Source organism: Segetibacter koreensis DSM 18137 (assembly GCF_000374045.1).
Taxonomy (GTDB): domain Bacteria; phylum Bacteroidota; class Bacteroidia; order Chitinophagales; family Chitinophagaceae; genus Segetibacter; species Segetibacter koreensis.
The window spans coordinates 57,672-105,215 of record NZ_KB893327.1; the positions used below are offsets into that span (position 1 = coordinate 57,672).

Here is a 47,544-nt window from a genome sequence, read left to right on the forward strand (position 1 = left end):
ATAAGCATGAAATAAATTTTCAGCAATTAATCGCCCAAGTCTTTCAAATGCTTTACCCTGGTGATATAGCTTTTGCATATTATCATAACTTAATAGAAATAATTCAGTTTCATCAAGAGCCTCTATATAAAACAGAGAGGGCTTTTTATGTAGAAAGCTGGCATATTCGCTAACCCAGCTTCCGGATCGAAAAAATCCTGAATTATGCTCTTTTCCTTCCTTTACGTAATAGAGACGAATTAGACCTTTATTAAGAAATGCAACGTGCTTACCTGTCTCACCTTCGCGCAATAAAAAATGGTTTTTTTTAAGAAGTTTAGATTCTAATTTTGAGATTAAATTTACGATCTCCTCGTCAGTAAAATTTACGTGTGTAAGCAGGTTCTCCTTAACATTATCAAGCATAAAAAAAAGCTTTAAACGTCATTTTGAAATTCTTTTTGAAAGAGCAAAGTCAGAGCCAATAAATAGGGAGCTTAGGATTTGTTTTTTCTTGCTGAGATACGGATAAATAATCTATGAACCTATTTGGTACTATCACCTGCACGGTATGTATTTGAAACGGATAATACCTTCAGTTCCAATTTGGTCAGTGATGAGAGTTTCATTTGTCAATTCACTAATCGTCAAACTCTCTATTGCTGGATCACACGTAGAGTTAATTTCAACTTTATTTTGAGCTGGCATTTTATAAGTTCCGGAACATTGCCGAGATGTAGCACCTATATTCTCGGTTTTTTTATACCCCCCATTCAAAGTAAACTCTATCTGCTGCAAGCCGTCTCTGGTAACATCATGCCACCCATTAGTTTCACCACTACCATATTTATCATATATTTCAATTAGCTTCCATTTGCCATATAAGTTGTTGTCCTTAACGGCTTTTTGTTTTTTACACGCAAATAGAAACGGTGCAAAGCATGCAGCTATAACAATTGCAAATTTCAGTTTCATCGATAGCATATTATTAAATGATTGATTTGACAATGGATTTGGTTTAGGCAGTTTCACTGTTTATATTTTTAATTAGTGTAATCATGGGACAAAAAGCTAATCCGCTAACTCACCGCAGGTAACATTTACAACTGCAGCAGTAATTGGGGCTGCCTTAGCAGATGCCATTATCACAGCTACGTTAGCTACCTCATTCAGGTTTGGCAAATGTTTCAGCATAGTCTGTTCGGCAAAGTGGCTTTCGAATTCTTGTCTACTTTGGTTTTTTAACCTGGCATGTTCATCAAATACTTGCGAAACGCCTGCCGCATCTGGCGAACCAGCTGAACGAAGGCAAACTACCCGAATACCATGCTTTCCTAATTCTACTGCTAACTGCCGGCTTAGCGCTTCAATGGCTGCACATGCAATACCAAATCCACCCACGTTTTCATACGGTTTTTTACCTGCATTAGCCGATAACATTAGTATTACTCCACTGCCGCCCACCATCATCATCTTTGCTGCTGCCGTTGCGGTTATAAATTGGGTTTTCATTGCTATCTCGACGAGAGCCAGGAATTCATCTATTTTCATATTCGTGAGCGGCAACCCCTGCACGTCATCAATGCCAATAAGATTGAAAGAAATATCAACACGCTGATGAGCCGCAATAATGCTACTTAGATGCATATATACTTCTTCCTCATTAAGTGCATCAACTTTAGCGAGTTCGGCATAGCCACCATTTACAATAATTTCTTCTACTGTTTGCTTTAATTTTTCTGGTGTGCGTCCCGTTAAAAACACCTTTGCACCTTCCGCGGCAAAAGCCTTTGCAACCGCTTTACCTACTGATCCTCCTGCCCCATAGATGACAGCATTCTTGTCTTTTAAAAGCATATGCCACTGATTTTTTTTGTTTTTACTGCTTATCCCATAACGTCGCTTCTGAAACTTGTGCGCAGTTCTCTAGTCACTCATGTTTTATCACTTTCTCCATAGCATGGCACTAGTATTTTTGAATCTAATTTTTTTTCAGTGCTTTTAATCAGAACAGGCTTACTTGACTAAAGCTTTGCTAGATGCCGTAATTTTTCAACGCTTTATTAGTTTTTTATAAAAAATTCTTTAACGGTCAATGAAATTTCATGAGGTGCCTTTTTATCCGGCCCAAAATGATCAAGGTTATAAAACTCCTTTACCTCTGATGATGGTAATATGTCAGAAAGCGCAGCGATTGCTTTATTAACCCATTTGAGGCCAGTTTTACCGCCATACATAAGCAATACGCCTGCTGAAATTTGTTCATAGTTTTTGTAGGTGTTATCCTTTCGAGCAACTTCTTTGTGTTCTTTTAAATTCTCTTCAAGTAAACTGAACATTTGTTTTAGTTCTTGTTTCGGAATAAAAAAAGGTAACATTAATTTCATTACCCAATGGGGTGTTTTTTGAGCTTTTTCAGGACCGGCAGCAATTGAGAATGTAGCAAATGCATCTAAATGTTTTTTTTTGTCAATGGCGTTTTTGTATGAAGGTATCCACGACATTGAAATAGAGCCATCAATCGACACCGCAGGCTCGTAGAGGGCAATTCGTAAAAAATGGTCATTATTTCTGGCAACTTCAAGAGCAATTAAACCGCCATAGCTATGTCCAAATAAATATTGGGCTCTAGCTTTTTCCCTTACGGCAAGAACGTCCTCACACTCTTTGTTAATACCGTAATCATCACCTTGTGGGCCACTCAAGCCTCGTCCCCGCCTTTCAATCGTGTAAACCGTAAAGTTCTTGCTTAGGTATTCGGCAAGTACATTATAGTTGTTTGCAATTGATAACACGCCTGGAATAATAATCAGTCCAGGCCCACTACCATTAACTTGATAACTTACTATCGTGCCATCCTTTGATTTTATCTGTCCTACAGACTGAGATTGATTTTCCATTCTGACGCTCATTCTTTTTTTATTGATGCTTTGGAAGTGGGGTTTTAAGTAATACTGGTTGTCTTTTACCCGTTTATTAACGTTTTCCTCGCTCCAAACTCTTTGACATTGCCTCCGCACATTATTACGATTAAAAGCACCTCTATCATAACACAATTCTATTGCCATTTTATTAAGAGAATTGTGCATCCTATCTCTGTCGTCGAGGGAAACAAAAGCTTATTGCATGTTTATCGTAAAAACTTAGAACCGCTCTGTTGAAAGTGGAAGGTTGTTCCATATTTGGCATGTGTCCAGCTTCCGTTATTACTACAAATGTTGCGTCTTCAAACTGCTATGCAATATTTCTCATCTCTTCCTCCGTCGTAAAAGCGTCGGCCACTCCAACGAGTACCATAACGTGTACGCTGATACTTTTTAGATAATCCAGGTTATTACGCCTTCTTGCTCTTCCAAGGTGCGAAGCCGCCGCATCGGCCTTTGCTGTGTTGACCATCATTTGATGCAAATGCTGATAAACGTCCTTTTTGCTACCTACTGTATTCGGGTGCAAGTATTTTGTAATGGTTTCATCAGTATGCCTTGTTATGATGATTACCTCTGCCATGTGCATTGTTTACTGTTCGTTGTTAAAACTATTTTTCGTTTCCGGATGATAAATACAGCATTGCTACTGAAAATAATACTAAGCAGTTTGTGACTTATGCCTGTTGTTCAAATCATATTAGACTTCTATGGTGTCAAATAAGTAAATTTGGATATCATCATTATTTGGCGCTAAAATCTTTCTGTCTAAAGCACACTTTTGCCCTACTTCAGAGGAAAAAGCCTTCTTAATGTCTTCCATTGAGTCAAAATATAAATTTGCTACCAAATAAGTATCAGAGTGTCCTGTTGGCGATATAATTGGGGCCTTGCTGATTTCGTATTTTTTTAGTTCAGGCAATTGCTTGGCTAAAGGAATATGTACATTAAAATAATGTTGTTCAAATATTTCCTTGTCTTTCGGATTTCTATAAATCACAGTCATTTTTGCCATTTTTCATTTTTTGGTGTTTGTATAAATTTGATTCTAACACAGTTTATCTCCAGACCGTTGAACGGATAAAAAATTATGCAGCACAACAGACGAGATGAATTGTTACTTTCCATTTTCTAATGTTTTTCTTTCTACCAATCTTTTAATTTGAAGCCAATTATAAAAATTATTCCGTTTTATTTTATATGTGATAATACAATTCATGTATAATCTCGCAGTGGATTGAATTTTCGTCAAACCGATGCAGTAACTCTTTGGCTTTTGCCGGCACATAGGCAAGTTCATAATTATCTCCTGCAAACTGCTTTACTGCCTCAAGTTTATCAAACAACATAATTGTTGTAAACTCCACCTCAGTTTCGAGTTGCCTTTTCAAAAGTTGAATGCCCACATATCCTTTCACTTGCTTTTCTTCTATGGAAGTAAATACTTCTTGCTTAAGCAGCCTTTCATAAGCGGGTGCATTAGAGAGAGTGGTGTAACCGTGCCAAATTCTTGCTATCATTATTTGTAGTTTAACTGGTTTAACAATTGCAATTTGATATGATCCAACTTGTGTGTTAAAAAACCTGAGCTCAAAACTTCATTTTTGTATCCGCTTAAGTTCCTTAGTCCGCCCGTACATGATTAAGATAGATGTCGTTCGTAATAATCACTTTCTTACTTTTCTCCCAAACGAATTCTTACATTCACATTAAAATTTTTAAAGAGGCAGGCATAGAAATACCCGCCGTTGCGCATTTATTAAATGCACATGAGAATTTTATAAGAAGCAACCGGAAACAATCTCAATTATTCTTAACGAAATTCAAGGATAATAATAAAAGTGTTCGGCATAAATCCACGAATAACTGTTTAAGCCTTATATAAAACAGGTATGTTGGCAGGAAGGCTGAATAAAGCGCTATTCACCGACACCTATGAATCGTTTGAAGAATAGCAGTAATCCATTCCGTTAAGCTACTGCCACTGTATTTACTATTGTATTTCATATTTTAGGCATCAACGAAATAGAGGCTGGGTTAACAGATGTTCTTACCTAGTTTAACAGCCAGCTGTTTTATTACCTTTAATCCCTAAGAAAGCGCAGTCACAAACACAATGACAAATCACTTCGCAATCAAAAATTTTTCAAAATGACTGCTATTAATCCCTACATTGGCTTTAACGGAAAATGCTGGGAGGCATAAGGAGTGCCTGGGTAGTGAGCTCGAGCTTAAGGAGGTGCCTGGTTCGCCTTCCGAACAATTTCAAGGTGACGGCAAAGACAAAATCCTGCACTCTTCGTTAACAATAGACGGCTTGCAAATTCTGACGGGTTCTGACATGACTGATATGGATGGCTATACGAAAGGTAATAAAATTTCTCTTGCTCTTAATTGTAATAGAGAGCCAGAAATCTTTAGCGTGTTTGAGAAATTAGGTAAAGGGGGCAGGGTATCCACGCCTTTAAAAGAAGTGTTTTGGGAGGCATATTCGGTACGCTGGTAGATAAATTTGGTATTAAATGGATGTTGAATTTTAATAAGAATTAAAAAGAATAAAGGAAGAAAAGTTCCTCACGCTCTCAGAGAGAGTAGTTGGTGGCCTCGCTCCTCGAATTAGAAAATGACGGCTTGCTTGGAAGGATAGTATTTGCAGAGTTTTCATTCCACGTTGGATATAAAGTTACAGATTTGGAATTGTCACTAAAAACAGTGTTAATGGGTGAGTTAAACATGATTAAAAGACTGGAGGAGTATTTTGAGAACCGAGGTATTACATCAGGACCTTAAACATGAATCGGAATGAAACAACAAATTGTACATATTGCGTTAATCGTCGATGATTATGATGAGGCGATAAAGTTTTATACAGAGAAACTCAATTTTAATCTGTTGGAGGATACGCCACAAAGTGAAACAAAAAGATGGGTACTTGTTGCGCCTAAGGGATCAGAAGAATGTTGGCTGTTGCTTGCAAAAGCAGTAGGGAATGAACAAAGAAGTAGGGTAGGCGATCAAACAGGAGGCAGAGTCTTTCTTTTTTTAAAAACGGATGATTTTTGGAGAGATTATTCCTCTATGCGGGATAAGGGAGTAAAGTTTATCAGGGAGCCAAAGACAGAAGGATATGGAATAGTAGCTGTTTTTGCAGACTTATATGGCAACCTGTGGGATTTAGTAGAATTAACGAACCGGTGAATAAAAAAGATCAGAAAACTATAGCTTGATCAATTACGACATCATTTGATAATATAAGGAATTACACATTTCCGCGGCTAAAATATTATAAGTCATTTTTTCTTGTAAAAGAATTTTGGAAGTTCTTTTTAGTATTGACAAATTAATTCCCAAACAAAATCGATCTTGGCAAGAGATATGTGTAGAAAGAGTACCAACAAGCAAAAATATAAACTTACTTACTTCTATTACTTATTGAAAATGTTGACACAGATTTTCTTGTGAAATAGATCTAAAGTATTACTTGATTGCTGTTTTTCTTTGTCAATCTATTACTTGATCAAGCTGTCTAATTGATTGTATATCTGTAAATGCAGAGATTTTCACCATTAGCGCTCTCATTCTTTCATCGGCCATTGATGCTCGAAATTTTTCACGTGAAGTTACCCAAATGTTTATGATACAAACAAAGTTTGGGACTATAGCTCCGGAGTTGCTAAACCTTTCCGCACTTCATATCTAACGCAGTTATCACCAAGTATTTCTACATATTCGGGGAGTAGCGTTTTTGAATAAAGTTCAAAATCAAATGACGTACCTTCCTTGCTTGGGTATAGTACCGTCCAGCAGAATAATGGAGACGAGTTGTTACTTTCCATTTTGTTACTAATTACTTTTTTACTTGCTTGTTTTTTAGCAATGACTTTTATGTTTTCCCCTAATATTAACAATCTTCAAAAACTTCTGACCTAACTCGGGCAAACCATTTAAGCTTTTCCTTCAATCAATAGCGTAACTGTTTTTTCAATACGTCTTTGTCTGGTTTCTGGTGTCTTGGCATCCTCTATGGGGATTACTAAACGACGCTTATTGCTATAGGATAAACTTTCGAAATATTTTTTTGCATCTGGCTTCGCCTCAAGCGCTTTTTTAAGGTCGTCAGGAATAACAACTTCACGAGGCTCAGTATCTAGCTCTAGTTCTAAGTCTATTACTTCTCCGGCGTTCACGCCTGCATTTGTACGTACCTCTGCACTTACAGGAAGCATAAATTCTCCACCCATCGATGCTATACTCGTTCTGTAGGTATGTCCTTTTATGTTAACGTGTATTTGCGGCTTCTTGCCTGCCCCAAGTTCTGTAATATTATTTTCCGGGATAACAAATCCTGTTGCGGTTTTACCTCTTAATTCTAATTGAGCCCGAAGCTTTATTTTGGAAGGCTGGTTTACAGGATTATGTCCTAAGGCTTCCATTTTTTTAGCCATACTTAATGTCTTTATAAGTTTAATACTAGTTATGACGTTTCGAACCGTTGTACGCGTACGATGGTGTGAGAGGTGCACTCCGTTAGTTACAACTAACCGAGCTGTCCTCGATTAGCTGTTGTTTTTTCTCCGTTGTTAGTCTCTCTATGTTTTTGTTAATAGTCGCTTTGTCAGAAATTGATTTTGTAAGCTGCAAGGCTGTTTGAAAATGTTGTATGGCCTTTATATTGTCGAAATGGGTATAAAGATTGCCTAATAATGAATGATAAAAAAGATTATTATTAAAAGCTAATTTTTCAGCTTCAGTAATTGCTTTCTTTTTTCCATAAACTTTTGAAAAAGCAAAAATTCTGTTCAATGCAGCGGCTGGTGAATATTGCAATTGCAATAAAATATTGTACAGCTCTAAAATATTCTCCCATTTTTTAAACTTGGTAGCTGTTGTATGCCAATAGGCAATTCTTGCTTCCAAATGATATGTGGAAATTTCATTTCCAGAACAAGCCTTGACTAAGTAATAATTTCCCCTGTCAATTAATTCTTTGTTCCAAAGATTTTTGTCTTGTTCGTCAAATAAAACGACCTCTTTCATTTCATTAAATCTTGCGTCCAATCTGGAACTTTGAAAACACATTAAAGCCAGCAATGCATTTGTTTTTGCCGTGTTTGTTAACTGATTTTCAGTTAATATAAGGGTCAATCTAATTGCTTCCGCACAAACGTCTTTTCTAATAAGATTGTTGTTTGATTTTGAAGAATAGCCTTCATTAAAAAGTAGGTATAATGCAGTCAATACATTATCAAGCCTTTCCTGAATTTCAACTGGATTTAATTCCTGAAGTTTAAAATTTTCTTTACGTAAAATGTCCCTTGCCCGTAGTAGCCTTTTTTTAAATCGTTTCTTTGTTACTTAAAAACGCGTTTGCAATTTCTTCTAGGCTAAAGCCGCAAAGATTTTGAAGTGCCAAACAAATTTGTCCTTCATTTGAATTTACTGGATTGCACACGGCAAAAATTATAGCTAATTGACTATCGCTGATAATTTGTTTTGTAAAATCAATAAACGACTCTTCATTTTGAATTTCTTCTGATTTAATTTCAGTTGAAACCACTCGCTCAAAAAGAGCGTTTCGTTTTAGGTTGTCTTTAGTTTTATTTTTAGCTACTGTGTATAGCCAGGCTGTCGGGTTTTCAGGCAATCCATTAATACTCCATATTTCAGTTGCTTTCAAGAATGTTTCACTTACTATGTCTTCCGCAATTTCAATATGCTTTAAACCAAAAAGACGGCATAAAACAGCCGTCATTTTGGAATATTCTGATCTAAATAAATGGGGTATTAACCCTGTTTCTTTTGAAAAACTGCTTGCCATTATTCCTTTACATAATAAACTGTTTTCTAACTATTTTACCATTCCCAAAAGTAAAAATACCAGGTTTTTCGGCATTTTTGATTTCATTTTATTTATAGGTTTTACTCGTTAAAATTTTCAAATTCACCAGATGAAAAAAATAGCCCCGTTTATAATAGGGCTAAATCATTTAACTGTTGTCATCAGATGCTACTACAGCTCTAACTTCAACATTTCCGCCAAGTTGCAGGATCGGGCAACCACTGGCCATTTCAACAGCTTCATCAATATTCGCAGCTTTTACAACCGTGTAGCCATTGATGAACTCCTTAATTTCGGTGTAAGGACCATCCACTACTACATTGTTAGGCTTAACAGTTTTAGAGTTTGAGACAGATAATCTGCTACCCCTACTAACTAATTTGTTTTGAGCAGCTATACCGCCCATCCAATTCATCCAGTTGGTGAGACCTTCCTGCATTTGCTCGGGTGATGGTGTAAAGTCCGGATTGTTAGAAGTTCTGAAAACTAATACGAATTCTTTCATTTTTTTAAAATTTTAATTTCTACACCATAATGACGATTGAAAGTCAAAGTAGGGGACAAGAAGGTATATATTTCTGTTGATATCATCTAATGTTAATATTATAACCTTTAATAATTTCATGTCCACCATTTTGTAACGCTGTTAATGTTTTCAAATGCTCCTGTAAAGGAGTATTTGCTACAATGCTTATTGATAATCCTCTCTTTTCGTGTTATCCTTTTTTTTCGATTTTTTTGACAATATCTTCTTCAAACACATTCGATCCGGCTTTTTGGATAGGCTGTCCTTTACCGATGGTGATTAGGCTGTGTAAACTTTGTTGTACATAGTGAGTCCACGCATTTGAACAAATATCAAAACATTCATATCCGGGAACTAAACCCAATTGAGTGAATTGGAGTTGTGTTTTATTGTCCTTCTCAGTGATCTCGAAAATAATTTTATTGCCCTTCCATTCGTTTTTGTCCTCAATAAATTTGATATAGTTGTCCAGTACCAGCCAAACGACTTTTTGGTTTGGAATCACTTCAATTAATTTCATTTTGGCAATGTGAACGTCTTTGTAATGATAGGTAAACTCATCATTAAGTTTCTTTGTACTGCCTTCAATTTCTTCTGACCACCATCCCCGAACATCAATTACTGCTTTGAATACTTCTTCCGGTGTTTTGTCAACTATAAGGGTAGTAGTAAAATCTGTTTTTATCATTGGTATATTTTTTATATTTTTTTGCGTATCATCTTTGCAAAAAGTCAGACTTCTCACTACTATTAGAAAGTAGATAGTTATCTGATTTCCTGTTATTTATTGAAATATTACCTATTCTGGAGTGTAAAATGTTTTAGAATAGTTTTCTCAATAGAAGAATTGCTCTAACACAATCTGACCGTCTTTCACCTCGTAGATCATTATTTCGTTAATTTGTATTCTTCCCAATCCTTGTACGGTAATATCCACCTCTCTTCCGACTGCAAAATGATTTCCTGCCACAACAGGTTCAGTAGTATGAAGCCAGTGAGCAGCCTCAACTCGCGCCACCCAATCTTCGCCTTTTTTACGGACCGAAGTTTTGCCTTCTGCATACCTAAAATATTGAGAATTGGGAGGGTCAATACTCCTGATGTTGTTTGCAAAGAGTTCGTCCTCGATTACAAACCACTTTTCTTGCTGTGCCAGCTCATTAAATCGTGCTGCAACTTCCACGGTTGTCATTACCTTTTTTGTTGGTGTCATTGCTAAGGTTATTTTTTAGAATAATGATTTTTAAGACGGCGTTCCTATACCGGTTTCGCAAAATAATTTTAGACTTGTCATAAATCGTCCCCAGTCATAATTACAACTGGCAAACATATCTGTAACTTCCCGCCAGCCGGAATGAGCAAACCGCAAAAGGGTTCGTCCATCTTTTTCTTCCAATTCAAATGAAATATTTGTGTCAATCCATTCTTCAATAGAATTGATACATTGCCATACAACTTTTTTGTTGGGAGTAAGAGTAGTTACTATCATTTCGTTTCGGAAATTTCCAAAAGTAAATGTGTTAACAAATCCTACTTCTGGCTTCGCCGTGGTTTGTTTAGCCCACCAGTTTGAAAGGCCTTCCTGGTTAGTAATAGCTTTATAAATTTCTTGGGGTGTAGCTTTTATAACTACATTATGCCTGATGTCTGCCATGCTTCTATCTTTTTATTGTTGTTGATTCATTTATGTTTATGCTAATGTTTTCTCCAGTTTTTCCAAATAATTTGTCCAGGCACCTGAACACCCACCATAACATTCAATTTTGGGAACTAATCCTACATGCGAAAAGACGATTTTAGTTTTCTTATCCTGTTTAAAAAATTCAAAACTAATTTTAGTCCCTGTCCATTCGCTTTTGTTAAGAAGAGAAGTGAGATTACTATCTGTTACAAGCCAGACGATTTTTTTATCAGGAATGAATTTTATTAATTTTTGTTTTGAATAATGAGCGCCACCTCCGGCACGAAACGTAAACTCTTCATTAAGTTGATCCGTGCTTCCTTCAATTTCTTCCGAATACAATCCTAACCACCATCCCCGAACATTTTTGATGAAATTAAAAGCTTCTTCAGGAGTTATGTCAACTAATAGCGTTTTGGTAAAATCTTGATCTTTCATTCTTTTGCTTTTTGTTTTTTGAATTTTATTTCACAATCATTCCGGAAGTCAGGGTAAAAATGGTTCCGGTTATTTCACTGTTGTAAACTTTATGCAACAAAAGTATTGTCTAAATACTAATGAGGCGGGGTGCAAAATGGACTTTGTAGTGGGTTGAATTGGACAATATGAATTGTTATCTTTGCCAAAAGAATATTAATGAAACATATTACCATAATAGTTCCTGACGGAGACAGCAATAACCTAAGCAGTATTGTAGGTGCTTACAAAATATTTACAAGAGCCAATATGTACTGGAAGGAAAACGGCAGGAAGGATTTGTTTACCATTCAGTTAGCAGGTATTTCAGAAAAAGTGGGGTTTTATGAAAATGTATTTACCGTAAAGCCTCATATAAACATTGCAGCTATTACCAAAACCAACCTCATTATTATTCCCTCACTAAATCATAATTATCAAAAAGCTGTGAAGGGAAATAAATTACTAATTGATTGGATTGAGAAGCAATATAAAAACGGTGCTGAAGTAGCAAGTATTTGCACTGGTGCGTTTTTGCTCGCCTCCTCTGGTTTGCTTGATGGAAAGAGTTGCTCTACACATTGGGCTGCTGCTGATAGTTTTAGAAGTATGTTTCCAAAAGTGAATTTACAAACTGATAAATTGATTACTGACGAGAATGGAATTTATACAAATGGGGGTGCCTACTCTTTTCTCAACCTGATGATCTATTTAGTAGAGAAATACTATGACAGGCAAACAGCGATTTTTTGTTCAAAAGTCTTCCAGATTGAAATGGATAGGAATAGTCAATCATCATTTACAATATTTACGGGGCAGAAACTACATGGGGATGAAATGATTCAACAAGCACAATCATATATTGAAAGTAAACTTGATGAAAAAATTTCAGTTGAACATTTGTCTTCTAAATTCTCTTCCGGCAGGCGAAACTTTGACAGAAGGTTTATCAAAGCAACAGGAAATACTCCTCTTGAATATTCTCAAAGAGTAAAAATCGAATCAGCAAAAAAAGCATTTGAAACTACCCGCAAAACAATTAATGAGGTGATGTATGAAGTTGGTTACTCGGATGTTAAGGCGTTCCGTGAAGTATTTAGAAAAATCACAGGAATTTCTCCGCTGGAATACAGAGCTAAATATAATAAGGAGGCAGTAGTTTAAACGAGCGTGGGCGAAGGTGCTATTGCTCATTTGGCTGTCTCACCATTTACAGGATCCATATTTACGTCTCAGCTCTATTGTTAAACGAGTTTTCATAAAGTTCTTTAAGTCTTGTTAACATTAATTTCAATTGTTTTCAGGATGTTCTTTGTGCTTTTCTAGGGTATTATTATGTTGGTAAGTTTATTCGTCCACGTCTACGATTTATCACTGATTTTTCCCACTGCAATTTATGACATCCACCATGATAGTTATTAATTTTTGTTCAAGTTCAAAAAAAAATGGCCAGGCCCTAAAAAAATGTACCAAATACTTTTTGGAACGTATATAAAGCTTTTTTTTACTTATAATGACTAGCCTATGCTCGGAAGCAGACCATTTAAGTGAATTAGCAATTAAAGAACTACTCAGTGCATAATTTCTGGCTCAAAGTTGTTGCTGCCGCTGACATGGTGCGAGTGTAATAATATGCTCTCCACAAAGCTGTAGTTTTTTTCATTGTCCATTTGCTATTTATTAGAGCATGCAATTAAACTATGTCACGCCAGATGTAGCGATGCAAAGACGCGGAGTTATGTAGAAAAAATGGAAGAAATATCAAAAGCTTAAGACAAGCAACCAATTGGAGTATTTTTAGAATAACCTTTTGTATGAAGTTAAAGGTTATCTATCAATTTAATATTGCCGTTTGTAGACTTCAAAAAATGAAAACTTCATTTTTATCGACTTTTGAAAGCAATGGTAACGTTGACATCAAAATTGCGTGTGAATATTTAACCTTGATTCGTTTTGTAACCTAAAAAGCTATCAAATCTATATACTAACCATCGAAGAACTAATGATAAAAAAGATATTGCGGTTACTCCCTGTATTATATTGTCTATTATTTTTGGGAGTAGCGTCTGGGCAAAACAATGGTAAAGAATTGTCGGGGATTAAACCTTTTGTCTTACGTGTAATCGACGAAATTCAATCAGCTGAATTATCAGAAAAAAGAATTTTAAATATTTATCTTCCCGAAGGATACAATAGAAATGATACACTAAAATATCCGGTTGTTTATTTACTTGACGGGTCAGCCGACGAAGATTTTATTCATTTGGTTGGCCTGTACCAATTCAATAGTTTTTCATGGATCAACCGAGTGCCCAAATCTATTGTTGTTGGTATCGCCACCGTGGACAGAAGAAGAGATTTTACTTACCCAACGACAATTGAAAAGGATAAAATCAAGTATCCAACGACAGGAAAGTCATCAAGATTTATTTCATTTTTGAAAAAGGAACTACAACATTATATTGAAAAGAATTACAAAACGAATTCGTCAAAGACAATAATTGGGCAATCATTATGCGGTCTTTTGGCGACCGAAATTTTACTGACCAAACCCGCATTGTTCAATCAATATATAATTGCCGGCCCTAGTTTGTGGTGGGATAACGCGTCGCTTCTCAAAAAGTCTTCTGAATTGCTGTCCGGAACTTTCAAACAGAAAATTGATGTATATATAGGCGTTGGCAAGGAAGGGCTTGTACCAGGCGATAACCCACACGTCATGGAAGTTGACGCAAACTTATTGGCTGAAAAATTTAAGTCTACTAACAGCAAAAGTGTAAAAGTGTTTTTTGGTTATTTACCCCAGGAGGATCACGCAACGATTTTGCATCTGGCGGTATATAATGCCTTACGCGATTTAAACCCGCCACCAGTTACTAACCAATAGTTATGGACGTATAACAATTATAAAAAGGACACCGAAATTTAAACGTCAAAAATCTACATGAAAAGACTTCAAAGCATTGATATAGTAAGGGGCATCATAATGATCATTATGGCATTGGATCATACCCGCGATTTAATTCACATAACATCGGTCACAAACTCACCCACAGACTTGCAAACAACAACACCGGCTCTTTTCCTCACACGATGGATAACTCATTTCTGTGCACCGACTTTTGTTTTTTTGTCTGGAGTTTCTGCTTATCTATCCTTAAAGAAAAATGACATAAAAAGCACACGAAGGTTTTTGTTGACAAGAGGTGTATGGTTAATTATTTTGGAATTTACACTTGTTAATTTTGGCGTTTGGTTTGATCCGCATTTTAGTGCTTTCATTTTTGATGTTATTGCAGCTATTGGAGTTGGCTTCATAATCCTAAGCCTGTTTTTAAATGCTTCCACAAAAACGATTCTCATCACTGGATTAGCTATTATCTTCCTGCACAATTTATCGTCCTTTATCCCTGCAACAGGAGCTTTGCTACCAGGTAAAATTGCTATGATGCTGGTTGCTCCTGGTGCCATCCCTTTTGGAAAAAGAGGTTTATTTATCATGGGCTATCCGCCCATCCCCTGGCTTGGTGTCATGCTGGTTGGATTTGCAGCAGGTAGGCTTTTTGAACTTCCGGTATTAACCCGTAAGCCGCTATTTCTAAAAATCGGTTTAGCAGCTTTGGTCTTGTTTATCATAGTGCGAAGCCTTAACATTTATGGTGATGCTGTCCAATGGGCGCAGCAAAAGAGTTCATTGTTCACAGTTCTTTCCTTTATTAACGTTACCAAATATCCACCTTCACTGGTTTTTTGCCTGCTTACGTTGGGAGTAATGTTTTTACTCCTTTCCGCTGTGGAGGGTTTGCAAAATAAATTCACAGAAATAACCATAGTTTATGGTAAAGTGCCCTTGTTTTTTTTCCTCATTCACTGGTACATCTTGCATCCCCTAATGTTCCTAATTATTTTTCTCCAGGGATATAAATATTCTGATTTAGTATTTGGTATGAATTTGGGTCGTCCGAAAGGCGCAAGCGGCTTGAGCTTAGCGTACATCTACCTAATATGGTTGATGGTAGTTATTATGCTTTATCCGATATGCAGATGGTATGGAAACTACAAGGAAAGTCATAGAGAAAAAAAGTGGCTTAGATACCTATGAGTGGTGCCTATTTTGTACGGTAGAAATGATAACTGGCTAGTTATAAATTACCTTTTAAGTATATGGTAGTAGCATATTCAGGTGTTAATAGTAACTGTTTCGCGACATTTCTAACAATTAAAATCTAAGGGCAAAAATTAGCCTTAATCATCAACAAATAAATAAGAATTATTAGCAATAATAATCGTTTCCCGCGGAGACATGTAGAAAACAAAAAATAAGTTGAACTAGAATTGCCAGCATGAAATTACGATGCTAAAAATTGAATGTCTTAACACTGTAATATTCACAATGAATTAATAAAAATGATTTTTATCACACAACTAATTTACATTCTGGACGGGAAGGAAGGGATTTTCGATCAATTTGAAGCCATTGCTATTCCGACAATTTCGAAATACAATGGAAGACTTTTATTTAGAGTGCGACCTGACGAAAATGCCTATATAGAAAGCAATATAGAGAACCCGTATGAAATCCATCTTGTACAATTTGAGACGGAAAATGATTTTACAAATTTTATGCAGGATGAAGAACGAAAGCAATTTCTGCATTTAAAAGAGCAATCTATAAAATCGATTTTATTAATAAAAGGCACAAGTATAACAAGCAAAGAGATGAAATGAAAAAATACTGGGTGAAGTTCCGATTCAGATAAGGTGCCGTGAGTTGAAGGAGACAATATTGAGGCGTTTAGGATAATGACACTTTTGAAAGATTGGGTCTAAATGTGAGGTATTTGAATAATGGCAAAAACAAGGGGCAAGCTGAAAACCGCATATTAATCACTAAATAAAAATTAAATCACATGAGAAAAATTATCGTTTTATCAATGGTTTCACTTGACGGAGTAATGCAGGGGCCCGGTGGACCTGAGGAAGATACAGCCGGAGATTTTAAGTATGGAGGTTGGGTTGCACCCTATGGTGACGAAGTTAGTGGAGAGGTGGTGCAAAAAGAGCTGAGCCAAACTGCCGATTATCTTCTGGGCCGGACAACGTTTGAGATTTGGGAGAACTACTGGCCTGAACATGCCGACTTTTGGCCCGGCATCAATAATGGAACAAAATATGTTATGTCCAGGACCAGGAAAAAGTCAGATTGGAAAAACACTGTATTTATCGAAAGTCTGGAAGATATTAAGAAGCTTAAAAATTCAGATGGTTCTGACATTCAGGTTTGGGGCAGTAGTAAGCTCATTCAGTTGCTTCTTGCGAATGATTTAGTGGACGAACTGAAGCTCAAAATATACCCACTCACTTTAGGTAAAGGAAAAAACCTGTTTGGCAGCGGCGTGATACCAGCAGCATTTACATTAACAGAGAGTGTTGTTACATCAACCGGAGTAATTATTGCTAATTACAAACGGGCAGGAAAAGTAGAGACAGGCAGTATTGAAATTTAAGGAAAAAAATGAGAACACTGTTCGAACAGAGAGTATGCAAGTTTAAAACAGACTAGTTTCAATCTATGATAGCATGAACAGATAACATCGGTTTGGCAATGAGTGGGGCAGACAGTTGTGAATTCCACATTTGTACTTCTATTTGCATTTGTACAACGTTGGCTGATATTTGAATGCCCCACCATTGCCAAGTTCTGAGCCATATTGGCAAGAGGGCTGATTGAAGATGCCATACAATCAAATCAACGAGTTTTACCTGGCTATTTTTGATGAAGGCATAAACTGTTTCCGTCCAAGTCTTTCAGCCAGGCAAATCTTCCCCAAGGCGTATCATCAATTTTACCAACCTCAATCCCTTTCGTTTTCAATTCGTTGATTTCTGTTTCAATATTATCTGTTTCGCAAATAATGCCTTGAAAACCGGCGAGAGATATGGTTGTGTCGCTATTAGGCAACCCCATTTGTATCCACGTTTCACCATGTTCTCCAGGTCCTTCTACAAGAACTTGAAAACCGAGTTTCAAATAAAACTCTTTTGCTTTTTGTCTGTCCTTTACTGGAAGCATAATAATTTCTACTGATTTCATTTTTTGTTTTTTTGAATTATGAACTTGTTTTCAACGCAAAACTATTTGCTCAATGGCTAAATGACATCAGGTAAATGCGACAATATTACCCGTTGATTGCGACAACCTCTTTTTCTACATTTGTATGATGAAACATATTTCGATTTTGCCGCTTTATGATGCAACGCTCACAAGCATTGACAGCAGTCAACAACTTTTCTCGCGTATCAATGACTTTATGAAATACCAGGGAAAGCCATCATTTTACAATGTGGAAATAGTGGGTTTAGAAAAGGAAACAAAACTTAACAACGGACTTTACAGAATTTATACGGATAGAACAATAAAAGAAGTTTCGAAAACAGACGTAATTGTCATTCCATTATTATGTGGAGATTTTCCAAAGGCGATTTCAAAAAATGAAAGATACATTCACTGGATAAAAAGTCAATACCACAACAACGCTGAGATTGTATGCCTTTGTGTTGGTTCGTTTTTTCTTGCATCAACGGGACTTCTGAAAGACAAAAAATGTGCTGTACACTGGGCTGCAAAAAACGAGTTTAAAACTATGTTTCCCGATATAAAAGTTGTTGACGACACGATTATTACAGACGAAAGAGGAATTTATACTTGTGGTGGAGGGTTTTCATATTTGAACCTGTTGTTGTACATTATTGAAAAACATTTGGGAAGAGAAATATCAGTACTTGCGTCAAAAATGTTTGAAATTGACATTGAAAGAAAAAGTCAAAATCCATACGTGATCTTTATGGGACAAAAACAACACGGCGACGAAGTTGTTTTAAAGGCACAGGAATTTATTGAAAATAACCCAACTGCAACTTTTACCGTTAACCAAATTTGCGACAAATTTACCGTTGGACGAAGAACATTTGAAAGGCGATTTAAAAACAACACCAATAACTCAATTGTGGAATACATACAAAGAGTGAAAGTTGAGTTTGCAAAGAAACATTTGGAGAAAGGAAGAAAAACCGTAAACGAAATTATTTACGAAGCAGGTTACAATGACATTGATGCATTTAGAAAAGTGTTTAAAAAGTATACCGACCTATCGCTAATTGACTATCGCAAAAAGTTTTGCAGATAGCAGTGCAGGGCGTGCTTACTAGTAAAAATATAACCAACTGGAACAAGCCAGTCTGCGAAACAAACGGCATCAACATACACTACATAAGAACCAGTGGAAACAAACTTATTTAATTTTGTTACATCAAAACAAAACGAAGATTCACTGTGGTGTGACGGCAAATAAATTGTTTTGTTTGTGGCTGCATAGACTGCAAAATGGACCTATGGAAACAAAGTTGTCCCCCTTTTTTCAGTTTACGAAATTGTAGGCTTATTTGAATAAATTCAAATCGTCATCCTTTAAACCGTTCACGGAAAAAAAATGGTCAACCATAAGTTACTTATGAAATTAGCATACCATTATAAAGCAAGGTAAAAGGATTAAGGATATTCCAAATAGACCTATAGACGTGTTTAAATCTTAGTCATTCATCAACAGTAACTGCATTAAGTTAATTGGAACAAGAAAGCAAACAAACGTAAATAATTGCTGTCTATTCATACAAACAAGTTGTTTGTTGATTTTCAATTTAATCCTAAGGCTTTTTAATGAACTTAACTCTAAAGTAAACCATTAAAAAACCTCAGTATGATTGATTTTATAAAAACAGGGCGATTATTTTTTGGCCTGGGTATCATTGCATATGGAATACAACAAATCGTAATTAGAGATTTTCGTCCGCAAATATTACCTGGATTTCCTGCATGGGCTCACACAATCATTGCCTTGCCAATAGTGACAGGAGTAATCATGGTAGTCATAGGGCTTATCATTTCAGGCATATTTAAAGTTACAGAATCAAATAAAAGAAACATATGCCTTTATCTAGGCTTTTACTTTTTTGCACTCATCATACTTAGTCATATTCCTTATCTCCTTTTCGTCTATCCGCATAAGCTAAGCCATTTAGGTTCGTGGGGGGATGCTTTGAAAGGATTAGCATTTTCAGGCGGAGCATTTGTAATGGCAGGATCTTTTTTGGATAACAGGCCTCCATCCAAAAAAAATAATTTTTTTGAATCTGTGTTAGAGAACTTTATCCCGATAGGAAGGATATTTTTTTGCATGACAATTATCTTGTTTGGGTGTAATCATTTTGTATATGACATATCAGCTATGGTACCAAAGTGGTATGGCATGCCAAATTTTTGGAGCTATTTTGGAGGTGCTGCACTTATCTGTTCAGGGATAGTGATACTGTTCAAAATATTATTAAAACCAATCGCATTGCTTTTAGCCCTCATGCTTTTCCTGTGGTTTGTCACTCTTCATGTGCCCAATGCCTTTGCAGATCCTTATGTAGGTCACGGCAATCGAGTTGTAAGTGCCTTCGACGCATTGCTTTTCTGCGGCGTCGCGCTAGTACTCTCGCAGTTAACAAAACAAACAAGGAATAAAGATTCTGAAATCGTTTGGGCAAGTGATACCCGGAAAATAAGTGGCGTTAGAATTTGACAATCTTATCTGAGACTGATAGCTGTTAAGTATAGATGAAATAGCCTGATAAATTTTTGCAGATAAATGAACGTTTATTAATTATATGAAATTAATTAAGAGGCAGGATGACGAAGAGTTTCATGCCAATTAACCGATATTGGCAAATCTGCTATTAGATGATGAGCGCATTGCTAGAACATATGATAGCAAATTTAATAGGTACAAAAGAATTTTTATTGTCTCTTTCTGAAAGGATTTTGGCCCTATGCCCAAACTAGGGCCACTACTATCAGAACATTGCACAGTGATTACCTATGACCGTCGTGCCCGCGGGGAAAGTGGTGATACCCATTGCTATGCGGTTGAGCGGGAAATTGAAGATATTAATGCTCTAATTAATATCGCAGGTGGCTCTGCTTGTTTTTTTGGAATATCATCCGGTACGATCCTTTGTCTACAGGCTGCAGCCCGTGGTTTTAATATTACACAGCTTGTTTAATTGAGATTAACTACGAGATAGATGCACGTTTTGTTGCAATGAACGTATATCAAAATGCCTTACAAGTTGACAAATTTCCGATATCAAGAGGGACATGCATTGTTGCTAATAAATATACCGCACTTCTTTGGACACTCGGAATTGTTCCATCAGTTAGACAACCCAATTACAAATTTTATCTTGGCGGTAGAAGTATTCCTGCCCCAATTAAGATAACCAAGCACTATGGAGAATCGAATATTAATATTATAGCTACAGAGATTTTAGGCTTAACCAAAATGAATTGGAATTCACGTGACTTATATTCTAAGTTACCATCTACCATTGATTCGTCTAACCAAATTGCACGAATTGGAAAATTACTTTCGAGATTTGAAGGCAAAACGTACGACTATAGACTTTTTATATAGCGGAGAAACAACCGTAGTTATTAATTCGAAACCAGGATATTTGTCCTTTGTTAAATATGCTGTCGCCACAACTACTATCAGTACAAGTGAGTAACACAACGATGCTCAATAGCAGTTCAAATGCTGGCTACAAAAAAAAAATCCTACTTAAATAACTTCCACTTCCTTCATATTCATACTTTTCTTCACCATCTCTTTATGCCTTGCTCCCCATTCGCTAAGTGCTTGTAGCACTCCACCCAGGGTTTCAGCATATTCGGTTAACTCGTACTCTACCACTACTGGTGTGCCAGTAAACACGTTTCGGCGTACAAAGCCGTTTAGTTCCAAATCTTTTAATTCTGTTGACAGCACTTTTGCAGAGATACCTTCAATCAATCGTTGCATTTCATTAAACCTCCGGTTGCCTTCTGTTAACGCAACAATTATTCTTAGTTTCCACTTGCCACCAATTACATAAAGGGCATCTGCAACAGAATTGAGGGTGGCTTTGCATTCTGCTTCTGATGTAACCTCTTTGTCCATTTTCAACTTAGCCATAACATTTGTTTTACTACTTACCTAAAGGTAACTACTAACCTTTTGTATAGTAGTTACTTTATGAAAGTAAAGGTAGGTAGTTTTGCATTATCAAAGGAACAATCAAAAAAAACAACAATCATGGCAACAACAAAATGGGTATTAGACCCAACGAACAGGAGTTAGGTTTTAAAATAAAGCATCTAATAATCAGCAATATTTCAGGATCGCTTAAAAGCTTCCAGGCAGAAGTAGAAACACAGGGCGAGGATTTTACTACAGCTCAAATCAAAGTTAAGCTGCTATTTTAAAGGACGCTCTCGACTCTAATCCTCTTTAAAAGCTGAGTTGTCACTTTCTTTTTCTTGAAAAAAAGAAAGTAACCAAAGAAAATTCAAGAAAGGAATGAAACAGCCCATTCCTTTCGCCGTTCCCTGATTAAGCTTCTGTACTACTGTGGCGGCTGCAACATTTGGTTTTCATGCTTATTCCTTTGAAGAGACTTTAAGTCGTGAGACTATTTTTCTACAATGTGTCTTCCAGAACGGCTCTTCCCTCGACCTTCGAAAAAAGGCGTTAAGAAAATGGATAGTTAGGGAGTTAAGAAATGAAATAGATGTTACTGAAGTTTGGGAGTGTTTATAGATCGTAAGTCCTCCTAAAGCCGAATCTTATTCTTGCGGTGTGACTTATTTCATTTTAGACCGAGCTATCCATTTTTAGCCATTTTTCGCAGTTTTGATTTTTTTGTTTCTTTTTTTATCACGAAAAAAAGAAAAACAGTACACGATCAGTATAACATGGACAACTCACCTCTTTTAAACACGAATGTTTAATAATAAAAGAAAATTTATGTCTATAAAAAGAAAATTGGTAAGAATAGAAACGCCTAAACCTCAACCGGGTTTTCTCGGTCCTGATCATACGAAACGTGCTGTAGTATCGGGTGGCTTTTCCGCAAGTGATCCATTTATATTGCTAATGGACGATGACTTAGACAAGAAGGATAACACGCCTGTTGGCGGCGCTCATCCGCATGCAGGTTTTGAAACTGTCTCTTTGCTGTTAGAAGGCGAAGTAGGTGATGCCGCACATACCATGAAGAGTGGCGACTTCCAGATAATGACTGCAGGCAGTGGTATTGTGCATACAGAAACAATCGACAAGGCTGCTACCATGCGCCTGTTACAACTATGGATTAATCTGTCAAAGAAAGACAGGTTAGCCACACCAAGAGTGCAGGATTTGCCTTTGGAGCATGCTCCAACTTTAAATGAAAGGGGAGTGCATATAAAAGTGTATAGCGGCTCTCTTGCAGGTTTGACTTCGCCTATTGAAAACTATACTCCGATGGTGATTGCTGATGTTACCATTGAAATGGATGTTACAACTACACTTGATATACCCGCAAACTTCAACACCTTCTTATATGTTTTGGATGGGAGTGTGGTGATTGGTGAAGATGAAAAAGGATTGAACAAGTACCAGGTGGGATGGTTGGATATGGGAACGGATAATGCAGCAAGTGAGTTGAAGTTAACAGCGGGCAAAGAAGGAGTTTGCTTTTCGCTATATGCAGGGAAACCAACTGGCGACACAATCGTTTCACATGGTCCCTTCATTGCAGATAGTCAGGAGGACATCATGCGTTTTTATAGCGAATACAGGCAGGGGAAAATGAAACACATATCAAGGGTACCTGAAAGTCAGAGACTGAGTTGGTAGGCATTGAACAAACAAATAAATCATAGCAAGTACCTTCGTAAAATTAAAAATCATTAGTATGGAATTAGGTGTTGGAATGTTTGGAGATCTGCACATTAATAGTAAAGGCGAGGTGCAGCCTGCACAACAGCGGATGCAGGAATTTATAGAAGAGATCAAATTGATGGATGAAGTAGGCCTTGATTTCTTTGGCATCGGGGAACATCATCGGCCGGACTATGCAGTCTCGACACCCGAAATTATATTGGCTGCAGCAGCAACCGTAACAAAGAACATTAAACTTGGAAGCGCTGTTTCAGTATTAAGTTCATCTGATCCTGTTCGATTGTATCAAAGTTTTGCTACTGTAGATTTAATCAGCAACGGACGTGCTGAACTGATGGTAGGTCGCGGAAGTTTCACGGAGTCTTTTCCTCTGTTTGGCTATCACCTCCAAGATTACAACGAGTTGTTTGAGGAAAAACTGGAGTTGCTGCTGCAGATCAATAAGCAGCCCCGTGTGACATGGAAAGGCAAGTTCCGCTCTGCGTTGGAGAATCAGCAGGTATTACCACGTGCAGTGAATGATGCATTAGATATATGGGTAGCGGTTGGCGGTACGCCGGAGTCGGTAGTTAGAGCTGCAAAGTTTAACCTGCCGGTGATCTTTGCTATTATTGGTGGTAACCCAGCGCAGTTCAAGCCGCTATTCGACTATTACAGAAAAGCACTTCAGCATTTTGGTCATGGCACAGAAACACTACAAGTAGGTGTACATATACATTCGTTTTTTGGGGACAATAGCAGGCAAATCGCAGACGACTACTATCCAACATATGCAGCGCAGATGAACCGCATTGGCAAGCAGAGGGGATGGCCAGCATACACAAAGCAACAGTTTGAACAAGGGCGTTCACCACAAGGCCATCTCATTATTGGCGATGCTAATGAAGCTGTCGATAAAATACTTCACATGCAAGAGATGTTTGGCCTCACCCGCTTTTCCGCCCACATGGATGTTGGTGGACCATCACATGAATCAATGATGAAAACTATTGAAATCTTTGGGACGAAGATTGCCCCCAAGGTGAGAGAAGCTTTGGGAATTAGGGCAACAGAGCAAGTTTAAGGGAATGATTTTGTTTTGGGAAGTAAAGAACAGGTAATTTGCATATATTTTAATTTAGGAACAAGATTTGAAATAAGTAGTCTAAAGCCCAAAGCAAGTACATCACGCCGCTTAACAATTGATACTATGGATGAATATTTATGCATTAATGATGTTTTCACAGCTGAGCAAAAGCGTGGCTTTGAAAATTTGCCGGTAAAGGGTGAAACTTACACTTTGAAAGAAGAGGTTAAGTCTACTATTGATAATAAGATAGGTTTAGTATTTTACGAGCTTCCAAACCCCAGCCATCCAAATGGACAAGAGTATTCTTTTAGACCAAGTAGATTTGTGAAAGTTGATAAAACAAAAGGACAAACTGAACTAGTTGAAGAAAAAGAGCTTGTTTATGTTTTGGAAAAGAACAAATGACGCTAAGACAAACCATAATGTTTTTTCCAAAAGGTGAAACCGAAGTTGTAAAAATTGAGATTTACGTTTACGATGATAGCTCAGGCGATAATGGCTTTTGGAACGTAGATACAAATAAGGTAGCATTAACGCCTTCACTTTATTCTCAATTCAGAAGCCTCGATACTCAAGTAGCACAAAGAAAGTTTTTTGAGCAGTTAAGGAAAGTCAGTTCAACTTCATTAACCTAGAGTTTGAAGTTTTAGAAATTAATACGAGTGCAGGTTCCACATTCCACAGCGAATACTGCTGGATAATTACAAAACCTACACCTTGTTAAGATTTCGCTGCATTTTTGTGTGGTGGATTTTTCGATGTCGCATTATTATGCAGTAACAGGTTCAAAAAGAAAACCTTCACCAATACGAGTTATTTCATGATGGTTCATCTTATCGACGGCACCTATGAATTGTTCCGGCACTTCTACGGTCTCCGCAGCTTCAACAAGGGCAATGACAAACAATTTGGAGCCGTAGTTGGCGTGCTTTATGGGGTATTGGAAAGGATCGAAAAAGGTGCGACTCATCTAGGCGTCGCAACAGATCATGTTATTGAGTCGTTCCGTAATAAACTTTGGAGCGAATATAAAACCGGGCAGGGCATAGAACCGGTCCTGTTTGCACAATTCCATCCTCTGGAAGAAGCATTAACGTTGATGGGTGTTGTGGTGTGGCCTATGAATGAGCTGGAAGCAGATGATGCACTAGCGTCTGCTGCGCACCTGGCTGCTGCCAATCCGCAGGTTGAAAAAGTATGTATCTGGACACCGGATAAAGATTTGGCGCAGTGCGTGCGGGAAGATCGCGTAGTGCAGGTCGACAGCCGGGCTAAAGCGATAAGAGATGCAGACGCTGTTTTCAATAAATTTGGCGTTACACCTGTACTCATTCCCGATTATCTTGCCCTTGTTGGCGATAGCGCTGATGGATATCCCGGCATCTCGGGTGTTGGCAAGCGGAGTGCAACCAGGCTGTTGAACAGATATGGGCCAATCGAAAATTTCCCGTCAGAGGTGCTGGGACAACAACGTGAAAAAGCATTGCTGTTCAAACGCCTTGCTACGTTGAGAATGGATGAACCACTATTCACCGATGTTAACGAGCTGCAGTGGCGAGGTCCTACTTCAGCTTTCGCTGAGTTTGCTATAAAAATCGGCGAACCAGCTTTGGGTGAACGGACAAACAAAGTCGCGGCAAAAGTTATTCAACATCAGTAAGATTGCCCCGGGAAGCAATTTAAGAGAACGTGGTAGCTATAAGGGTCGAATGGTGATTGCTGCTCTTAACATATCTACTCTCCTCAACTTATCCTTCCATTTTAACAACCCCGGCATTCCTGCTGAGACAACTACTTTATAGTACAAGTGTGCGACCAACGATGCCCAATTGAAACTTTACTGCTGACTACATAAAAAATACGTTACTCTTTAATCATCATTCCCTCATCCTTTACCTACTCCAACAATTTTTACTGACAGTTACGTTCACTTTTAGCGATGCCAATAAGTCTGACTACATTTCCATCATTTTTATCACCCAGGAAACAAGCAAATGGAGTTCATCATCTGCTGCATCAAACACCATTCATCATGTACCTGTAGAATTAAACCCTAAGTTTTATCGTCCTTTCAGTAGCTTTCCGAACTCGTACCAATCGAATCCTTTCTCAACGCGGTTATGCCTCAGCGCAGGAATCTGTGTTGTGATTAAAAGGGCAGTTCCATTTAAATCCGCCCGATGATGCTGTGGGATTTCTCGCTTTATTGCCTTAACCATCTTGAATCTCGCGCTAGGAAAGAACTCTTGCACAGATTTTTTTAGCAAGTTGATGTTATCCATACCGTACATTAGGACAACTTCTGGCTTATAGACAATTATGTTTTTGAGGATCCGATTTATGCGTTTAGAATAGATGTAGTCCTCGTATAATGCTCGGCTTTTGAGAAAAGGAAATTGGGGCAGCTCGAGCCAGGCATAATACCAGGCATGGTTGTGAGCAGGAAGGGGAAATAGCGGTATCAAGGCCTCCTTGGGCGGTGATGGTAAGGCAAATGAGTTTTTCTGATACGTGAGCAGATCAGGAAGTTTTTGGTTTTGGTATCCATGGACAAAGGCGATGAGGTTTTTCCACCCACCGTGCAACGTTGCATGGCTACCAAACCGCTGGTCGTTGAGGTTTGTGAATCTCTCGGCTCGCGGCCCATCCAATCGGAATTCTACATGATTGTACAGTTGACGGATGTCGCAGAGGGTGTCCATATTCGACTCTTGCAAGTTGTAAAAGTAGTTTAGCTTTTCGGCTACTTCTTCGGGTACATCACCCCCGGGTTCTTCATAGCCAACGAACCAGAACCTGGCGTGCCAGGATCCGTATCCGTAAAAATTATCTAACCAGTATTTGAGCGCTTTCGCTTCAATTAGCATGGCCTGAAAGTTAATCAATCATGGCCGCCTTTAATCGAAAATCATACTTCGGAGCAAGTACTGTTATAGAAATAAGTTGTTAACAATTTCAATTTCTACCGGACCTTGCGTTAAACCCTTTGGTGATCCTTCCTGACACCTAACCAGCCAGAGGGTTTCAATGCCGGAAAATACTTCGTCTAAGCCAGGTCTTTAGAGCAAAGCCTTGTTGGTTAACATGAGACCCCGCAGTGGATGGGGGGCGATGCATAGCACGAAAAGAAGATTTTTGCAAGGCGCCGCTTTCAACGGGTTAATAAACCATAAAAAAAACAAGACATTAATTAGTGCGTTTCATATTTTGAAAAAGCAATCAAATCAAAACATTTATTCTATTCATGTATAATCAAATTATCCGGTCACGCAACCGTTATCTTATAAATTTGCCCGCGGTGGTCGTTTTTCTCGGCGCATTGGTTTTGCTTGCTTCCTGCGATAGTTCACCAACTGAACACTATGCTTTATTACGCGACTCGGCACTGATACAATTGCCGTTGAAAGTGTAACCCGCGAGGGCAATTTGGTAACGAGTGATGAAGTTGACCGGTTTCCACTAGTGCGAGTACGACATACTGTAATTCATCTCAACCCTGACGGCAGTATTAAACACCTTGTCATGGATATTCATACGCCCGGTTTGCCGGCAGATCGGCGTGGACTAAAAGTGACCGCTGATGTTACCGCCGATAAGGTGCACATCTCCAAAACGGATGGCACGGGCACATTGAAGCGTGACTTTGCAACAGGTGGCGCTATAGTGGAAGCGCATGTGCCACAAATGTACAGCCTCTATGAACTTTACTTCGCAGCGGCACTAAAGCATGCGACAGCATCAAAACTTGAAGCGGGTAAACCCGTGCAAATACGGCAGTTTTATATTGATCGACAATTCGATCGCTTTCCATTGGGGCGAGGTAGTGTAACACCGCGCGGTAGTGGCAAGGCGGAGATAGCCCACGACTGGCTTTCCGGTACAGGGGAGGCAACAATGGACTCTACCAATCATTTGCTCAACTACTCCGGTCACCGCACACATATAAGGTAGATGTGAGCCGCCTGCCCTCTCCGCCCGAGATAAAAAGTATCGCTGACCGGTTTGAAGCTGTGGAAGCAAAAAAGGGAATCGTGAAGGAAATAAGTGTACGGGATACAATGCGGGCACAAATTGGCAATGCTATGTTTACCATCGATTACGGCCGCCCACGTATGCGTGGACGCGAGTTGCTGGGTGATGTATTACCCTACAACTATGTCTGGCGTACAGGAGCCAATGCAGCAACGCAGTTTACAACGTCGTTGCCGATCAAGCTTGCCGGAATGCAAATACCGCGGGAACCTACACATTGTGGACTGTGCCACACACAACCTCAGTTGATCTGATCGTAAACAAGCAGACTGGCCAGTGGGGCACTGACTATAACCCCTTACATAACCTGCGCATAGCAAGAATTACCAGTCAGGCACTTCCAGCGCCGATAGAAGTGTTTACAATTTCCATCATTCCAGATAACTTAAAACATGGAACACTTATAATGGAATGGGGTCTTTTTAGGTGGACGGCACCAATAGAAGTGCAATGAGGTTCTACCTGGTTATAAGCTACACTTAAAATAGTGTAGCCAGCAGTCGAAGGATCAATAGCTTTTCATACTTCACGAACCCTGCGTCAATGCGTACGGAAGATTCTGCAGATTTCGAGTACTACAGCTTAATCTTCCGGTTAATTTTCGTTAGAAGCTGTACGGGAAGTGCATATACCTTAAAAGGTACAAAAAAGGCAATTATAAAAATACTATACCCTTAACGGTATATGTAGTAGTAGAGTTATTTGTTATGGTAGCGCAAATAAATAAAAACGTATAAGAGCTACGGGATATTGAGCATGTGCATCTAAACCAATCCGTCAAAATATTTTTAAGTAGTTAAAACATTTGTATGTGCTAAACTTTGACTGGCAAAAGCCAGAGGAGCATCGACTGTGACTAAAACGGTAGCAAATGAATGCCTTGCTACATGAGTAGGAAATTTGAACTCAAATCCTAATTCAACACCAACCTGGTAAATTTAATAAAACTCCGATACCAATATACCCCAATCCTGTCCAAAATTTAGACAGGATTGTTTGAGCTAACTCTACTTAATTTCGCTATCATACTGAAGTGTCTCAATCGAGCACATGCTAATAATTAAGATTAAGGAAGTTATTGGGATTGTAATTAATTGATAGTATAATTCAACTATTGCATCATTCAAACTATTTTTAAAACATGAATTAACATATATTGATGTTACTAATCTAAAAATAAAAATTGTGTGTTTATGGAAAGAGCTTTCAGAAAATCAGCAGAGGACACATATCCTAAAAAAATCTTTTCTCATCAACTTATAACCTTTGAAGACCTACAGGAGTTCAAAAAACAATTATTAGTAGAGTTGTTGAAGGCTATAAAGCCAGCAACAAGTATAACAACAAAAAGGTGGCTGAAGTCTCATGAAGTGAGACGATTTCTAAAAATCTCTCCTGGTACTTTACAGACACTTAAGTCTTCGGGCGTTGTTCCCTACCAGAAGGAGAAGTAAATTAGCAGTGCATAAATTTCTTTCAAAAGCAATTAGTAATAATCGGTGTCCCAAAGTGGTTAATATTGATAAGAGTGGAGCTAATAAGGAAACCATCAGAACTTACAATAACAGGTCCTTAAAGAAGATAAGGATAAGACAGTGTAAGTATTTAAATAATAGGGTAAAAGGGATTATAGATTTATAAAGTGGAGAATTCAAAATGTGCTTGGTTATAAGAGTTTTGAATCAGCATCAAGGACGTTGGTAGGAATAGACAGACAGTAGATTTTCTATTAACAAAAGGAAGAAATAAACTGGCAGCTCATAAGTTTTTGCTTAAAGCAATTACTAGTAATGGCTGTCCCGAAGTGACTATTGATAAGAGTGGAGCGAACAAGGAAGCAACATTCTTATTCTAGGGTTCTGCTTTTATAGTCGGTTGCACTTCGAAAGAGCTTCTGTTTAGGGAAACCGTGGCGTAGAATACGCCATGGGAAGGGCTACGGGCTATGAAACAATTAATCAACGTTATCCTACCATCTATTATTTAAATGGCTTTGGGTAAACGACAGCTTGGTCGTGGATTGAAACCGTAATAATGAGTTAATGGATACGGCCATTTTCAGTGGTCGTATCCATCCTATGGTATTGGTGATGCCGAACAGCGATAACAATTTTGGAGGAAGTTTTTATACTCCTTCTACCTTAACCGGAAAATGGGCCAACTACACAGCGAAATACGAGACTTGCAGCTTTTAAATCGAGTCAACTAAAGTTGTGGGCCTTGTCAAAGAAAATCAGGGCCGTTGTCTCGAACAAAGACATGCATCGGGGAATCCAATTATTATTTATCATTGGATTGCCTTATAGCTAATTATTCCATCGATTGTGGCTTCTCCTGTCCCAAGCTTTTCATTTAAAAGTGCATCGATATCAAAGTGGCCAGTGGCCCCTGTAAACCTTCCAGTACCTCCTGTAATAGTATTATCAAAATGTACCTTAAGCATATTGTTATCAAGTTCTTCGGCTAATCCGGTATGGGTTGCAAATATTTGCTCTCCATTTGAAGCTGTAATAGTTACAGTACCGGTAATTTGAGGGAAATTCTCTTCGTTATCCTTAGCAAAAAGAGTAAAACTTTTAGTAGGGAATGCAACGCCGGTACCATGGACACCGTCCTCACCTATAGATAATTTGAATTTTCCGACAAAAGGAACTGTTTTTTTAACTGAAGGATCCGTCTTTTGGCAACTCGCTAGTACCACAACGACTGCAAGCAGAAGTGCAAGGTTACCAATGTTGAATACTTGTTTCATAATTGAAATTTTAATTGTTATAAATATTTAACGAAACAAATATTGCCCGCTTTACAATCAAATTCAATACGCTCTTTGAGTGATATTGTTGTGGAGGAAATCTCGATAACGAAGCTACTTTCAAATAATTTTTTCGCGGAGTACTTTGGCGATGGCTTCTTTGCCACAGTTTACATGCAATTTTGGGTAGATATTTTTTAGATGTGTGCGAACTGTATCAAACGAAATTTTTAATTCGTCGGCAATAATTTTTATACTGTAGCCTTTTACAAGCAGTTGCAGTATTTCCTTTTCACGCGCAGTCAGGTGATACAGTTGTCCGGAAGATCTCATTTCAAAGCTTTGTAACACCCGACGCGCAATAGTTGGCGACATTGGCGCCCCTCCTTGCATTACGTCGCCGATGGCTTCAAATAATTTAAACGGTGAGGTCTTCTTTAGAATGTACCCGTTGGCTCCGGCACAAAGACTATCAAATAAATTCTCATCATTTTCAAACATCGTGTACATGATAATGAACGTCTCTGGCCGGGCTTCTTTTATTTCCCTTACTGCCTGAATTCCTGTTTTACCAGGCATATTAATATCCATAATAACCACATCGGGTTTATAGCAGCGGATAATAGTAGCCGCATCTATTGCATTACCATAGTGTGCAGTTACTCTATAATCATTGCTGTTGCTGCTACCAATCAGCACCACCAGTGAGTCTCTCAACTGGTCGTCGTCTTCAAATATGATTATGTCTGGCATTTTTACTTTATTTCCCGAAGCCCCCTTTAAGAAATGTCTCAAATTTTTGACCCTGAAAATTACCTGCTTTTAAACCATTTCCATATACCCCTTTTGAGTGATGGGGTTAAAACGGGTAATGTAATTTTCAATATTACACCTTTGCCTGGCGATGACTCAACGGTGGATGTTCCTCCCCATTTTTGCACACGTTGCTGAATATTTTTTAATCCGTTTCGGTGTGTCGGCCCGGCTGGATCGAAACCTTTCCCATTGTCACTTACCTGCATTAATAGCTCGTTGTCTTTGACTTCTATATTTATGTTTACTTCGGTTGCCAATGCGTGCTTCTGAATGTTATTAATCGTTTCTTTAAACACAAAAAACAAATCCCTGCGCTTACCTATTGAAAGCTTTGCAGGTAAAGTCTTTTCATCAAATCTAATTGTATATCGGATAGCTGTTTCGTCAAAAACATCCGCTGCATATCTTCTCATACGCGAAGTGACTTCTTCTATTAAATCATTTTTGCTATCAATGCTCCATACAATATCATCAAGTGCTTCTGCAGATGTTTGAATTTCTCTTGAAATCCTTTTTAAATATTCCGACATCTCTTGCGGCTCGCTTATTTTTTGCTGACCTAATGCAGAGAGCAAATTAATATTGGTAAGCCTGGCGCCAATATCATCATGTAAATCACGTGAAATACGCTTACGCTCTTCTTCCTGTGTAGCCGCCATAGCTTTAATTTTCTCAGCCTGCTTTCTTTCCAAGCCTTGCATATGGATTCGATACGAGGTATATCCTACACCGCCAATTACGAAGGCATACAATGCATAAGCCCACCATGTGGCCCACCAGGGCGGCAGCACCTTGAAGGTATATACCTTTTCGCTCCAAACGCCAAAAGGACTTAGCGCTTTCATTCTAAACGTATAATTGCCTTGGCTCATATTGCCAAAAACTGCGTTTGAATTATTGCTTAACGGACTCCAGTCATTATTATAACCTTCCAGTTTATATTTGTATTTTACCTGTTTTGCCATTGCAGGTTCTATTGCTACAAAATCTATAGTTATCGAATTGTAATTATAAGGCAGCACCAGATTGATCGGCACAGGGTAGAACCTAGTTACTCCTTCCAATTTTATGTCCTCATATTTTTTTCTCATACTATCCAAAATGTGGTGGGATAATACTTTCCCAAAGGAGGTAATCGTTTCATTTAGGATAGTGAGGCTATCTACTGATTTATTGCTATTCCGATCACGTATAAGATTATTCCAGCAAATGTTCTCGTTATTTACTTTTACAGATTGAATTTTGATGGACAAGGGCATTGTGTCCTTCTTGTTAATTGCGGAATAATCAAACCGTATAAGCTTACCCTCTCCGCTGGCTACCCAAACTATTCCTTTGTCATCGACACACAGCGCGCCCGTACTTACATCTTTTACCGGATAGCCAGTGTTTTTAGTAAAATTTTCAAAACCATCGTCAAACCCGCTTCCAATGTTTAATCGATTTTCTTTAAGCCCAGATAAGCCCTGTGTTGTTCCAAACCACATGATGTTCCTTGTCTTATCCTCGGCCATAATCGAGATTCCATTATCCGCCAGCCCTTGTTCGGTAGTATAATTAGTGAATGTTTTTCCATCATATTTACTTATGCCCTTTCCATCGGTTCCAAACCAAATATTTCCAACTTTATCCTGATGAATGGCAGATACTAAGTTACTAGGTAGCCCCTGTGCAGTTGTGAAATTGGTAAAACTATTGCCGTCGAATCTGCTCGCACCACCCCCGTGAGTTCCGAACCAAATACTTCCAGCTTTATCTTGTGCAATACTCCATATATTATTACCCGCCAGGCCTTGCGCCGTGGTATAATTAGTAAAGCTATTACCATCATATTTGCTCACGCCGCTGCCTCGTGTTCCGAACCAGATGTTTCCTGCTTTATCCTGCATTATAGTGATCACGGCATCACTTGCGAGGCCTTGTGCTGTTGTATAATTGGTAAAGCTGTTGCCATCAAATTTGCTCACGCCTCTATCCGTGCCAAACCAAATGTTTCCTGCTTTATCCTGCATCATTGCCCATATTTTGTTATCTGCCAAACCTTGGGCTTTAGTATAGTTAGTAAAACTATTGCCGTCATATTTGCTTGCCCCTCCCTCATATGTTCCAAACCATAAGTTGCCAGATTTATCCTGGAGGATCCAAAATACCAAATTGGCCGCCAACCCTTGTGCAGTAGTATAATTCGAAAAGCTATTACCTTCGAATTTGCTAACGCCGCCTCCTTGCGAACTAATCCAAAGGTTGCCCACCCTATCCTGTAAAATGCTGTTTATTTTATTCTCAGCCAATCCCTCCGTCTTGGTATAATTTGTAAACCTGGTGCCATCATATTTGCTCACCCCTCTGGTGTGAGTGCCAAACCACAAATTGTCGTCTTTATCCTGCACTATACAGAATACGTTGTTGTCCGCTAGTCCCTCCTTTATCGTATAATTTGTGAACCTGTTCCAATCGTATTTGCTCACGCCTGCATTTGTGCCAAACCACAAGTTCCCCTCTTTATCCTGACTGATACTATTTACAGAATTATTCGCCAAGCCCTGAGCCTTAGTGTAATTCGTAAAATTGCTTCCATCAAACTTACTCACGCCTCCTGCATCGGTACCAAACCAGATGTTTCCTTTTGTATCCTCAATCATACTTCGTACGTAGTTATCTGGCAGTCCATTTAAAGTATTGTAGTTTGTGAAGCTTTTGCTGTCATATTTGCTTACGCCACCCTCGTGGGTGGCAAACCAGAGATTCCCCCAGCTATCCTGCATGATGCATGTAACAAAATTGTCAGCCAAGCCGTTCGCTGTAGTATAATTTGTAAAACGGTAACCGTCATATTTGCTTACTCCTGAGGTCGTGCCGAACCAGAGGTTGCCACCCTGGTCTTCTAAAACATAAAACACAACATTACCCGCCAACCCGTGAGTGACAGTATAGGTTGTAAAACTTTTTCCATCGAACTTACTCACGCCTCCCCCGCCGGTACCAAACCAAAGGTTGCCAGCCTTGTCGCTGGCACTACAGATAACATTGTCCACCGGCAGCCCCTGATCCATACGGTAATTAGTAAAGAAAGGTATGCCCCTCCCGAATGCGTCAATTTTGATAACAGGTTTTCCAGCTTTTATTTTTTTGGGTGGGTTATGGGGAGTAATGGTAGTTACTTTTGGGGGAGGAAAAAGGGGTTTACTGATAATATTGGTTGCCCGAATTATTTTAACAGTATCATTTGCAGGATGTAAAGAGTTTAGTTTGTTGCATGAAATGCAGGTAAGAAAGCTAATTGAAAGATTAGAAAAGGCTAGTAGTTTTAAAATAAGGGAGCGATTTTGATTTGATTGCTTTTTCAAAATATTCTACTTTAGTACCATTAAATTTACAAATTGTTTGCGGTTCCGTACAGAAGAAGGACTTTTTAAACCGGTGGTCGATTGCGAAGAATCAGTGATGACGTCCTCAGAAATAGCGCAGCGATATCATTTTTTGTTGGAAAATAAAAATAGTTATTCCTCAAATTCAATATCATTTTTCTAAGCAGGGGAATTTCGAGATAGGAAGCTAAAAATCATTGAGAGACATATTTAAGAATGTGAGATTCAGCGCAACCATTTTTTGAAAATAACAACAAAAAACATTTGGTTAAATAATAGCAATGATCTCAATTGGACGCAGTGCTTCAACTGAAATTTAAATACTTTTTTAATTTTTGTCCGGGGAGGAGCTAAAAAGCGTATGTCAATGATTAAAGCAGTAAGTCAAAAACGTAATGTTTTAAACCATTTTAGATAAAAATTGTAAAGATCACCACAGTAAACATTTATCTTAAATTCAACCGGAATTGCCAAGAAGCATCCAATTTTTACAAGATTGCATTTGGTGGTGAGTTTCGCACTATTCGAACACCGTAGTTTAGAGACTAATATTGGAAGAAATAGGTAATACCAGCGCCTGAAGATCATGGCTGGAAATGTAATCAAATGAAGTGGCAAAGATAAATTTTACCGCATGCAAAATGCAGCACAACGGATGCAGCCCCTAATTGAAGATTTACTTGCGTATTCCCGTACAAGCACTGCTGAAAGAAAATTTGAAAAAATTAATCTACAGAAAATTATTGAGGAAGTAAAGGAAGAATTGAAAGAAGAGTTACGCCACAAACAATAGGATATTTTAAAAAGCTAAAATATCAATCTTAATACAAACAAGATTAATGATGCAGGTAAGATAACTTTACACACCGATTATAAATTACCCTTCTTCAATTCTTCCGCGCAATAATTTGCGGCCCTTGCAGCAAAAGCCATATATAAAATTGAGGGACTTTGATTGCCCGTGCTGGTCATACATGCTCCGTCAGTTACGAAAACATTTTTGCATAAATGCAGCTGGTTGTTCTTATTAAGCAGTGATGTATTCGGGTCATTACCCATACGGCAGCCTCCCATTTCATGTATATCTAAGCCTGGGGCCTGTTTGGTATCATGCTGGATTATATCTTTAACCCCAGCTATACTAAGCATCTCTGCGCTTTGGTTCAAAAAATCTTTTACCATTTTCTCATCATTCTCATCGTAGCCGACAGACGTAACGAGTTGGGGTATTCCCCATTTATCTTTTTTATCCTTACTTAACCGCACGTGGTTGCTCTCTTTAGGGATAGTTTCGCCCTGCATGTACATGCCGGCAGTCCATACCCCAGGTTCAGAAAGGGCATCTTTATATTCAGCACCAATACCATTGGGGATACCAGTAAAGGAATCATTTCGGGTTGCCCAGACAAAGGTTAAGTAACCTCCCAGATAATCGGTATCCTGTTTATGCAGGTTCCGGTAATTGGCAATGATAGGATTAGTGGGATTGCGTCCGTAAAAATATCGATCTTTATATCCATCGTAGGTTCCGTGAACACTCCCGCGGTAATTTTGAAAAGCTAAATACTTTCCCAATAACCCATTATCATTTCCCAATCCGGTGGGAAAGCGCCGGGAGGTAGAGTTTAACAGGATCAGATTAGTGTTTAAGCACGCGGCATTCAAAAATATAACTTTTGCAAAATAATCTGTTGTCTCATTAGTTACTGCGTCAATTATTCGCACACCGGTAGCCTTACCTTTTTGTTCATCATAGATAACCGAGTGTACCACCGAGTGTGGCCTGACGGTCAGGTTTCCTGTTTTATTTGCCCATGGCAAGGTTGAAGAGACAGAACTGAAATATCCCCCGAAAGGACATCCTCTTGTACAAAGGTTTCTTGCCTGGCATTGTCCACGCCCCTGTTCTAAATGGATCTGTTCTGGCTTGGTTAAATGAGCCCAACGTGTCCGAACCATAAAGCGATCTTTATAGTGTTCACTAATTTTTCGCTGTATCTCTGCCTCGAGGCAACTGAACTCAAAAGGAGGCAAATATTCTCCATCCGGTAAAGCTTCTAAGCCATCTTTGCCGCCGCATATACCTGCAAACCTTTCTACGTGTGAATACCAAGGCGCTATATCATCGTATCGAATTGGCCAGTCTATAGCATAGCCGTAACGTTCGGGTGCAGTAAATTCAAAATTACTCCATCGCTGACATGCTCTTCCCCATGTTATTGATTTACCTCCTACCTGATAGCCTCTTATCCAGTCAAAAGGTTTTTCCTGAACATATGGATGCTCTTCATCCTTTACAAAGAAATGCTGCGTATCCTCAGTAAAGGCATAACATTTACTGACTACCGGATTATTATTTATTACAGATAAAGGTTCTTGGGTACGATGCTTAAACTCCCACGGATCTTTTGTAGCAGTCGGGTAATCCTTCAAATGCTCTATGTTTCGTCCCCTTTCCAGAACCAATGTTTTTAGTCCGCGTTCACAAAGTTCCTTAGCTGCCCATCCTCCGCTTATACCGGAACCTATAACTATAGCATCATAGGAATTCTTTGTTGCACCTTCAAAGTATTTATTGAAACCCATAAGGCATTTATTTATGCAAGTATAAAATAATAATCAACAAAATGATGTGCTGAATGCAACATCTACAAAAGTAATGTTCAAATTTTTTTAAATTAGGACTATGAATTAGAAGATCAATAAAACCTCTCTCCATATCCCTTGATCCAATAAAACCCCTTACTACTTTTTTAGTTTTCTTTTAGTACCATTTTATTACAACTACATCTTTCCACATTGCTTTTGGATAATAACAAGTTTCTTTAATTAATTTTACTTATATGCAAGAAACAGCAACCATTAAAGATCGGAATAAATGTGCGCGTAAGCAGGGTAGGAGCTGTGTTTATGCGGTAAGCTTCTTTGCGCTACGGCGGCCTAAGCCTAACTTTGTTTATATGATTAATGATTAATCTTCTAAGCATTTTCAACTGGCTAATATCATTACACTTAATCCTAATTTTTAAAATACAAGACAACGAGCCCACCCTTGAAGGTTGGCTCGTTTCCAGGCTTTTTTCCTTTAAACAAAGAAAGCAGCAAACTCAATTATAGGTTTTGCCATTAATTTGGATTTTGTCCGACAACAGTTTTGCATTGTACTTATAAATTTGAAACCTAGAATTTTACAAAAATTAAACTGTCTTTGTAAAAAGGGTGTTTGACAAGTTCTAAACTCAATTGGTGGAATTCACCTGTTATCCTCAAAAAAATGCCTGCCAGCAAGATGTAATACAGGCTGAAGAACTTAACAGTAATCTTTTCAATCTTTAATTATCCACCACAAATCATGAAGCATGAGTATTTCAAATACCTGTACTAATAACTGCCCTCACTGTAAGTGGTCATTGTAAGAAGTAAGATACATAAGTAATAAGGTAAACGATCCAAAATGTCGCATTTACGTACGTATTATGACGCTTTCACGCCCCGCTCGTTTATTTAAGCGGCGTATGTTTGAATTATATTTAATGCAATTATGAAAACAATATTTGACAAATTAACAAGAGAAGAATTGATTAATCGAATTAATTCACTTAATGAAAATAGCACAGCTCAGTGGGGCAAAATGAATGTTTCACAAATGTTGAAGCATTGTACGCAATGGGATGAAATGGCGTTAGGTAAAAAGAAATATAAACAATCCTTCCTCGGCAAGTTGTTTGGTAAAATGGCTTTAAAAAGTATGATGAAGGATGAACCAATGAAAAAAAATTTACCTACTGTTCCTTCTTTTAGAATTAAGGAGAATATTGATGTGGCTGAAGGCAAAAGAAAATGGATTAAATTACTGGATGAGTACGAGCATTTTTCAAACGATGGCTTTATTCATCCTTTTTTTGGAGCAATGACGAAAGAAAATACAGGTTATATCGTGTATAAACATTCTGATCATCATTTAAGACAATTTGGAGCATAACTGCAAAACAACGAACCGCTAATGGTTGCGAGAAATATTAATGAATGTAGTTAATCTTTGCCCTAATGAATAATAAAGCAACATCAATCAGGCCCTTCATTGGAGCGAAAGACTATGAGGTGTCAAGAAGTTTTTATAGTGACTTAGGATTTGACGAAGTCATCCTATCAAAAACTATGTCTTTATTTAAGAAAGACAAGATTGGCTTCTATTTGCAAAAAGCTTATGTAAAAGATTGGATAGATAATTCAATGATATTTGTAGAGGTTGAAGACGTAGACACTTATTGGCAACATCTTCTGGCTTTAGACCTTACGGCAAAATATCCAGACGTAAAGCTTAAGCCAATCTTAAGTTACGATTGGGGTAAAGAATGTTTTGTACATGACCCTTCCGGAATTTTATGGCACTTTGGCCAATTTATTAGTCGCTAACAATGGTATTATTGCACAACGATATTCAAAGCATACAGAAAAAACAGTAATAGGGCAATGTTAGAATTTGGCATTGACATGGAAAGTTTTACAATGCACAATTTCTTTCAACAAATCCACCTCTTTTCTAGTAAGAAATCAAAAACTAAATATTAAAAATTTATATGAAAAGACTTCAGAGTATTGAATTAGTCAGGGACATAACAATGATCATTATGGCACTTGATCATACCGCTATCTAATTCACATTACTTCGGTTACACAACAACCGACAGATTTGCAAAGAACAACGCCAGCTCTTTTCCTACCGGGAGGGATCACTCATTTCTGTGCACCCACTTTTGTTTTTTTGTCCGGCGTTTCTGCCTACCTATCCTTCGGTATTTGTGAATTATTAGTAAATTAGAAAGGTCGCATGAAGGATTTAATTCGCAATTGACGCAAACACTAGTGAAGTAATAGTAATGAAAATGATAAAAGCTACACCATGATAACAAGAATATGGCACGGCAGGACTAAAGCAAAAGATGCCGATGTGTACCTGCAATATATTCAGGAAACAGGCTTGAAAGACTATTTGGCAACACCGGGAAATATTTCAGCCAAAGTACTGCGTAAAATAGAGGGTGACTTTTGCCATTTTTACACGGTAACTGAATGGAGAGACTTAGAAAGTATAATAAGGTTTGCAGGTAATGACTATGAAAAAGCCAGATACTATGCGGAAGACAAAGAATATTTGTTGGAGTTTGAAAAAACAGTACAGCATTATGAAACCTACTACTAATAATGTAGCTTTTGGTGCAAATGGAGCAACGGCATTTATTCCAGAATAAAATAGTGATGTATGGAAAAAACAAAAGTAGTTGGACAGACAAAAGATGTTGGATTTCAAATTGGCGTTAGAAAAACTTTTGCTGTTCCTGTTGAAACACTTTGGAATTTTTTGTTTTCAGAAAAAGGGCTTTCAGTCTGGTTAGGAAAGCTCAGCGTAGAAAATTTTGAATTAGGCAAACCATACAAAACGGAAGAAGAAATTGAAGGTAAAGTAAATGTCATCAAACCGAACTCACACATTCGTCTAAGCTGGAAGCCAAAACATTGGACAAACGCTGCTGCTTTACAAATAAGAGTAATTCCCTCCAAAGAAAAAACAACCATCAGTTTTCATCAGGATAAATTACTGAATAGTAAGCAAAGAGATGAAATGAAAAAATACTAGCAGGCAGTAATAGAAAAATTTGAAAATGAAATATTGAATGGGGGAATAGCAAGCGCTTAATCAAAATCAAATTGGATGATTGTTACTGCTTTTTCAAAGTTAAGCTGCTTTTGCATAAATCCGCATATTGGCAGGAAACCTATTGCAACACCATAAACTTTAACCAACAAATATTTTTATAACTGATTTAAACAAATTAGTATGCGAAAATTAATTGCAGCAATCAATATGACACTTGACGGCTTTTGCGACCACACCGCAATCGTCCCAGATGAAGAAATACATCAACCCTATACTGATCTGTTAAGCGACGCAGATGTCATTCTGTATGGAAGGATAACTTACCAACTAATGGAGTACTGGCCACCTATAGTAAAAAAACCTACTGGTATCAAATCAGTGGATGAATTTGCCGTAACAATAGACAACATTCCCAAAATTGTTTTTTCCAACACGTTGAAACATGTCGAATGGAAAACTGCAAGGCTGGCAAAGAGAGACATTAAAGAAGAAGTTTTAGAACTCAAACAACAACCAGGTAAAGACATTTTATTTGGTAGCCGGAGTTTAATTGTAAGCTTAATGAAACTTAATTTAATTGATGAGTATCAACTCTGTATTCACCCGGTTATTGTAGGGAAGGGGTTACCATTATTTGAAGACATAAACGATAGAGTTAGTCTTAGACTCCTAAAAACAAAAACATTTGGCTCTGGTGCAATAACACTTTACTATGAGCCAGCAAAAGAGTCAATTCTAAGATGAAACGACTCAACTTCTGACGAACAATAGGGCTGCCAACAAGTTAGCGCAAGCATTCCCGGAAAACAGTATGCAAATGCTACTTCTTGTGCAGACATAAACTATTTCCGTCTAAATCTTTTAGCCAGGCAAATTTGCCCCAGCGTGGATGCATACGGCGGGAACCTTTGAACAAACATTGAGTGTAATGGGATTTGGGATAAGCGTGCCATCGTGGTCAACCAGATTACATGACTTTTTAACCAGCTCTTTAGGTGCCATAGGTGTAATAAACCAAAGAAATTATGATTAGCATTGAACAGCCCAACCATCTGGAGAACAATCCTTTGGATACTGATGCTAATTTATCTTGGGTGGTTTATTTTTTTATTTACCAAAGGCATTAAGACAGTTCACAAAATAAGAAATTGGCAGGCAATGACTAGAGGGAAAGCAAACAAGGAAGAGTTAGTTTCAGTGTATTTATGAATAACACTTGATGGCAACTATGCTTAAAAATTATTATTTAAACGGTTCCTAAAAGCTATATTAATAAGGATAAACGGTTTACTTCTATAAGTGAGCGGTTTGCTTTACGACGTACTCTTGTCTAATTTTAATCCTCTCCACATTCTCTCTCCTAAAAAACTAACGCCATGCTAAAGAATCTCCTGATTACAGCTTTCCGCAATTTTAAAAAAGACAAATGGTATAGTCTTCTCAATGTGCTCGGTCTTACCATTGGCATTACCTTCAGCCTGTTCCTTATCTTTTATGTTACCGATGAATTAAGCTACGATCGCTACGAAAAAAAAGCGGACCGTATCTTCCGGGTGAACACCTACATCCACGAAAAGGATAAGAACACTGAGTGGACTCTCACTCAAATTCCTTTCGGCCCGCAGGTGAAAAAGGATTACCCGGAAGTAGAAGAAATGGTGCGTTTCCAGGGCAGGGAAAGAACCTTGTTTAAAAGCGGCGAAAACAGCTTTTATGAAACCAAAGCTTTTTATGCTGATAGCACAGTCTTTAAAGTATTTGATCACAAGTTTATAGAAGGCAACGCAGGTTTCGCACTGCAAGCTCCATTTGATATAGTCATCAATAAAACGCTTGCAGAAAAATACTTTGGCAAAAACACGCCAGCTGTAGGAAAAACATTGAAATCAGTGTATGATACCTACCGTATAACAGGGGTAATTGAAGATGTACCCAAAAACTCGCATTTCCGGTACGACATGCTTATTTCACTCTCAACCTTGCTCAGGCAAAACCAAGACAACCCCTATGCGTGGGGCAACTTTGGCAACTTCACCTACCTGCTTTTAAAACCCGGAACCAACGTTAATGTATTCAATAAAAAGCTGGCAGATGTGTACACCAAATTTGTTGAACCGATCTTTAAACAATTCAATGTAAGCATGCGATACGATGTGCAGAACATCACCGACATTCACCTTCATTCCAAGCTGCAATACGAGCCCGAAGAGTTGGGAAGCATGTCGTACATCTGGATCTTTTCTGCTGTTGCCTTTTTTATGTTACTGATAGCGTGCATTAATTACATGAACCTTACTACGGCAAGGTCTGCAAGCAGGGCAAAAGAGATCGGCGTTCGTAAAGTTGCCGGCTCTAACCGAAGGCAATTAATAGCACAATTCTTAAGCGAGTCGCTGTTTACGGCTTTCGTAGCCGTCTTCCTAAGTATGGTGCTCATGATACTCTTGTTGCGTGTTTTCAATTTAATGTCGGGAAAAGAATTTACAGTAGGCAATTTGCTGCAACCTTTCAACCTGTTCTTGTTGCTGTTTGTAGCTTTGTTTACAGGATTGGTTGGTGGTAGTTATCCTGCTCTTTACCTGTCTGGTTTTAATCCTATCAGCATTTTAAAAGGATCACTTTCCAAAGCCTCAGGCAACGTAAACCTGCGACGAACACTGGTTGTTTTGCAGTTTTCAATTGCCATGGTCATGCTCATCTGCACATGGGTAGTGTACGCCCAGCTTTCGTTTCTGCGTTCAAAAGATCTCGGTTTTAACAAGGCGCAGGTAATGACGGTAACGGTAAACACCGGGCAGGATGAGCGTGGCAAGATCAACTCTATGAACAATGAATTCCGGAGCCTGCCTGGTGTAAAGGATGTTGGCACCGGCAATTCTTATCCCGGTGCACCCAATATTAACCTGAACCTTTTTACGATAGAAACCGACAACGGTAAAGTTGACAAGGGTATAGAATGCTATGCCGTTGACGAACACTACTTTCCTACACTTGGCATCACCATGGTGAAGGGCAGAAATTTTTCGAGCGCTGCCGACACTGCACATAGCATTGTGGTAAATGAAACGATGGCTAAACAATTTGCATGGAAAGAACCCATTGGCAAACGAATAAAATTTCCGGGGGATACCACAAACAATTACCTGGAAGTGGTAGGCGTTTTTAAAGATTTCAACCAGAAGTCGCTGTACAACCCAATTGCGCCGCTGCTTTTATTCTACGGCCCTAATGGCAACGTGATTCAACTAAAAACAGAAGCAGCAAATGTTGCAGGCACCATTGCAAAAGTAGAAGCTACGTGGAAGAAATATTTCCCCCAACTTCCTTTCGAATACAAGTTCCTCGACGAAGATTTCAATTCGCAATATGCCGCCGACCAAAAGCGTGGAAAGATTTTCGCCGCCTTTTCCGTCCTCACCATTATCATAACCTGCCTTGGCCTGTTAGGACTTACCGCATTTACCACCCAGCAAAAACAAAAAGAGATCAGCATTCGCAGGGTGATGGGAGCAAGCATTCTGCAAGTGGTTGCTTTAATTACCAAAAATTACCTGTGGCTTGCACTTATTTCTGCCGGTATTGCCTTCCCTGTAGCATGGTATTTTATGAGCAAGTGGTTAAAAGTATTTCCCTACAACAATGGCTTATCCATCTTACCGTTCGTTGTATCTGCGTTGGTGATTGTCATCACCGCCTCCGCCACCGCCATGTTTCATTCCGCAAAAGCAGCGCTGGCTAATCCCGCTGATAATTTGCGGACGGAGTAAGAATATATTTATGAATTAAGCTTATGTGCTACTATGCTTTGCTTGCGTCGCACTCGGTATAGTTGTGGCTGCTTGGCCAAGTCCAGGAGCAATGGAATCGGCGCACGGTTGAAATTATTTTCGATGTTAAATTAGCAGCATAACCGGGTAAATAATGGGTTTAAGGCAAATTGAAATTTTAGAAAAATTGCAAAAGGAAAGTCCAGACGGGATACAATATCCTGTAAAAAACTTTAGGGATTATCAAATAAAGCAATGAATAATTATTGATTCAACTCATCCTCCATTTCATCCCCATCACCTGCCCTGCAATAAAACATTTCCATGGCTTTCATGGTCCGCACAACAGAACCGAGTTCGCCCTGGCCTTACCTTCTTCTATTTAAACTTTCTAAAGTGTCAGCCATTATTTGTTTTTACTGCATTAATTGAAGCTGGATTAAAGTAAAGAAGAAAATCAGTTAATATAAGCTGGAGGATGGATGAAACTTATATTAAGGTGAAAGGAGAGTGGATGTACTTGTACAGAGCTGTTGAAAAGGAAAAAAGACAGTAGATTTTCTATTAACCAGGCGGAGATGTAAACTAACAGCGCATAAATTTCTTTTAATCGATTAGTAATAATGGCTGTCACAAGGGGTTAATATTGATAAGAGCGGAGCTAATAAGGAAGCTATCAGAACTTACAATAACAGGTCCTTAAAAGATGATGGGGATTAGACAGTGTAATTATTTAAATAATAGGGTAGAAGGGGATCATAGATTTATAAAGTGGAGAATTCAGAATATGTCAGGTTTTAAGAGTCTTGAATCAGCATCAAGGACGTTGGTAGGAATAGAAATAGTAAGGATGATTAAAAAGGAACATGTTACTTTTCCAAAGTGTACTTATTTCAAAACATTTTGTTCTACAGCGGGATAATTATCAGGGAAACTGATAATAATAGTTTTATTTCGACAGACGCGACAAAGACACCATACCCGTGCTTAATGAAAACGAACCATTTGTGATGATCTCTATCTTTTCTAGGTTATCTGCGCTCATGCGTGCCAGCATCTGCACTACTATATTCAAGGGCATAAATTTATTTGTGTCTACAATTACCCCGGGAGATTCTTCAAGTACATCCAAAGCTGTGCTCCCGGCAGAAGTTATGCTGCCTGCCACATTAATCAACATTCGGTAATGACTGAACTATTACCTTTAATTAAAATTGAACATTTTAAACTGCAGATCGATTTCGAGCCACCTTCTCCAATGCTTTTACGTTAGCAGACATATTGGATTATACTTAAAAATAATTTTGATGGATCATACATTTAAAACTACATTTTACTTAATATTATTTGTCCTGCTATATTCTTCGACAATTGCCCAAAAGTTCAGCATCCGTTATACACCCGCTGCTTCTCGGCAAAACTTTACCGGTAATGTATTTTTATACCTTTCTAAAGAAAATAAAAATCCGAAAGATGCAGATGTGGGAATCGAGTTTTTCCCTTGTTATCGTATTGCTGTAAAAAATATTAAACCAAACCAAGCTGTTCTATTTGATGACGCTGCTGTATCCTATCCTGTTCCCTTATCAGCTATAGAAAGGACAGAGTATTATGTACAAGCTGTTTGGGATAGGAATTTAGGAGATCGTTCTATAGGAAATAGTGCCGGAAACATGTATAACAAATCAGTGAAAACAAGATTTACCAAAAAAAAAGATGAAGTTTTTAACTTGTTGTGTGACGATGTGATTAAAGAACAATCATTTGTAGAAACCCAGTACAGTAAAGAAATAAAAGCTTCGTCTTCAGTGCTTACAGCCTTTTATAAAAGACCAACAACAATTAATGCCGCAGTCTTGCTTCCAAAGGAATATGACGAGCAACCGGAAAGAAAATTTCCAGTACTTTATTGGGTATCAGGTTATGGACACGACTACCATGATTTTTCAGGTAAAAATGATCCGGCATCACCCATGGATACAACAGCCTGTATCCGGGTTTTTCTTGATGGCAATTGTTCCTTAGGGCATTCAGTATATGCAAACAGCGATAATAACGGCCCATGGAGTGATGCACTGATAAAAGAATTACTACCTGAAGTTGAAAAAAAGTTTCGATGCAATGCTGCTAAACTCTTAACCGGGCACAGCAGCGGCGGGTGGACTGTTATATGGTTGCAAACACACTATCCTAAAACTTTTATAGCTTGCTGGTCAAGTGCACCTGATCCCGTTGATTTTAGAAATCTTCAGCAAATAGATTTATACAAAGACCACAATTTGTTTTATGCTAATGACAGTTCTTTGAGAATGACAGCAACTGTAGCAGGTCGAATTCCATGGGCTTCGATGAAACAAGTCTACCAAATGGAAAATATTATTTCTCGTGGTGAACAAGCGCACTCTTTTGACGCAGTATTCAGTCAAAAAAACTTGGATGGAAGCCCACGAAAACTTTGCAATCCTAATACAGGTGAGATTGATTCAGTAACAGTTAGTCATTGGAAAAATTATGACATTTGCTTATACCTCCGAGACAATTGGAATCGAATAAAGACTGAACTTGATGGAAAAGTGAGAGTAAGCGTAGGCGAGCAAGATAATTTTTTATTAAATTATGCAGTTCATCTATTGGATGAAGAAATGAAAAAGCTTAAATCGGGTTTTGTATTTGCTTACTATCCAGGAGACCATTTTACCGTTTCAACTTCTAAATACAAAAGCGACGGATATAAATTTTTGCAACAGAAGTACAACCAATTTATTGCCCACCTTATTCGCTAAGACAAGAAACACCGTTGATCATTGATTACTGCCACGGCACGCAAAGCAATTTTACTTTGTAGGTGTTTTCTTGCGGTAATTCTGTCTTT

The 47,544-nt window shown here is 38.2% G+C and carries 56 protein-coding genes and 1 pseudogene (1 of these 57 cut by a window edge); 32 read left to right on the forward strand and 25 right to left on the reverse strand.

Annotation, left to right across the window (positions count from 1 at the left end; all coding sequences use genetic code 11):
• The 7 genes from B154_RS0113360 to B154_RS0113390 form a co-directional block, all read right to left on the reverse strand.
• Positions 1-405, reverse strand: partial view of a Crp/Fnr family transcriptional regulator gene (locus B154_RS0113360; protein ID WP_018614762.1) — the 5' portion only. 180 nt of this gene lie to the left of the window's left edge; the window shows 405 of its 585 coding nt (coding positions 1-405); the start codon lies at positions 403-405; its stop codon lies beyond the left edge, outside the window.
• A 132-nt stretch (positions 406-537) separates the two neighbouring features.
• Positions 538-1,011, reverse strand: a complete 474-nt coding sequence (locus tag B154_RS0113365; protein WP_018614763.1) for a hypothetical protein — start codon at positions 1,009-1,011, stop codon at positions 538-540.
• A 39-nt stretch (positions 1,012-1,050) separates the two neighbouring features.
• Positions 1,051-1,836, reverse strand: coding sequence for an SDR family NAD(P)-dependent oxidoreductase (locus B154_RS0113370; protein ID WP_018614764.1), 786 nt, complete (start codon positions 1,834-1,836; stop codon positions 1,051-1,053).
• A 206-nt stretch (positions 1,837-2,042) separates the two neighbouring features.
• Positions 2,043-3,047: an alpha/beta hydrolase gene (locus B154_RS0113375; protein WP_211217496.1), complete on the reverse strand. Its 1,005-nt coding sequence runs from the start codon at positions 3,045-3,047 to the stop codon at positions 2,043-2,045.
• 166 nt (positions 3,048-3,213) lie between these two features.
• Positions 3,214-3,486, reverse strand: coding sequence for a hypothetical protein (locus tag B154_RS0113380; protein ID WP_018614766.1), 273 nt, complete (start codon positions 3,484-3,486; stop codon positions 3,214-3,216).
• Positions 3,487-3,603: 117 nt separating this feature from the next.
• Positions 3,604-3,918: an EthD family reductase gene (locus B154_RS0113385; protein WP_026260179.1), complete on the reverse strand. Its 315-nt coding sequence runs from the start codon at positions 3,916-3,918 to the stop codon at positions 3,604-3,606.
• Positions 3,919-4,099: 181 nt separating this feature from the next.
• Positions 4,100-4,423: a hypothetical protein gene (locus B154_RS0113390; RefSeq protein WP_018614768.1), complete on the reverse strand. Its 324-nt coding sequence runs from the start codon at positions 4,421-4,423 to the stop codon at positions 4,100-4,102.
• A gap of 653 nt (positions 4,424-5,076) precedes the next feature.
• On the opposite strand from B154_RS0113390, the gene B154_RS30155 reads away from it, so the two are divergent.
• The gene (locus B154_RS30155; RefSeq protein ID WP_051084309.1) at positions 5,077-5,409 is read left to right on the forward strand and encodes a VOC family protein; all 333 of its coding nucleotides are present in this window, start codon (positions 5,077-5,079) and stop codon (positions 5,407-5,409) included.
• Between the two features lie 296 nt (positions 5,410-5,705).
• Complete coding sequence (locus B154_RS0113405) at positions 5,706-6,101, forward strand: VOC family protein (RefSeq protein ID WP_018614770.1); 396 nt, start codon at positions 5,706-5,708, stop codon at positions 6,099-6,101.
• A gap of 458 nt (positions 6,102-6,559) precedes the next feature.
• Here B154_RS0113405 and B154_RS28545 read toward each other — a convergent pair whose 3' ends face one another.
• The 9 genes from B154_RS28545 to B154_RS0113445 all read right to left on the reverse strand — a co-directional run bounded on the left by B154_RS28545 (position 6,560) and on the right by B154_RS0113445 (position 11,387).
• Positions 6,560-6,739 (reverse strand): hypothetical protein, encoded by a 180-nt coding sequence (locus B154_RS28545; protein WP_157580725.1) that lies wholly within the window; start codon positions 6,737-6,739, stop codon positions 6,560-6,562.
• Between the two features lie 108 nt (positions 6,740-6,847).
• The gene (locus tag B154_RS0113415; RefSeq protein ID WP_018614773.1) at positions 6,848-7,348 is read right to left on the reverse strand and encodes a YdeI/OmpD-associated family protein; all 501 of its coding nucleotides are present in this window, start codon (positions 7,346-7,348) and stop codon (positions 6,848-6,850) included.
• An 82-nt stretch (positions 7,349-7,430) separates the two neighbouring features.
• Entirely contained in the window at positions 7,431-8,141 is a 711-nt protein-coding gene (locus B154_RS33375) for an RNA polymerase sigma factor (protein WP_342664114.1), read from the reverse strand.
• A 97-nt stretch (positions 8,142-8,238) separates the two neighbouring features.
• Entirely contained in the window at positions 8,239-8,721 is a 483-nt protein-coding gene (locus tag B154_RS33380; RefSeq protein ID WP_245542599.1) for a sigma factor, read from the reverse strand.
• A 169-nt stretch (positions 8,722-8,890) separates the two neighbouring features.
• Positions 8,891-9,247: a YciI family protein gene (locus tag B154_RS0113425; RefSeq protein WP_018614775.1), complete on the reverse strand. Its 357-nt coding sequence runs from the start codon at positions 9,245-9,247 to the stop codon at positions 8,891-8,893.
• A gap of 211 nt (positions 9,248-9,458) precedes the next feature.
• On the reverse strand, positions 9,459-9,956 hold the full coding sequence (locus tag B154_RS0113430) for an SRPBCC family protein (RefSeq protein ID WP_018614776.1): 498 nt from the start codon (positions 9,954-9,956) through the stop codon (positions 9,459-9,461).
• A 147-nt stretch (positions 9,957-10,103) separates the two neighbouring features.
• A complete protein-coding gene (locus tag B154_RS0113435) occupies positions 10,104-10,481 on the reverse strand; it encodes a SnoaL-like domain-containing protein (RefSeq protein ID WP_018614777.1) in 378 nt (125 codons plus the stop codon).
• 30 nt (positions 10,482-10,511) lie between these two features.
• Complete coding sequence (locus B154_RS0113440; protein WP_018614778.1) at positions 10,512-10,922, reverse strand: SRPBCC family protein; 411 nt, start codon at positions 10,920-10,922, stop codon at positions 10,512-10,514.
• A gap of 36 nt (positions 10,923-10,958) precedes the next feature.
• Entirely contained in the window at positions 10,959-11,387 is a 429-nt protein-coding gene (locus tag B154_RS0113445) for an SRPBCC family protein (RefSeq protein WP_018614779.1), read from the reverse strand.
• A 198-nt stretch (positions 11,388-11,585) separates the two neighbouring features.
• Here B154_RS0113445 and B154_RS0113450 point away from each other — a divergent pair, with 198 nt between their 5' ends.
• The 5 genes from B154_RS0113450 to B154_RS0113470 all read left to right on the forward strand — a co-directional run bounded on the left by B154_RS0113450 (position 11,586) and on the right by B154_RS0113470 (position 16,912).
• Entirely contained in the window at positions 11,586-12,569 is a 984-nt protein-coding gene (locus B154_RS0113450; protein WP_018614780.1) for a GlxA family transcriptional regulator, read from the forward strand.
• Positions 12,570-13,407: 838 nt separating this feature from the next.
• Positions 13,408-14,292, forward strand: coding sequence for an alpha/beta hydrolase (locus tag B154_RS0113455; RefSeq protein WP_018614781.1), 885 nt, complete (start codon positions 13,408-13,410; stop codon positions 14,290-14,292).
• 57 nt (positions 14,293-14,349) lie between these two features.
• Complete coding sequence (locus B154_RS0113460) at positions 14,350-15,507, forward strand: acetyltransferase domain-containing protein (RefSeq protein WP_018614782.1); 1,158 nt, start codon at positions 14,350-14,352, stop codon at positions 15,505-15,507.
• Between the two features lie 305 nt (positions 15,508-15,812).
• On the forward strand, positions 15,813-16,133 hold the full coding sequence (locus B154_RS0113465) for a hypothetical protein (protein ID WP_018614783.1): 321 nt from the start codon (positions 15,813-15,815) through the stop codon (positions 16,131-16,133).
• A 182-nt stretch (positions 16,134-16,315) separates the two neighbouring features.
• Positions 16,316-16,912, forward strand: a complete 597-nt coding sequence (locus B154_RS0113470; RefSeq protein ID WP_018614784.1) for a dihydrofolate reductase family protein — start codon at positions 16,316-16,318, stop codon at positions 16,910-16,912.
• A 58-nt stretch (positions 16,913-16,970) separates the two neighbouring features.
• On the opposite strand, the gene B154_RS0113475 is transcribed toward B154_RS0113470, so the two are convergent.
• Together B154_RS0113475 and B154_RS0113480 are read right to left on the reverse strand one after the other, a co-directional pair.
• A complete protein-coding gene (locus B154_RS0113475) occupies positions 16,971-17,153 on the reverse strand; it encodes a hypothetical protein (RefSeq protein WP_018614785.1) in 183 nt (60 codons plus the stop codon).
• 19 nt (positions 17,154-17,172) lie between these two features.
• Complete coding sequence (locus B154_RS0113480; RefSeq protein WP_018614786.1) at positions 17,173-17,499, reverse strand: VOC family protein; 327 nt, start codon at positions 17,497-17,499, stop codon at positions 17,173-17,175.
• A 124-nt stretch (positions 17,500-17,623) separates the two neighbouring features.
• Here B154_RS0113480 and B154_RS0113485 point away from each other — a divergent pair, with 124 nt between their 5' ends.
• The 4 genes from B154_RS0113485 to B154_RS32390 all read left to right on the forward strand — a co-directional run bounded on the left by B154_RS0113485 (position 17,624) and on the right by B154_RS32390 (position 21,014).
• Positions 17,624-18,592, forward strand: a complete 969-nt coding sequence (locus B154_RS0113485; protein WP_245542600.1) for a GlxA family transcriptional regulator — start codon at positions 17,624-17,626, stop codon at positions 18,590-18,592.
• 570 nt (positions 18,593-19,162) lie between these two features.
• Positions 19,163-20,029: a hypothetical protein gene (locus B154_RS0113490; protein WP_018614788.1), complete on the forward strand. Its 867-nt coding sequence runs from the start codon at positions 19,163-19,165 to the stop codon at positions 20,027-20,029.
• Between the two features lie 247 nt (positions 20,030-20,276).
• The gene (locus B154_RS0113495; protein WP_157580727.1) at positions 20,277-20,510 is read left to right on the forward strand and encodes an alpha/beta fold hydrolase; all 234 of its coding nucleotides are present in this window, start codon (positions 20,277-20,279) and stop codon (positions 20,508-20,510) included.
• A 351-nt stretch (positions 20,511-20,861) separates the two neighbouring features.
• Positions 20,862-21,014 carry a hypothetical protein gene (locus tag B154_RS32390; RefSeq protein WP_157580729.1) on the forward strand — a complete coding sequence of 51 codons (153 nt, stop codon included), beginning with the start codon at positions 20,862-20,864 and terminating at the stop codon, positions 21,012-21,014.
• 53 nt (positions 21,015-21,067) lie between these two features.
• Here the strand turns inward: B154_RS32390 and B154_RS0113505 are convergent, their stop codons facing one another.
• Positions 21,068-21,460 carry a winged helix-turn-helix transcriptional regulator gene (locus tag B154_RS0113505; RefSeq protein WP_018614791.1) on the reverse strand — a complete coding sequence of 131 codons (393 nt, stop codon included), beginning with the start codon at positions 21,458-21,460 and terminating at the stop codon, positions 21,068-21,070.
• Positions 21,461-21,594: 134 nt separating this feature from the next.
• Here B154_RS0113505 and B154_RS32770 point away from each other — a divergent pair, with 134 nt between their 5' ends.
• The 6 genes from B154_RS32770 to B154_RS0113535 all read left to right on the forward strand — a co-directional run bounded on the left by B154_RS32770 (position 21,595) and on the right by B154_RS0113535 (position 25,938).
• Positions 21,595-21,750 carry a YceI family protein gene (locus tag B154_RS32770; RefSeq protein ID WP_169337666.1) on the forward strand — a complete coding sequence of 52 codons (156 nt, stop codon included), beginning with the start codon at positions 21,595-21,597 and terminating at the stop codon, positions 21,748-21,750.
• A gap of 541 nt (positions 21,751-22,291) precedes the next feature.
• On the forward strand, positions 22,292-23,164 hold the full coding sequence (locus tag B154_RS0113515) for a pirin family protein (protein ID WP_026260181.1): 873 nt from the start codon (positions 22,292-22,294) through the stop codon (positions 23,162-23,164).
• A gap of 58 nt (positions 23,165-23,222) precedes the next feature.
• On the forward strand, positions 23,223-24,272 hold the full coding sequence (locus B154_RS0113520; protein WP_018614793.1) for an LLM class flavin-dependent oxidoreductase: 1,050 nt from the start codon (positions 23,223-23,225) through the stop codon (positions 24,270-24,272).
• A gap of 15 nt (positions 24,273-24,287) precedes the next feature.
• The gene (locus B154_RS0113525) at positions 24,288-24,683 is read left to right on the forward strand and encodes a hypothetical protein (protein WP_018614794.1); all 396 of its coding nucleotides are present in this window, start codon (positions 24,288-24,290) and stop codon (positions 24,681-24,683) included.
• The gene (locus B154_RS0113530; RefSeq protein WP_018614795.1) at positions 24,680-24,913 is read left to right on the forward strand and encodes a hypothetical protein; all 234 of its coding nucleotides are present in this window, start codon (positions 24,680-24,682) and stop codon (positions 24,911-24,913) included. Before B154_RS0113525 ends, B154_RS0113530 begins: the two co-directional genes overlap by 4 nt.
• Before the next feature lie 188 nt (positions 24,914-25,101).
• Positions 25,102-25,938 carry a 5'-3' exonuclease gene (locus tag B154_RS0113535; protein WP_245542601.1) on the forward strand — a complete coding sequence of 279 codons (837 nt, stop codon included), beginning with the start codon at positions 25,102-25,104 and terminating at the stop codon, positions 25,936-25,938.
• Positions 25,939-26,338: 400 nt separating this feature from the next.
• Here B154_RS0113535 and B154_RS0113540 read toward each other — a convergent pair whose 3' ends face one another.
• Entirely contained in the window at positions 26,339-27,145 is an 807-nt protein-coding gene (locus B154_RS0113540; protein ID WP_018614797.1) for a hypothetical protein, read from the reverse strand.
• A gap of 377 nt (positions 27,146-27,522) precedes the next feature.
• On the opposite strand from B154_RS0113540, the gene B154_RS32395 reads away from it, so the two are divergent.
• The 5 genes and pseudogenes from B154_RS32395 to B154_RS32405 all read left to right on the forward strand — a co-directional run bounded on the left by B154_RS32395 (position 27,523) and on the right by B154_RS32405 (position 30,505).
• The gene (locus B154_RS32395; protein WP_157580731.1) at positions 27,523-27,690 is read left to right on the forward strand and encodes a hypothetical protein; all 168 of its coding nucleotides are present in this window, start codon (positions 27,523-27,525) and stop codon (positions 27,688-27,690) included.
• Between the two features lie 50 nt (positions 27,691-27,740).
• Positions 27,741-28,229 (forward strand): hypothetical protein, encoded by a 489-nt coding sequence (locus B154_RS0113555; protein ID WP_157580733.1) that lies wholly within the window; start codon positions 27,741-27,743, stop codon positions 28,227-28,229.
• 131 nt (positions 28,230-28,360) lie between these two features.
• Positions 28,361-28,764, forward strand: a pseudogene (locus B154_RS33385) (DUF2911 domain-containing protein).
• A gap of 739 nt (positions 28,765-29,503) precedes the next feature.
• Positions 29,504-29,764 carry a hypothetical protein gene (locus B154_RS28555; protein ID WP_018614799.1) on the forward strand — a complete coding sequence of 87 codons (261 nt, stop codon included), beginning with the start codon at positions 29,504-29,506 and terminating at the stop codon, positions 29,762-29,764.
• Between the two features lie 588 nt (positions 29,765-30,352).
• Complete coding sequence (locus B154_RS32405) at positions 30,353-30,505, forward strand: hypothetical protein (protein ID WP_018614800.1); 153 nt, start codon at positions 30,353-30,355, stop codon at positions 30,503-30,505.
• 92 nt (positions 30,506-30,597) lie between these two features.
• Here the strand turns inward: B154_RS32405 and B154_RS0113575 are convergent, their stop codons facing one another.
• From B154_RS0113575 to B154_RS0113585, 3 genes are all read right to left on the reverse strand, one after another.
• The gene (locus tag B154_RS0113575) at positions 30,598-31,062 is read right to left on the reverse strand and encodes a hypothetical protein (RefSeq protein WP_018614801.1); all 465 of its coding nucleotides are present in this window, start codon (positions 31,060-31,062) and stop codon (positions 30,598-30,600) included.
• A 120-nt stretch (positions 31,063-31,182) separates the two neighbouring features.
• The gene (locus B154_RS0113580) at positions 31,183-31,815 is read right to left on the reverse strand and encodes a response regulator (RefSeq protein ID WP_026260183.1); all 633 of its coding nucleotides are present in this window, start codon (positions 31,813-31,815) and stop codon (positions 31,183-31,185) included.
• A 59-nt stretch (positions 31,816-31,874) separates the two neighbouring features.
• Positions 31,875-35,225 (reverse strand): two-component regulator propeller domain-containing protein, encoded by a 3,351-nt coding sequence (locus B154_RS0113585; protein ID WP_018614803.1) that lies wholly within the window; start codon positions 35,223-35,225, stop codon positions 31,875-31,877.
• Between the two features lie 655 nt (positions 35,226-35,880).
• On the opposite strand from B154_RS0113585, the gene B154_RS32410 reads away from it, so the two are divergent.
• On the forward strand, positions 35,881-36,039 hold the full coding sequence (locus tag B154_RS32410) for a hypothetical protein (RefSeq protein ID WP_018614804.1): 159 nt from the start codon (positions 35,881-35,883) through the stop codon (positions 36,037-36,039).
• A 77-nt stretch (positions 36,040-36,116) separates the two neighbouring features.
• Here the strand turns inward: B154_RS32410 and B154_RS0113595 are convergent, their stop codons facing one another.
• Positions 36,117-37,832, reverse strand: a complete 1,716-nt coding sequence (locus tag B154_RS0113595) for a GMC oxidoreductase (protein WP_018614805.1) — start codon at positions 37,830-37,832, stop codon at positions 36,117-36,119.
• 955 nt (positions 37,833-38,787) lie between these two features.
• Here B154_RS0113595 and B154_RS0113600 point away from each other — a divergent pair.
• The 8 genes from B154_RS0113600 to B154_RS33890 all read left to right on the forward strand — a co-directional run bounded on the left by B154_RS0113600 (position 38,788) and on the right by B154_RS33890 (position 45,594).
• On the forward strand, positions 38,788-39,228 hold the full coding sequence (locus B154_RS0113600) for a DUF1569 domain-containing protein (RefSeq protein WP_018614806.1): 441 nt from the start codon (positions 38,788-38,790) through the stop codon (positions 39,226-39,228).
• Positions 39,229-39,293: 65 nt separating this feature from the next.
• Positions 39,294-39,662: a VOC family protein gene (locus tag B154_RS0113605; protein ID WP_018614807.1), complete on the forward strand. Its 369-nt coding sequence runs from the start codon at positions 39,294-39,296 to the stop codon at positions 39,660-39,662.
• Between the two features lie 487 nt (positions 39,663-40,149).
• Entirely contained in the window at positions 40,150-40,449 is a 300-nt protein-coding gene (locus B154_RS0113610) for an antibiotic biosynthesis monooxygenase family protein (RefSeq protein WP_018614808.1), read from the forward strand.
• 60 nt (positions 40,450-40,509) lie between these two features.
• Complete coding sequence (locus B154_RS28560; RefSeq protein WP_018614809.1) at positions 40,510-40,884, forward strand: SRPBCC domain-containing protein; 375 nt, start codon at positions 40,510-40,512, stop codon at positions 40,882-40,884.
• A 201-nt stretch (positions 40,885-41,085) separates the two neighbouring features.
• Entirely contained in the window at positions 41,086-41,649 is a 564-nt protein-coding gene (locus B154_RS0113625) for a dihydrofolate reductase family protein (RefSeq protein WP_018614811.1), read from the forward strand.
• 632 nt (positions 41,650-42,281) lie between these two features.
• Entirely contained in the window at positions 42,282-44,672 is a 2,391-nt protein-coding gene (locus B154_RS0113640) for an ABC transporter permease (protein WP_018614814.1), read from the forward strand.
• Between the two features lie 478 nt (positions 44,673-45,150).
• On the forward strand, positions 45,151-45,228 hold the full coding sequence (locus B154_RS33885; protein WP_083934961.1) for a DDE-type integrase/transposase/recombinase: 78 nt from the start codon (positions 45,151-45,153) through the stop codon (positions 45,226-45,228).
• Positions 45,229-45,381: 153 nt separating this feature from the next.
• Positions 45,382-45,594, forward strand: a complete 213-nt coding sequence (locus B154_RS33890) for a DDE-type integrase/transposase/recombinase (RefSeq protein ID WP_425423112.1) — start codon at positions 45,382-45,384, stop codon at positions 45,592-45,594.
• A 27-nt stretch (positions 45,595-45,621) separates the two neighbouring features.
• Here the strand turns inward: B154_RS33890 and B154_RS0113655 are convergent, their stop codons facing one another.
• Complete coding sequence (locus B154_RS0113655) at positions 45,622-45,852, reverse strand: hypothetical protein (RefSeq protein ID WP_018614816.1); 231 nt, start codon at positions 45,850-45,852, stop codon at positions 45,622-45,624.
• Between the two features lie 127 nt (positions 45,853-45,979).
• On the opposite strand from B154_RS0113655, the gene B154_RS0113660 reads away from it, so the two are divergent.
• Entirely contained in the window at positions 45,980-47,455 is a 1,476-nt protein-coding gene (locus B154_RS0113660; protein WP_018614817.1) for an alpha/beta hydrolase-fold protein, read from the forward strand.
• The last annotated feature ends 89 nt before the right edge of the window (positions 47,456-47,544 follow it).

Excerpts from the sequence above, each read along its gene's own strand:
- B154_RS0113505 (WP_018614791.1), bottom strand. The coding sequence starts at position 21,460 with ATGGCTAAGTTGAAAATGGACAAAGAGGTTACATCAGAAGCAGAATGC.
- B154_RS0113485 (WP_245542600.1), top strand. The coding sequence starts at position 17,624 with ATGATGAAACATATTTCGATTTTGCCGCTTTATGATGCAACGCTCACA.
- B154_RS0113465 (WP_018614783.1), top strand. The coding sequence starts at position 15,813 with ATGATTTTTATCACACAACTAATTTACATTCTGGACGGGAAGGAAGGG.
- B154_RS0113530 (WP_018614795.1), top strand. The coding sequence starts at position 24,680 with ATGACGCTAAGACAAACCATAATGTTTTTTCCAAAAGGTGAAACCGAA.
- B154_RS28555 (WP_018614799.1), top strand. The coding sequence starts at position 29,504 with ATGGAAAGAGCTTTCAGAAAATCAGCAGAGGACACATATCCTAAAAAA.
- B154_RS0113425 (WP_018614775.1), bottom strand. The coding sequence starts at position 9,247 with ATGAAAGAATTCGTATTAGTTTTCAGAACTTCTAACAATCCGGACTTT.
- B154_RS28545 (WP_157580725.1), bottom strand. The coding sequence starts at position 6,739 with ATGGAAAGTAACAACTCGTCTCCATTATTCTGCTGGACGGTACTATAC.
- B154_RS0113495 (WP_157580727.1), top strand. The coding sequence starts at position 20,277 with ATGCCCAAACTAGGGCCACTACTATCAGAACATTGCACAGTGATTACC.
- B154_RS0113595 (WP_018614805.1), bottom strand. The coding sequence starts at position 37,832 with ATGGGTTTCAATAAATACTTTGAAGGTGCAACAAAGAATTCCTATGAT.
- B154_RS0113390 (WP_018614768.1), bottom strand. The coding sequence starts at position 4,423 with ATGATAGCAAGAATTTGGCACGGTTACACCACTCTCTCTAATGCACCC.
- B154_RS0113450 (WP_018614780.1), top strand. The coding sequence starts at position 11,586 with ATGAAACATATTACCATAATAGTTCCTGACGGAGACAGCAATAACCTA.
- B154_RS0113385 (WP_026260179.1), bottom strand. The coding sequence starts at position 3,918 with ATGGCAAAAATGACTGTGATTTATAGAAATCCGAAAGACAAGGAAATA.
- B154_RS0113370 (WP_018614764.1), bottom strand. The coding sequence starts at position 1,836 with ATGCTTTTAAAAGACAAGAATGCTGTCATCTATGGGGCAGGAGGATCA.
- B154_RS0113625 (WP_018614811.1), top strand. The coding sequence starts at position 41,086 with ATGCGAAAATTAATTGCAGCAATCAATATGACACTTGACGGCTTTTGC.
- B154_RS0113535 (WP_245542601.1), top strand. The coding sequence starts at position 25,102 with ATGGTTCATCTTATCGACGGCACCTATGAATTGTTCCGGCACTTCTAC.
- B154_RS0113460 (WP_018614782.1), top strand. The coding sequence starts at position 14,350 with ATGAAAAGACTTCAAAGCATTGATATAGTAAGGGGCATCATAATGATC.
- B154_RS33380 (WP_245542599.1), bottom strand. The coding sequence starts at position 8,721 with ATGGCAAGCAGTTTTTCAAAAGAAACAGGGTTAATACCCCATTTATTT.
- B154_RS32405 (WP_018614800.1), top strand. The coding sequence starts at position 30,353 with ATGGATACGGCCATTTTCAGTGGTCGTATCCATCCTATGGTATTGGTG.
- B154_RS0113375 (WP_211217496.1), bottom strand. The coding sequence starts at position 3,047 with ATGGCAATAGAATTGTGTTATGATAGAGGTGCTTTTAATCGTAATAAT.
- B154_RS0113430 (WP_018614776.1), bottom strand. The coding sequence starts at position 9,956 with ATGATAAAAACAGATTTTACTACTACCCTTATAGTTGACAAAACACCG.
- B154_RS0113600 (WP_018614806.1), top strand. The coding sequence starts at position 38,788 with ATGAAAACAATATTTGACAAATTAACAAGAGAAGAATTGATTAATCGA.
- B154_RS0113575 (WP_018614801.1), bottom strand. The coding sequence starts at position 31,062 with ATGAAACAAGTATTCAACATTGGTAACCTTGCACTTCTGCTTGCAGTC.
- B154_RS0113520 (WP_018614793.1), top strand. The coding sequence starts at position 23,223 with ATGGAATTAGGTGTTGGAATGTTTGGAGATCTGCACATTAATAGTAAA.
- B154_RS0113540 (WP_018614797.1), bottom strand. The coding sequence starts at position 27,145 with ATGCTAATTGAAGCGAAAGCGCTCAAATACTGGTTAGATAATTTTTAC.
- B154_RS0113655 (WP_018614816.1), bottom strand. The coding sequence starts at position 45,852 with ATGTTGATTAATGTGGCAGGCAGCATAACTTCTGCCGGGAGCACAGCT.
- B154_RS0113470 (WP_018614784.1), top strand. The coding sequence starts at position 16,316 with ATGAGAAAAATTATCGTTTTATCAATGGTTTCACTTGACGGAGTAATG.
- B154_RS0113490 (WP_018614788.1), top strand. The coding sequence starts at position 19,163 with ATGATTGATTTTATAAAAACAGGGCGATTATTTTTTGGCCTGGGTATC.
- B154_RS0113440 (WP_018614778.1), bottom strand. The coding sequence starts at position 10,922 with ATGGCAGACATCAGGCATAATGTAGTTATAAAAGCTACACCCCAAGAA.
- B154_RS0113605 (WP_018614807.1), top strand. The coding sequence starts at position 39,294 with ATGAATAATAAAGCAACATCAATCAGGCCCTTCATTGGAGCGAAAGAC.
- B154_RS33890 (WP_425423112.1), top strand. The coding sequence starts at position 45,382 with ATGGGGATTAGACAGTGTAATTATTTAAATAATAGGGTAGAAGGGGAT.
- B154_RS0113405 (WP_018614770.1), top strand. The coding sequence starts at position 5,706 with ATGAAACAACAAATTGTACATATTGCGTTAATCGTCGATGATTATGAT.
- B154_RS0113380 (WP_018614766.1), bottom strand. The coding sequence starts at position 3,486 with ATGGCAGAGGTAATCATCATAACAAGGCATACTGATGAAACCATTACA.
- B154_RS28560 (WP_018614809.1), top strand. The coding sequence starts at position 40,510 with ATGGAAAAAACAAAAGTAGTTGGACAGACAAAAGATGTTGGATTTCAA.
- B154_RS0113515 (WP_026260181.1), top strand. The coding sequence starts at position 22,292 with ATGTCTATAAAAAGAAAATTGGTAAGAATAGAAACGCCTAAACCTCAA.
- B154_RS0113580 (WP_026260183.1), bottom strand. The coding sequence starts at position 31,815 with ATGCCAGACATAATCATATTTGAAGACGACGACCAGTTGAGAGACTCA.
- B154_RS0113610 (WP_018614808.1), top strand. The coding sequence starts at position 40,150 with ATGATAACAAGAATATGGCACGGCAGGACTAAAGCAAAAGATGCCGAT.
- B154_RS0113445 (WP_018614779.1), bottom strand. The coding sequence starts at position 11,387 with ATGAAAGATCAAGATTTTACCAAAACGCTATTAGTTGACATAACTCCT.
- B154_RS0113435 (WP_018614777.1), bottom strand. The coding sequence starts at position 10,481 with ATGACACCAACAAAAAAGGTAATGACAACCGTGGAAGTTGCAGCACGA.
- B154_RS0113455 (WP_018614781.1), top strand. The coding sequence starts at position 13,408 with ATGATAAAAAAGATATTGCGGTTACTCCCTGTATTATATTGTCTATTA.
- B154_RS32770 (WP_169337666.1), top strand. The coding sequence starts at position 21,595 with ATGGGTATTAGACCCAACGAACAGGAGTTAGGTTTTAAAATAAAGCAT.
- B154_RS32410 (WP_018614804.1), top strand. The coding sequence starts at position 35,881 with ATGCAAAATGCAGCACAACGGATGCAGCCCCTAATTGAAGATTTACTT.
- B154_RS0113415 (WP_018614773.1), bottom strand. The coding sequence starts at position 7,348 with ATGGCTAAAAAAATGGAAGCCTTAGGACATAATCCTGTAAACCAGCCT.
- B154_RS0113640 (WP_018614814.1), top strand. The coding sequence starts at position 42,282 with ATGCTAAAGAATCTCCTGATTACAGCTTTCCGCAATTTTAAAAAAGAC.
- B154_RS0113480 (WP_018614786.1), bottom strand. The coding sequence starts at position 17,499 with ATGAAATCAGTAGAAATTATTATGCTTCCAGTAAAGGACAGACAAAAA.
- B154_RS32395 (WP_157580731.1), top strand. The coding sequence starts at position 27,523 with ATGTATAATCAAATTATCCGGTCACGCAACCGTTATCTTATAAATTTG.
- B154_RS33885 (WP_083934961.1), top strand. The coding sequence starts at position 45,151 with ATGGATGAAACTTATATTAAGGTGAAAGGAGAGTGGATGTACTTGTAC.
- B154_RS0113660 (WP_018614817.1), top strand. The coding sequence starts at position 45,980 with ATGGATCATACATTTAAAACTACATTTTACTTAATATTATTTGTCCTG.